General features: G+C 66.4%; 53 protein-coding genes (1 of these 53 cut by a window edge). 17 read left to right on the forward strand and 36 right to left on the reverse strand.

All coding sequences use genetic code 11. The features are described from left to right. Positions 1-173: 173 nt before the first annotated feature. Genes D6M19_RS27635 through D6M19_RS27650 form a run of 4 tightly spaced genes read right to left on the reverse strand, consistent with a single transcriptional unit; the run spans position 174 to position 4,146 of the window. Entirely contained in the window at positions 174-1,214 is a 1,041-nt protein-coding gene (locus D6M19_RS27635) for an NAD(P)-dependent alcohol dehydrogenase (RefSeq protein ID WP_123028481.1), read from the reverse strand. A 1-nt stretch (position 1,215) separates the two neighbouring features. Then, positions 1,216-2,505, reverse strand: coding sequence for a cytochrome P450 (locus D6M19_RS27640; RefSeq protein WP_123028482.1), 1,290 nt, complete (start codon positions 2,503-2,505; stop codon positions 1,216-1,218). Between the two features lie 25 nt (positions 2,506-2,530). Continuing rightward, a complete protein-coding gene (locus tag D6M19_RS27645; RefSeq protein WP_123028483.1) occupies positions 2,531-3,934 on the reverse strand; it encodes an NAD(P)/FAD-dependent oxidoreductase in 1,404 nt (467 codons plus the stop codon). Further along, positions 3,931-4,146, reverse strand: a complete 216-nt coding sequence (locus D6M19_RS27650) for a ferredoxin (RefSeq protein ID WP_123028540.1) — start codon at positions 4,144-4,146, stop codon at positions 3,931-3,933. The genes D6M19_RS27645 and D6M19_RS27650 overlap by 4 nt, the downstream gene beginning before the upstream one ends. A 205-nt stretch (positions 4,147-4,351) precedes the next feature. On the opposite strand from D6M19_RS27650, the gene D6M19_RS27655 reads away from it, so the two are divergent. Next, positions 4,352-6,259, forward strand: a complete 1,908-nt coding sequence (locus D6M19_RS27655; RefSeq protein WP_123028484.1) for an FUSC family protein — start codon at positions 4,352-4,354, stop codon at positions 6,257-6,259. Here the strand turns inward: D6M19_RS27655 and D6M19_RS27660 are convergent. The 7 genes from D6M19_RS27660 to D6M19_RS27690 all read right to left on the reverse strand — a co-directional run bounded on the left by D6M19_RS27660 (position 6,195) and on the right by D6M19_RS27690 (position 16,447). Continuing rightward, a complete protein-coding gene (locus tag D6M19_RS27660; protein ID WP_123028485.1) occupies positions 6,195-8,189 on the reverse strand; it encodes a glycoside hydrolase family 15 protein in 1,995 nt (664 codons plus the stop codon). The two genes, D6M19_RS27655 and D6M19_RS27660, sit on opposite strands and share 65 nt — an antisense overlap. Positions 8,190-8,287: 98 nt before the next feature. After that, positions 8,288-8,779: a beta-class carbonic anhydrase gene (locus D6M19_RS27665; RefSeq protein ID WP_123028541.1), complete on the reverse strand. Its 492-nt coding sequence runs from the start codon at positions 8,777-8,779 to the stop codon at positions 8,288-8,290. 141 nt (positions 8,780-8,920) lie between these two features. Continuing rightward, positions 8,921-10,825 (reverse strand): ArnT family glycosyltransferase, encoded by a 1,905-nt coding sequence (locus D6M19_RS27670; protein ID WP_123028486.1) that lies wholly within the window; start codon positions 10,823-10,825, stop codon positions 8,921-8,923. Positions 10,826-10,895: 70 nt separating this feature from the next. Further along, positions 10,896-12,170, reverse strand: a complete 1,275-nt coding sequence (locus tag D6M19_RS27675; RefSeq protein ID WP_164478723.1) for a bifunctional glycosyltransferase family 2/GtrA family protein — start codon at positions 12,168-12,170, stop codon at positions 10,896-10,898. A gap of 47 nt (positions 12,171-12,217) precedes the next feature. Next, on the reverse strand, positions 12,218-14,131 hold the full coding sequence (locus D6M19_RS27680) for an ArnT family glycosyltransferase (RefSeq protein WP_123028487.1): 1,914 nt from the start codon (positions 14,129-14,131) through the stop codon (positions 12,218-12,220). Positions 14,132-14,145: 14 nt separating this feature from the next. Next, positions 14,146-15,765, reverse strand: a complete 1,620-nt coding sequence (locus D6M19_RS27685) for a sensor histidine kinase (RefSeq protein ID WP_123028544.1) — start codon at positions 15,763-15,765, stop codon at positions 14,146-14,148. Further along, positions 15,743-16,447 (reverse strand): response regulator transcription factor, encoded by a 705-nt coding sequence (locus D6M19_RS27690; RefSeq protein ID WP_123028543.1) that lies wholly within the window; start codon positions 16,445-16,447, stop codon positions 15,743-15,745. The genes D6M19_RS27685 and D6M19_RS27690 overlap by 23 nt, the downstream gene beginning before the upstream one ends. Positions 16,448-16,630: 183 nt before the next feature. Between D6M19_RS27690 and D6M19_RS27695 the strand changes: the two genes are divergently transcribed. Next, positions 16,631-17,122: a hypothetical protein gene (locus tag D6M19_RS27695; RefSeq protein ID WP_206428656.1), complete on the forward strand. Its 492-nt coding sequence runs from the start codon at positions 16,631-16,633 to the stop codon at positions 17,120-17,122. A gap of 15 nt (positions 17,123-17,137) precedes the next feature. Here D6M19_RS27695 and D6M19_RS27700 read toward each other — a convergent pair whose 3' ends face one another. From D6M19_RS27700 to D6M19_RS27710, 3 genes are all read right to left on the reverse strand, one after another. Beyond that, the gene (locus D6M19_RS27700; protein WP_123028488.1) at positions 17,138-17,371 is read right to left on the reverse strand and encodes a hypothetical protein; all 234 of its coding nucleotides are present in this window, start codon (positions 17,369-17,371) and stop codon (positions 17,138-17,140) included. A gap of 26 nt (positions 17,372-17,397) precedes the next feature. Next, positions 17,398-17,661, reverse strand: a complete 264-nt coding sequence (locus D6M19_RS27705; protein ID WP_123028489.1) for a hypothetical protein — start codon at positions 17,659-17,661, stop codon at positions 17,398-17,400. A gap of 150 nt (positions 17,662-17,811) precedes the next feature. Then, positions 17,812-18,069 carry a hypothetical protein gene (locus D6M19_RS27710; RefSeq protein ID WP_123028490.1) on the reverse strand — a complete coding sequence of 86 codons (258 nt, stop codon included), beginning with the start codon at positions 18,067-18,069 and terminating at the stop codon, positions 17,812-17,814. A 206-nt stretch (positions 18,070-18,275) separates the two neighbouring features. On the opposite strand from D6M19_RS27710, the gene D6M19_RS27715 reads away from it, so the two are divergent. The 4 genes from D6M19_RS27715 to D6M19_RS27730 are packed head-to-tail and all read left to right on the forward strand — an operon-like array spanning position 18,276 to position 23,747. After that, positions 18,276-19,253, forward strand: coding sequence for an oligopeptide ABC transporter permease OppB (locus D6M19_RS27715; RefSeq protein WP_123028491.1), 978 nt, complete (start codon positions 18,276-18,278; stop codon positions 19,251-19,253). Then, positions 19,250-20,179 (forward strand): oligopeptide ABC transporter permease OppC, encoded by a 930-nt coding sequence (locus tag D6M19_RS27720; RefSeq protein WP_123028492.1) that lies wholly within the window; start codon positions 19,250-19,252, stop codon positions 20,177-20,179. The genes D6M19_RS27715 and D6M19_RS27720 overlap by 4 nt, the downstream gene beginning before the upstream one ends. Continuing rightward, entirely contained in the window at positions 20,176-22,014 is a 1,839-nt protein-coding gene (locus D6M19_RS27725; protein ID WP_123028493.1) for an oligopeptide ABC transporter ATP-binding protein OppD, read from the forward strand. The genes D6M19_RS27720 and D6M19_RS27725 overlap by 4 nt, the downstream gene beginning before the upstream one ends. A gap of 11 nt (positions 22,015-22,025) precedes the next feature. Beyond that, positions 22,026-23,747, forward strand: a complete 1,722-nt coding sequence (locus D6M19_RS27730) for an oligopeptide ABC transporter substrate-binding protein OppA (protein WP_123028494.1) — start codon at positions 22,026-22,028, stop codon at positions 23,745-23,747. Positions 23,748-23,766: 19 nt separating this feature from the next. On the opposite strand, the gene D6M19_RS27735 is transcribed toward D6M19_RS27730, so the two are convergent. Genes D6M19_RS27735 through D6M19_RS27745 form a run of 3 tightly spaced genes read right to left on the reverse strand, consistent with a single transcriptional unit; the run spans position 23,767 to position 27,102 of the window. Further along, positions 23,767-25,140: a coiled-coil domain-containing protein gene (locus tag D6M19_RS27735; RefSeq protein WP_123028495.1), complete on the reverse strand. Its 1,374-nt coding sequence runs from the start codon at positions 25,138-25,140 to the stop codon at positions 23,767-23,769. Then, complete coding sequence (locus D6M19_RS27740; RefSeq protein ID WP_123028496.1) at positions 25,137-25,793, reverse strand: hypothetical protein; 657 nt, start codon at positions 25,791-25,793, stop codon at positions 25,137-25,139. Before D6M19_RS27740 ends, D6M19_RS27735 begins: the two co-directional genes overlap by 4 nt. Positions 25,794-25,848: 55 nt before the next feature. After that, positions 25,849-27,102, reverse strand: coding sequence for an alpha/beta fold hydrolase (locus D6M19_RS27745; protein ID WP_123028497.1), 1,254 nt, complete (start codon positions 27,100-27,102; stop codon positions 25,849-25,851). A 61-nt stretch (positions 27,103-27,163) separates the two neighbouring features. Between D6M19_RS27745 and D6M19_RS27750 the strand changes: the two genes are divergently transcribed. Continuing rightward, positions 27,164-27,583: a DUF1622 domain-containing protein gene (locus D6M19_RS27750; protein ID WP_123028498.1), complete on the forward strand. Its 420-nt coding sequence runs from the start codon at positions 27,164-27,166 to the stop codon at positions 27,581-27,583. Here D6M19_RS27750 and D6M19_RS27755 read toward each other — a convergent pair. From D6M19_RS27755 to D6M19_RS27765, 3 genes are all read right to left on the reverse strand, one after another. Beyond that, positions 27,567-29,105, reverse strand: a complete 1,539-nt coding sequence (locus D6M19_RS27755) for a GMC family oxidoreductase (protein ID WP_123028499.1) — start codon at positions 29,103-29,105, stop codon at positions 27,567-27,569. The genes D6M19_RS27750 and D6M19_RS27755 overlap by 17 nt on opposite strands. A gap of 28 nt (positions 29,106-29,133) precedes the next feature. Then, positions 29,134-31,761 carry an AAA family ATPase gene (locus D6M19_RS27760; protein WP_123028500.1) on the reverse strand — a complete coding sequence of 876 codons (2,628 nt, stop codon included), beginning with the start codon at positions 31,759-31,761 and terminating at the stop codon, positions 29,134-29,136. Positions 31,762-31,827: 66 nt separating this feature from the next. Beyond that, entirely contained in the window at positions 31,828-32,976 is a 1,149-nt protein-coding gene (locus tag D6M19_RS27765) for a metallophosphoesterase family protein (RefSeq protein ID WP_123028501.1), read from the reverse strand. Between the two features lie 102 nt (positions 32,977-33,078). Between D6M19_RS27765 and D6M19_RS27770 the strand changes: the two genes are divergently transcribed. Then, complete coding sequence (locus tag D6M19_RS27770) at positions 33,079-33,585, forward strand: SixA phosphatase family protein (protein WP_206428657.1); 507 nt, start codon at positions 33,079-33,081, stop codon at positions 33,583-33,585. 71 nt (positions 33,586-33,656) lie between these two features. Here the strand turns inward: D6M19_RS27770 and D6M19_RS27775 are convergent, their stop codons facing one another. Together D6M19_RS27775 and D6M19_RS27780 are read right to left on the reverse strand one after the other, a co-directional pair. Next, positions 33,657-34,211, reverse strand: coding sequence for a DUF3558 domain-containing protein (locus D6M19_RS27775; protein WP_123028503.1), 555 nt, complete (start codon positions 34,209-34,211; stop codon positions 33,657-33,659). Beyond that, complete coding sequence (locus D6M19_RS27780; RefSeq protein ID WP_234835084.1) at positions 34,208-34,756, reverse strand: DUF3558 domain-containing protein; 549 nt, start codon at positions 34,754-34,756, stop codon at positions 34,208-34,210. Before D6M19_RS27780 ends, D6M19_RS27775 begins: the two co-directional genes overlap by 4 nt. 127 nt (positions 34,757-34,883) lie before the next feature. On the opposite strand from D6M19_RS27780, the gene D6M19_RS27785 reads away from it, so the two are divergent. Next, complete coding sequence (locus D6M19_RS27785; protein WP_123028504.1) at positions 34,884-36,626, forward strand: ABC transporter ATP-binding protein; 1,743 nt, start codon at positions 34,884-34,886, stop codon at positions 36,624-36,626. A 29-nt stretch (positions 36,627-36,655) separates the two neighbouring features. Then, positions 36,656-38,527: an ABC transporter ATP-binding protein gene (locus D6M19_RS27790; RefSeq protein WP_206428659.1), complete on the forward strand. Its 1,872-nt coding sequence runs from the start codon at positions 36,656-36,658 to the stop codon at positions 38,525-38,527. Between the two features lie 26 nt (positions 38,528-38,553). On the opposite strand, the gene D6M19_RS27795 is transcribed toward D6M19_RS27790, so the two are convergent. From D6M19_RS27795 to D6M19_RS27815, 4 genes are all read right to left on the reverse strand, one after another. Further along, positions 38,554-40,005, reverse strand: coding sequence for an amidase (locus D6M19_RS27795; RefSeq protein WP_123028506.1), 1,452 nt, complete (start codon positions 40,003-40,005; stop codon positions 38,554-38,556). Continuing rightward, entirely contained in the window at positions 40,002-40,436 is a 435-nt protein-coding gene (locus D6M19_RS27800) for a hypothetical protein (protein WP_123028507.1), read from the reverse strand. The genes D6M19_RS27795 and D6M19_RS27800 overlap by 4 nt, the downstream gene beginning before the upstream one ends. A gap of 10 nt (positions 40,437-40,446) precedes the next feature. Then, the gene (locus D6M19_RS27805; protein WP_164478724.1) at positions 40,447-40,983 is read right to left on the reverse strand and encodes a DUF302 domain-containing protein; all 537 of its coding nucleotides are present in this window, start codon (positions 40,981-40,983) and stop codon (positions 40,447-40,449) included. Between the two features lie 230 nt (positions 40,984-41,213). Next, positions 41,214-41,741 carry a winged helix-turn-helix transcriptional regulator gene (locus D6M19_RS27815; RefSeq protein ID WP_123028510.1) on the reverse strand — a complete coding sequence of 176 codons (528 nt, stop codon included), beginning with the start codon at positions 41,739-41,741 and terminating at the stop codon, positions 41,214-41,216. A 145-nt stretch (positions 41,742-41,886) separates the two neighbouring features. On the opposite strand from D6M19_RS27815, the gene D6M19_RS27820 reads away from it, so the two are divergent. Further along, the gene (locus D6M19_RS27820) at positions 41,887-44,082 is read left to right on the forward strand and encodes a molybdopterin-containing oxidoreductase family protein (RefSeq protein ID WP_123028511.1); all 2,196 of its coding nucleotides are present in this window, start codon (positions 41,887-41,889) and stop codon (positions 44,080-44,082) included. Here D6M19_RS27820 and D6M19_RS27825 read toward each other — a convergent pair. Together D6M19_RS27825 and D6M19_RS27830 are read right to left on the reverse strand one after the other, a co-directional pair. Next, entirely contained in the window at positions 44,057-44,623 is a 567-nt protein-coding gene (locus D6M19_RS27825) for an ATP-binding transcription factor AbmR (protein ID WP_123028512.1), read from the reverse strand. The two genes, D6M19_RS27820 and D6M19_RS27825, sit on opposite strands and share 26 nt — an antisense overlap. 77 nt (positions 44,624-44,700) lie before the next feature. Beyond that, on the reverse strand, positions 44,701-44,904 hold the full coding sequence (locus D6M19_RS27830; RefSeq protein ID WP_123028513.1) for a hypothetical protein: 204 nt from the start codon (positions 44,902-44,904) through the stop codon (positions 44,701-44,703). A 72-nt stretch (positions 44,905-44,976) separates the two neighbouring features. Here D6M19_RS27830 and D6M19_RS27835 point away from each other — a divergent pair, with 72 nt between their 5' ends. Continuing rightward, complete coding sequence (locus D6M19_RS27835) at positions 44,977-45,933, forward strand: AIM24 family protein (protein WP_123028514.1); 957 nt, start codon at positions 44,977-44,979, stop codon at positions 45,931-45,933. 6 nt (positions 45,934-45,939) lie between these two features. On the opposite strand, the gene dtd is transcribed toward D6M19_RS27835, so the two are convergent. Beyond that, complete coding sequence (dtd, locus tag D6M19_RS27840; RefSeq protein WP_123028515.1) at positions 45,940-46,371, reverse strand: D-aminoacyl-tRNA deacylase; 432 nt, start codon at positions 46,369-46,371, stop codon at positions 45,940-45,942. 10 nt (positions 46,372-46,381) lie between these two features. After that, positions 46,382-47,032, reverse strand: coding sequence for a DUF305 domain-containing protein (locus tag D6M19_RS27845; RefSeq protein ID WP_123028547.1), 651 nt, complete (start codon positions 47,030-47,032; stop codon positions 46,382-46,384). A 71-nt stretch (positions 47,033-47,103) separates the two neighbouring features. Between D6M19_RS27845 and D6M19_RS27850 the strand changes: the two genes are divergently transcribed. After that, entirely contained in the window at positions 47,104-49,347 is a 2,244-nt protein-coding gene (locus D6M19_RS27850) for a heavy metal translocating P-type ATPase (RefSeq protein WP_123028516.1), read from the forward strand. Between the two features lie 304 nt (positions 49,348-49,651). Here D6M19_RS27850 and D6M19_RS27855 read toward each other — a convergent pair whose 3' ends face one another. Then, on the reverse strand, positions 49,652-50,776 hold the full coding sequence (locus D6M19_RS27855) for an adenylate/guanylate cyclase domain-containing protein (RefSeq protein WP_123028517.1): 1,125 nt from the start codon (positions 50,774-50,776) through the stop codon (positions 49,652-49,654). A 12-nt stretch (positions 50,777-50,788) separates the two neighbouring features. Next, positions 50,789-51,913 carry an adenylate/guanylate cyclase domain-containing protein gene (locus D6M19_RS27860; protein ID WP_123028518.1) on the reverse strand — a complete coding sequence of 375 codons (1,125 nt, stop codon included), beginning with the start codon at positions 51,911-51,913 and terminating at the stop codon, positions 50,789-50,791. 23 nt (positions 51,914-51,936) lie between these two features. Here D6M19_RS27860 and D6M19_RS27865 point away from each other — a divergent pair, with 23 nt between their 5' ends. Further along, the gene (locus D6M19_RS27865) at positions 51,937-52,431 is read left to right on the forward strand and encodes a DNA-deoxyinosine glycosylase (RefSeq protein ID WP_123028519.1); all 495 of its coding nucleotides are present in this window, start codon (positions 51,937-51,939) and stop codon (positions 52,429-52,431) included. Here D6M19_RS27865 and D6M19_RS27870 read toward each other — a convergent pair. Beyond that, complete coding sequence (locus D6M19_RS27870; protein WP_123028520.1) at positions 52,428-53,819, reverse strand: amidase; 1,392 nt, start codon at positions 53,817-53,819, stop codon at positions 52,428-52,430. The two genes, D6M19_RS27865 and D6M19_RS27870, sit on opposite strands and share 4 nt — an antisense overlap. 18 nt (positions 53,820-53,837) lie before the next feature. Continuing rightward, positions 53,838-54,626, reverse strand: a complete 789-nt coding sequence (locus D6M19_RS27875; protein ID WP_234835085.1) for a helix-turn-helix domain-containing protein — start codon at positions 54,624-54,626, stop codon at positions 53,838-53,840. Between the two features lie 124 nt (positions 54,627-54,750). On the opposite strand from D6M19_RS27875, the gene D6M19_RS34985 reads away from it, so the two are divergent. Further along, the gene (locus D6M19_RS34985; RefSeq protein WP_234835082.1) at positions 54,751-55,188 is read left to right on the forward strand and encodes a hypothetical protein; all 438 of its coding nucleotides are present in this window, start codon (positions 54,751-54,753) and stop codon (positions 55,186-55,188) included. A 58-nt stretch (positions 55,189-55,246) separates the two neighbouring features. Here the strand turns inward: D6M19_RS34985 and D6M19_RS27885 are convergent, their stop codons facing one another. After that, entirely contained in the window at positions 55,247-55,423 is a 177-nt protein-coding gene (locus tag D6M19_RS27885) for a hypothetical protein (protein ID WP_123028523.1), read from the reverse strand. Positions 55,424-55,673: 250 nt separating this feature from the next. Then, on the reverse strand, positions 55,674-55,841 hold the full coding sequence (locus tag D6M19_RS34390; RefSeq protein ID WP_164478727.1) for a hypothetical protein: 168 nt from the start codon (positions 55,839-55,841) through the stop codon (positions 55,674-55,676). Between the two features lie 136 nt (positions 55,842-55,977). Here D6M19_RS34390 and D6M19_RS27890 point away from each other — a divergent pair, with 136 nt between their 5' ends. Beyond that, positions 55,978-56,409 (forward strand): type II toxin-antitoxin system Rv0910 family toxin, encoded by a 432-nt coding sequence (locus D6M19_RS27890; RefSeq protein WP_123028524.1) that lies wholly within the window; start codon positions 55,978-55,980, stop codon positions 56,407-56,409. A gap of 64 nt (positions 56,410-56,473) precedes the next feature. Next, a protein-coding gene (locus D6M19_RS27895) for a VOC family protein (protein WP_123028525.1) crosses the window boundary here: on the forward strand, positions 56,474-56,797 show its 5' portion. The gene runs 144 nt beyond the window's last position; 324 of the gene's 468 nt are visible here — the first part of the coding sequence; it begins with the start codon at positions 56,474-56,476; its stop codon lies beyond the right edge, outside the window.

Genomic DNA, 56,797 nt, shown 5'->3' on the forward strand with positions numbered 1-56,797 from the left:
TACACACGACTGGTGGTAAAGTTTGATTTTTTGTTCTGAGCAGATGACGGCTTACGAGAACAGCCTGGGTCTCATGGGCTCGGAGATTTGTGTAAGGGGAGGGTGTCTGCGCGCCCATACCCTTCGTGTCGCTGTGCACCGGCATCTAGCCGGGCCGTAATCGACACAGGCCGTTAGTCGTTCGGCGTGATGACGGCGCGTCCCGCGATCTTGCCCTCGTGCAATTGGTGGTAGGCGTGCGCGGCATCGTCGATTGCGAAGTGTTCGACGAGCATTTTGATCTTGCCGGTCTGGGCCAAGCTGATCACCTCGATCAACTCGGGTATGGTGCCCCAGAACGGCGACGCGACAGCGCATTCGTGCGGCGGGCTGGAGAAGTTGACCGGCAAGGTCGCGTTGCCGACCCCCACGATGGTCAGGTGCCCGAGGACCCGGGCCACCTGCGCGGCCATGCTCAGCGTGGGATTGACGCCGACCAAGTCGAGGACGAGTTCGGCGCCGCCGCCCTTGGTGATGTCCTTGACGCGTCTCACCGCGTCCTCGCCAGAGATCAGCGCCTCGTCGGCGCCCATCGACTTGGCGATCTTCAGCTTGTCTTGCGAAGTATCAACCGCGACAACGGTTGTGGCCGAGGCCAAGGCCCGCAGAACTTGGATGGCCATTTGGCCAAGGCCGCCTGCGCCGATGACGACGGCGGTAGAGCCGGGCCCCAACAGATGCACCGAACGCTTCACCGCGTGGTAGCTGGTCAGCCCCGCGTCCGTGAGCGGCGCCGCCTCACGAGGGTCCAAATCGCCCAACGGGATCAAGTAGCGCGTAGACGGGACGAGCAGATACTCGGCCATGCCGCCGTCGGTCCCGCCGAGGCCCCCCGGGCTGGGCTTACCCGGCGTCTCGCAGTAGTTCTCCATGCCTCTGCGGCAGTTCATGCACAGGCCGCAGCCCCACGGTCCGTAGACGATGACGGGATCACCCGGCGCGAACCCGGTGGCTCCGGGACCCATCGTCTCGACCCAGCCGGCATTCTCGTGGCCTAGGGTGAATGGCAACGTGAATGACCTTGCCCCGGGGGCTAATTCGAGTAAATGTAAGTCCGAATGGCAGGCACCGGCACCGCCGACCTTGATCAGCACCTCCCCCGGCCCCGGCTCCGGAACCGGCACGTCCCGGAGTTCACCCGGCTGTTGCCATTCGACGAACCGGAACGCCTTCACCTCAGCCCGTGATCCGGTCGAACTCGACCTCGAGATGCAGTGGACCGCGGAACACCTGGTTCACCCGGTAGGGCGGCGGGTCGACGACCAGCCGCGGGTTCTCGACGCGCCGCAGGAACGTCTCCAAAGCGATGTTGACCTCCAGGCGCGCCAGCGGTCCGCCGACGCAGCTGTGCACGCCGCGACCCCAGCCCACGTGCTGGTTGTCAGGCCGCTGGATGTCGAACTTCTCGGGGTCGGGGAATCGCTCGGGATCGCGGTTCGCCGCTCCGTACAGCAGGTGCACGGCCGAACCCGCGGGGATGACGGTCCCGCCGACCTCTATGTCGGCGGTGACGCTGCGGCTGGGGAAGAACTGGACGGCCGACTGCAGCCGCAGCACCTCTTCGATCGCCTTGGGGATCAGGTCCGGTTTCTCATGGAGCAGTTCGATCGATTCGGGATTGCGCAGCAACGTCAACACACAGTGCGCGATCGTGTTGACGGTCGAATCGTGCCCGGCGATCAGCAGCAGCATCGCGTTGGCGGCGGCTTCGCTTGGTGTCATCGGCCCGTCGGGCCCGTCTTTGTCGTTGACCAGCTTGGACAGCACGTTGTCCTGCGGTTCGGTCAGGAAGCCCTGGATCAGGTCGGCCATGTAGGCGGTGAGCGCGGCTGTACTTTCCTTGCCCTTCTGCTGGCGCGCCTGTCCTTCTTCAGTGGCGGCGTCGGGCCCCATGTCCGCACCCGCCATGAAGTCGAAGATCCAGCCGTGGAAGGTGGGTTCGTCCTTCAACGGGACACCGAGAATCTGGCAGATGACCGCGACCGGAACCGGGTAGGCGTAGTCGTCGACGACGTCGAAAGTGTTGCCGCCCGGCCCATTGACCCCCGCTTTGATCTTGTCCAGCGAGTCGTTGCACAGCGTCTGGATATCGGCCGCCATGTTGGGGATGACATTCGGAGAATGTGGCGGCGCGAAATGCCGCATCACCTGCCGACGCTGCTTGTCGTGTCTGGCCGGGTCGGACACGATCAGGCTGGGCTCCCGGCCGTATGCCGCCATGTGCTCGGCGCCGACGTCGGGCTGAGCGTCGGCCGCAGGCTGCGCCGAGATCGGGCTCTTCGAGATGTCCGAGCTGACGTGCGGGTCGTGCGCGAGCTGCAGTAGCTCGCGGTAGCCGGTGACCACATAGACCTTATCGGCCACCTGCACAACGGGTGTCTTGCGCAGCTCGTCGAAGAATCGATAGGGATCGTGGCGGTTCTCGTACTTCATCGCCTCGGTCCATGCGGTTTCTGCGGTCGTCATTGCGGCCTCCCCTCCTGGGCGCGGACTAGCGAGCTTTGGGGCGGAACTCGGCGCCCCGCGATGTCGGGTCGTGACCGGTGAGCACGACGTCGGGAAGGCCCGTCGGCTCGCGCGGGTCGGGGAAACGGGCCGACATCGGTTCAGAGTTTTCGGGTACGTCGTAGCCCGCCGGCGGCGGCGGGAACGGGGCTGAGCGTTCGATCATCGCGCCGTAGTACTCGAGCCATTTGCCGTGGTTGAAGGTGATGGCCCCCACGATGCGGCCGTTCTTACCGAACGCGGCGGCGAAGCGGAGATCCTCGACGGAGCCCTGGGTGAACACAATCTCGTCGCCGAAGGAGCACACGCCACAGCCCTTGATGTTGACACCGAACTGGCCGGACCAGAACTGCGGCAGCGGCAGATGTGGTCGGCGTGCTCTCTCGAGGTTGACCATGTTGTGCGCGGCGGCCTTGGCACCAAGGACGGCGGCATCCACGTGCTCGATGGACATGAACTGATACTCGTAGAGCACATGCGGGGCCCGCGCGATGTCACCTGCGACGAAGATGTTGTCGGTCACCACACCGTTGATGTCGAAGGCGCGGCAGCCGGCGTCGCAGGCCACTCCCCAGAATCCGGTTGCGAGTTCTGCGCCCTCGAGCCATTCGATGTTTCGGATCGATCCCAGCGATGCCACCACCACGTCGACATCGAGCGTGGTGCCATCGGAGAGCTTGGCGCGCCGCACGTGTCCCTCCGCGTCTCCTTCGAGGGCCTCGACTGCGACACCGGTACGTAGGTCGACGCCGGCGTCACGCTGCATTTTGGCGGCGATGTCGCCGATCACCCCGCCGAGCGCGCCCACCAACGGTGCGCTGGATCGCTCCGCGACGGTCACGTCCAGTCCGAGGTCGCGGCAGACGGAGGCCATCTCCGATCCGATGAACCCCGCCCCGACGATCAGCACCCGCCTCGGACGGGCCTTCAAAGCCGCCTGCAACTCGGCGGCGTCATCGCTGGTCCGCAGCGTGAAAAGGCCTTTCAGCTTGGCCTCTTCTGGATTGAACCACTGCCGGGACCGCACGCCGGTGGCGATGAGCAACCTGTCATAGGGCACCTTGTCACCGTTGGCGAGCAGGACTTCGTGGTTATCACGGTCCAATCCGGTGGCCGCCACACCGAGGCGCCATTCGGCGTCGATCGCGCGCATCCGGGGCAGCTTGGTGTTCCCCGCAGGCACCCATCCTTTGAGTACCTGTTTGGACAGCGGCGGCCGATCGTAGGGCTCGTGTACTTCGTCGCCGATCAACGTCAGCGATCCGGCAAAACCCTCGTCGCGCAACGCTTCGGCGGCACGCAGCCCGGCAAGGGAGGCGCCGACGATGACGATCCGGCCCTGCGACTTGAACGTCGAAACCAGATCGTCGACAAGCGACTGCGTACTCATTTGGTCGTCCTGTCCGCGGGTGGATCCATCTCCGCGATGATCGCCTGCACCGGGCACGACGCAACCGCTCGGGCGACGTGCTGGCGTAGCGAGTCGTCGGGATTCGGGTCGTAGGCGAGCGCCTCCTCGCCCTGCAACTGAAGGACCTCCGGCGCGAGCGGGACGCACTGCGCGTACCCCAGGCAGCGATTCAGATCGACCACGATGCGCATGCTTGTTCGCTCCTTGTCATCCGGCACTGAGGGCTGGTCAGCGCCGCTCCCGATGTCCCGCGAGAGGGGGCTGACAGTACCTGTAACGCATCCGTAATAGACGCTTTTGGGCTTTGTCGTCCCGCCACCGAAATAACGGGCTGTCGGATACGGTGACCCCGGCCGCGATGGTGAGGATTGCGATGAGAGTGCCCTCATTACTGTGATGAGTGGTGCTGCCGCGCGCCTCGAGGTTTTCGACCCCGGCCTCGTCCGCAGTCGTCGCGGTGTGCGGGCGGTGTGTGCGACCGTGCTGGCGTGGGCGACGATGGTGGCGGTCACGTTCGCGTTCGACGTCGCCGACCCGGTACGGATCACGCTGTTCGCCGCGGGCGCCGCCTTCGAGGGCGCGCTGTTGGCCCCGGATCCGCAACCCGCAGACCGCATTCGCACGCTCGGATGGGCGGCCGTTGTCGCGGCGGTCGCCATTGTCGCGACGGTCGCACTCGCCCGGCACGCGGTGTGGGCCGCCGCGGCATTTCTTGTCCTGCTGATGTTCTCGTCGTATGCGCTGCGATCGTGGAGTCCGCGTGTCGCAAGCCTGGCGCTGATGGGCGCCATCACCGTCTACGTCACCGGCGCCGGCTACATCACGATCGGCCGGATCGGATGGTTCGTCGTCGCACTGGTCGTTGGCTTCGCCTGGCTGGCGCTCTGGGAAGCCGTCATCCTGCCCGATGATCCGCTGCAGTCCCTCAACTCATCGGTTCAGGCGTTCTCCCGACGTGCCGCGGACGCCGTCGCCGGCATTGTCGACGCCCTTGCCGCAGCCAGGGACGGCGCGCCGTCGGATGATGGAAAGGCACTTCGCAGGCACCTCGACCGGGCGGGTAAGTGTCGCACCGCCATCGAAGGTCAGTTCCCCGGTGTTGTCGTACGAGGCTTGCGCCACAACGATGTCGACAGGCTGCGGGTTGCGCTGCACTCGGCCCAGAAGGGGCTGGAGGACATGGCCGACCGGGCCGAGGTGCCGGGCTGGGTGCAGTCGCTTCCCGACCAGATCGCCGGGTCGCTGCGCAGCACTCTGCTCGCGCTTGCCGTTGCCCTCGGTGATGAAGTCGACGAGGGGTCGAGGGGCACCGTCGTACGTGCGGCCCAGGAATTGCGCGGCCACGTCCACGAAGCCCTGACGCAAACGGCGAAGACCGGAGAGGCACCGTTCGCGCCGGAAGCTCTCCTTGCGGCGCTGACGCTGCTCGCAGGTGGCGAGGTCGTGGCCCAATCCGTAACGCAGGCAAGGAAGTTGGCCGCTGCTGCGCCCACGGTAACCGGCGCCGAGAAATCAACGGGCGACAGCGCAGCCGCTCGGGCCGACACAAGCTCGCCTCCTGGTCGTCGGACCGTTTCGCCGACGATGGCGCTCGCGATACAGGCGGTCGTCGCGGCGGTAACGGCCGGCCTGATCGCCAACGCGGTGGGAAACGAGCAGAGCCTCGTCGTTGCCTGGACCGCGTTCGTGGTCATCGCCGGATCTGCAGGGCAGTCGACGCGCCGGGCCTTGGTCAGGTTGCCCGCCACGCTCGTCGGAGCCGTCGGCGGGGTGGCGATCGCGGCATGTGTCCCGGACAACCTCTTCTGGACCGTCGCCGTCGTCGCGGTGGGCGTGTTCTTCACCATCGTCTCCGCTCCGGTCTCGTATCCGGCGATGGTGTTCTGGATGAGCATCGCGTTCGTCCCACTGTTCGCGACCGAGGGCCGCTACCTCGATCTGATCAGAGACAAGACAGTCGCGGCACTGATCGGCGGGTGCGTGGCCGCGCTCGTCGCGCTGATAATCGTGCCCATTCGCACCTCGCGCGAAATTCGCCCTGCCGTGTTGACCTACCTGGATGCTCTCGATGACGCGCTCGAATCACACCTGCCCGGCCGGGAGGACGGAATCGCCACCACGCAGGCCGAACTCGACCGCGCCCACGGCGCCCTTGCTGCCACAGCTGCATCGGCCGCGAGCGAGATCAACGTCTTCGCGCAGCCCGAACGCGTGATGAATATCGAAGCTGGAGGCGCCGTCAGGTCGGAGCATGCGCGGGCTGGAACGTTCCTGACCCGTCTGCGTCCTCTTCGGCGCGAATGACATGCACCACGGCGTTGATGAGCGCGAGATGGGTGAACGCCTGCGGGAAGTTGCCCAGGTGGCGTCCGGTGCGCGGCTCGATCTCCTCGGCGTAGAGGTGTAGTGGGCTTGCGAAGGACAGCAGCCGTTCGCACAGGTGCTTGGCGCGGTGGATCTCACCGATCTCGACCAGCGCCGACACCAGCCAGAACGAGCAGATCGTGAACGTGCCCTCCTCGCCGGACAGCCCGTCGTCGGTTTCCTCCACGCGGTAGCGCAGCACCAACCCTTCCTCGGTCAGCTCGTCGGCGATCGCCAGGACGGTGTCGCGAATTCGTGGGTCGTCGGGCGGCAGGAACCGGGTCAGCACCGCCAGCAGCAGCGAGGCGTCGAGTGCGTCGTCGCCGTAGCGCTGGGTGAGCACCCCGCGGGAGTCCACGCCGTTGGCCAGGATGTCGGCCTTGATCTCCTCGGCGATCGCGCGCCACTCCTTCGTTTGGTTCGTCCAGCCATGCAGGTCAGCCAGCTTGGCGCCGCGGTCCAGCGCGACCCAGCACATGATCTTGCTGGACGTGAAGTGCTGGGGTTCGCCGCGCACCTCCCAGATGCCACGGTCGGGCTCGCGCCAGTGCTTGATCGCCTCTTCGACCTGTTGCTTGAGCACCTGCCACAACGCTTCCGGAATCTGCTCGCGAGACCTGGCGTGCAGATACACCGAGTCCAGCATCGAACCCCAGACGTCGTGCTGCCTCTGGTCGTATGCGCCGTTGCCGATCCGCACCGGCCGGGCGTTGTCGTAGCCGGACAGGTGCGGCAGCTCCTCCTCGACAAGGCGGCGCTCCCCACCAACGCCATACATCACTTGAAGTTCATGGCGCTCTTCGGTATTCGCGCCGGACACGTCGACGATGAAGGAGAAGAAGTCATCGGCCTCCCGATCGAGCCCCAAGGTGTAGAGGCCCCACAACGCGAACGTCGAATCGCGGATCCACGAGTACCGGTAGTCCCAGTTACGTTCGCCCTGAGGCGTTTCCGGAAGCGACGTGGAACACGCTGCCAGCAGTGCGCCTGTCGGCGAGTACGTCAACCCCTTCAGCGTCAACGCGCTGCGCTGCAAGTAGCCCCGCCACGGGTGGTCGGGGAAGTTGCCGATGTTAATCCATTGCCGCCAGCATTCGCTGGTCGTCCACATCTTGTCGACGGCTTCATCGTATGTCTGGGGCGCGGGTTGTTTGGAAAAGCTCAGTGCGACAAAGACGTTGTCGCCCTCTTTCAGCCGCGTGCGTGCCCGTGCCTGGCGGCCCTCCAACCCGATGCGCAGATTGGAGGTCAGCCGCAGCGTCGGGTGTGCGTCCGGGTCATGGTTGGCCCGAGCAACGGCTTCCCCATAGCCATTCGCCGAGTACTCCCAGTTCGCGCTGGCACGGTGATAGTCGAACGACGGCTCGCAATCCATCACCAGCTCGACGGTGCCGCTGACGCATCGCACGGTTCGCAGGATCGTGTGTTCGGCGTCCCAGTCCATCGGTACGCGGCGATGCGTCCCCGACCGCGTCTCGATATCTCGCCACGGGCCCATCACCATCGTGTCGCGGACGATCATCCAGCCCGTATGGGTCTGCCACGTGGTCTCCAGGATCAGGCTGCCCGGCAGATAGCGCCTGCCGGAAGGGACAGAGACGCCGTAGGGGCTCAGTCGGAAGTGTCCTGCGCCGCGATCCAGGATGGCCCCGAACACGCTGGGCGAATCGGGCCGTGGCACGCACAGCCATTCCACCGATCCGCTCGACGAGATCAGGCAGCTGTTCTCGCAGTCCGATAAGAAGGCGTAGTCGGCGATGGGCGGAAAGGGGTTTCTCGAACCGCTCGAGGCCGCTGGCACCGGGGCGGTCGCGTCGAGTGTTACGGCGGAACCGTTCCCGCCGGCCGGCGTCGCATGCTGCAGGACCATCTGGCCATCATTGACCGCCGACCCCTCCGGCGCACACCTTTGGTCGCTGCCCGGCACGCGTAGCGGCACGCGTAGAGCTTGCGATTTCGGCGAAACCCCTACAGAGTGACCTCGTTGAGCTTGCCGGTTGCGACGTCGAACACGAAGCCGCGCAGCGACTCGTGCTTGGTGACGAACGGGCTCGCCTCGATCCGGCGGAGGGATTGACGCACGTCCTCCTCCACATCGGCGAACGCTTCGGCCGCCCACTCCGGCTTGATGCCCGTCTCGTCCTGAATGGATCGCTTGAAGTCGTCGTCGGTGAACGTGAGCATGCCGCAGTCGGTGTGGTGGATCAGGATGATCTCCTTGGTGCCGAGCAGCCGCTGGCTGATCGCCAGCGAACGGATCTCGTCGTCGGTGACCACCCCGCCCGCGTTGCGGATGACGTGTGCCTCGCCGTCGTTCAAGCCGAGCGCCCGGTAGACGTCGAGCCGGGCGTCCATGCACGCCACCACCGCCACGTGCTTGCTCGGCGGCAGCGGCAGCGGGCCGGAGAAACTCTTCGCGTACTCCTCGTTGTTCTTCAGATAATCGTCGGTCACGGTCATTTCGACCTCCTTGTCGGCTCGCAAACGTCGGACACGATAACAACACGGCGTCGGCGTGCCACGAGTCAGAATCAGGACGATTACATAGGCGACGACCGCCCTGGCCGAGGATGCACAGGACGGTCGTCGCAGTCTTTTCGGCTATTTGTGGGCGGTCAGGTCGTAGACCGTGCTGCCGCCGACGTCACTGGACGCGAAGTTCTGCTTCACCCAGTCCGTGATCTCGCTCGCGGTGCCCGACCCGCGATGGCCGGGCGGGCCGAAGTGCTCACCTTCGATGAAGTACCTGACGTCGTGGTTGGCCACGTAGTCCTGGAACTGTGCCAACGTCGGCGAGTTGTCGCCTCCGGTGAACCCACCGATCGCCATGATCGACGCGCCGCTCTTGAGCTCCAGGGTGCTCGCCCCCATCGAGCCGATAGTCGCTGCGGCCCAACGGTTGTCGAGGCCCTGAAGCAACTCGACCAGCGCCTCGTTCTCGGCCATCCGACCGCCCGGCCCGCCGGATCCTCCAGGCCCGCCGCCGCCGGGAAAGCCGGACGCGTCACCCTTGCTCGGACCCGAGGTCGAGATGGCCCCGTTGTGCGCGGTTGCCACGGTCTCGACGGCGTAGGCCGCAGGCGCTGCCACGCCGAACAGGATCGCTCCCGCCGCCAACACCGCGACCAGGGTTCCCTTCCGGTGTGCACCCGCGGCGAGCATCGCCGCCATCAGCACCGACCCGACGAGCACGGCCCATCGCAGCGCGGGCAGCCAATCAGGAGTGCGGTCAAGCAGGACGAACGCCCACACGCCCGTGGACGCCGACATCGCCGCCAGCACCAGACGTGACCACAGGCGGTCCCTGACGCGCCACAGTTCGCGCACCGAGATTCCGACCAGCGCCGCGATTGCAGGGGCAAGGGCCACGGTGTAGTACGGGTGGATGATGCCGTCCATGAAGCTGAACACCGCGGCGGTGACCAGTAGCCAGCCGCCCCACAACAGCAGGCTGGCGCGCAGCTGATCTGTCCGAGCGGCCCTGCGGGTCAACCACAGAGCAGCGGCCAGGCCGATCAGGGCGGCAGGTAGCAGCCAGGAGACCTCGGTTCCCATCGACTGCCCGAACATCCTGCCGATGCCCGGCTCGCCGCCGAACAACACATTGCCTGCTCCGCCAGGGCCACCGCTTCCGCCAGGGCCACCGCCCGGACCACCACCAGGGGACCCACCGCCGGCGATGCGGTCAATCCCGTTGTAGCCCAATGCCAACTGCAGCAGGCTGTTCGAACTGGAGCCGCCGATGTAGGGCCGCGAGTCGGCAGGCCACAGCTCGACGAGAGCGATGTACCAACCCGCGGACACGATCATCGCGCCGGCTGCAACCATCAGCTTCCAGACTCGCTGCCACATTCCGATGGGAGCGGCGACGAGAAACGCCAGCGCCAGCCCCGGCACCACGAGGACGGCCTGCAACATCTTCGTCAGAAAGGCGAAGCCGAGCGCTGAACCGGCCAACGCCATCCACCCGGTGCTGCCCGTCTCGATCGCACGCACCACGAAGTACGCGGCGGCCACCATCAACAGAACCAGCAATGCGTCGGGATTGTTGAACCGGAACATCAACGCCGCGACCGGCGTCAGCGCCAGAGCGGCACCCGCGATCAGACCGGCGCCGGGTCCGCTGACCCGCCGCACGGCGGCATAGAGAAACGCGACCGCTCCGACGCCCATCAGCGCCTGCGGCAACAGCATCGAGAACGCGCTGAAGCCGAAAAGCCTGCCGGACAACGCCATCACCCACAACGCCGCGGGCGGCTTGTCGACGGTGATCGCGTTGCCTGCGTCATGCGACCCGAACAGCCAGGCCGTCAGGTCCTGGGTGCCAGCCTGCACGGCAGCCGCGTAGTAGTCGTTGGCCCAGCCCGACGAGCCGAGCCCCCACAGATACAGCACGGCGGTGCCGACCAGCAGAGCCAGCAGCGCAGGTCTTTCCCAGCGCGGTCGGGCCGGCGGCCCACCCGCCGTTTCGGCTGCCTGCGTATGCACTTCGGCAGTGATTGTCATTGATCGGATTCCTTTGGGTACGTGTGTCAGTTGTGCGCGGGGTGTCAGTGGTTTCGGCTGTGTACGTGCGTCAGCGGTTTCGGCGCGGGTGGAACACCCAACCGCGCAGCAGCACGAATCGAACGGCGGTGGCCAGCAGGTTGGCGAGCACCAACACGGTGGCCTCGACCCACCGGCCCGGCTCTCCGACGATGGCGTGCAGGGTGGCCAGCGCACCGCTGGTGATGCCAAGCGCGATGCCGAAGACGATGAGCCCCTCGACGTGGTTGCGCGCGACGTTGTTTCGGTGCGCGATCCCAAACGTGTAGCGGCGGTTGGCCGCGGTGTTGCCGATCGCCGTGACCAGGAGGGCGATCAGGTTCGCGATCTGTGCCCCGAGCCAGCCGTGCAGCATCATGAACAGAAGAAGGTAGGCGGCCGTCGAGGCGATTCCGATGCTCGCGAACCGCACCGTCTGGCGCAGCAGCGATCCTGGCGCAGCCGCCCGGCCCGACGAACTCAGCTGGGCCGCAACAGTTTGCACGGGTATCGAGCCCGACGCGAAGCCGCGCAGCAGCCGCGCGATGCCCTTGAGGTCGGCGGCCGCGGTGGCCACGATGTCGACCCGGCTGTCCGGGTCGTCCACCCAGTCCACCGGCACTTCGTGGATGCGCAGCCCTGCCCGTTCGGCCAGCACAAGCAGTTCGGTGTCGAAGAACCAGCCGGTGTCGGTGACATGCGGAAGCAGGCGCTGCGCGACGTCTGCGCGGATGGCCTTGAACCCGCACTGCGCGTCGGAGAAGCGTGCCGCGAGCGTCGACTTGAGGATGAAGTTGTAGCAGCGCGAGATGATCTCGCGCTTGGGTCCGCGCACCACGCGGGCGCCCCGCCCAAGCCGGGTCCCGATCGCCAGATCGGAGTGGCCGGAGATCAGCGGTGCGACAAGAGGAGCGAGCGCGGCGAGGTCGGTCGACAGATCGACGTCCATGTACGCCAGCACCGGGGCGTCCGACGTCGACCACACCGCGTGCAGCGCACGCCCACGCCCCTTCTGCTCGAGCCGCACCACCCGGACGTCGTCGAGCTCGGCGGCGAGCTCCTCTGCGATGCGGGGCGTGTCGTCGACACTGGCGTTGTCCGCGATCGTGATGCGCGCCGGGAACGGGAAGTGGTCGTGCAGATGACGGTGCAGGCGGTACACCGAGTCGGCGAGGGTCGCTTCCTCGTTGTACACCGGCACCACCACATCAAGCACGGGAACCCCCTTGTCGCGGGCCGCCAGCGCCGCGTTCGGTCGCGCTTGGAAGCGGCTCGTCCGAGCCGAGCCGGCGTCACGTTCGAGAACGATGTCTGTCATGAGTTCCATGGTCGAGGAGCAGCGTGTGTCGGTCGTTGGGTGCGGCTATGCGCAAGCTATGTGTTCTTCACCGGCTGAGTCAGGTCGTAGATGACGACCTTGTCGACCGTGGTTGGCGTGAAGCGCGTCTCGACCCAATCCGCGATGTCGGCGGCTTCTCGGCTTCCCGACGTTCCGTGGCCGCCCCACTGGCCGACCATCAGCTGACCACGGATGAAGTAATGGATCCTCTTGTCGGCAACATAGCGTTTGAACTCGTCGAGTGTCGGCGCGGGATCCGTTCCGTTGAAACCGCCGATCGCCATCACCGGCGCGCCGCTGCCCAACTGGTAGCCGGCGGCGTTGTTCGATCCCATCGCCGCCGCCGCCCATGTGTAGTCGTCGGCATCGGTGGCCAGCATTGCCGACAACGTTGGGCCGGGTGTCGGCGCGCTGAGCAGGCCGCCCGCTCCCAACGGCATCGAACCGGCGCGGGCCGGGCCAGCCGATGGTAGGGCCCCGCGGTGCGGCGTCGCCGCCGTTGCGACGGAGTAGGCCGCCGGGGCCGCCAGAGCCACCGCGATCGCCAGGCAGGCGGCAGCACCTGCCACGGTTGCGTTCAGCCGACCCGAAACCAACAACAGCACTGCGGCGCCCAATCCACCGACGGCGATGGCGGCCGAAAGCCACGGCAGCCAGCCTTCGGTCCTGGCCAACAGCACGCACGCCAGGACCGAGGTGATCACGACGGTCCCTGCAAGTGCGGTCGCGCACGGAAGCGAAGATCGGTTCTGCCACAACAAGGTTGCGCCGATGCCGACGCACGCGCCGATCGCCGGGGCCAGCGCCACCGTGTAGTAGGGGTGCACGATGCCGTTCATGAAGCTGAACACCGCCGCGGTCACCAACAGCCAGCCGCCCCAGATCACTGCCGCGGCGCGCGTGGGGTCGGTTCGGGGTGCCCGCCGGGTGAGGAGCACGATGGCGCCGAGGCAGATGACGGCCGCAGGCAACAGCCAGGCGATCTCGGTGCCCATGCTGTGCCCGAAGAGCCTCCCCCAACCGACGTCGAAGTTCATGTTGCCTAGGCCGCCGGTCTCGTTCCCGGTCAGCCGGCCCAACCCGTTGTAGCCCAACGCCAGTTCGACGATGCTGTCGTGCTGGGATCCGCCGATGTACGGCCTGGCGTCGGAGGGCCACATCTCGACGAGCACGAGATACCAGCCTGCTGCGATGATCATCGCCCCGACCAGGCAGGCCGCGTCCGCCAGTCGTCGACCCAGCGGACGGTTTCCCGCCAACAGGTACGCCGCAACGAATCCCGGTGTCACCAGGAAGGCCTGCAGCATCTTGGCCAGGAAGCCGAAGCCGACCGCGACCCCCGCCGCGACCAACCACCAACGGCTGCTGTCCTTTTCGCATGCCCGCTGCGTGCAATAGGCGCCCGCGACGAGCATCAGAACCAGGAGTGCGTCGGGGTTGTTGAACCGGAACATCAGCGCGGCAACCGGCGTCAGCGCCATGATCGAACCGGCGAGAAGCGCCGCACCCGGGCCGCTGACCCGCCGCACTGCGGCGTAGAGGAGGGCTACCGCGGCCACGCCTTCGAGGGCTTGCGGCACAAGCACGCTCCACGGGTTCAACCCGAAGATGCGCACCGAGATGTCCATGGTCCAGAGCGACGCGGGCGTCTTGTCGACGGTGATCGCGTTGGCGGCATCGCTCGAGCCGAACAGCATGGCCGTCCAGTTGCTCGCGCCTGCCTGCGCGGCGGCCGAATAGAAGCTGTTCGCCCATCCGCTCGCCGAAAGGTTCCACAGGTACAGCGCCGCGGTGCCGATGAGCAGTACAGCCAGTGCCACCCGGTCGGCAACCACCCGCGAGAAGACGCGAAAGTACCGCGCTTCACGGCGTGTCGGGGACTTTTGCGATCCCCAGCGCGCGCGAGGGCCCAGGTCGGCAGGAGGAAGTACGAGGGTCACTGACGCCATCTTCGGGTATCGGCCTAGGCGTCGGTTTTGGCGTCGCTGTGGCTTGGCTGTGAGTTGACCGGAAGCTTCACCACGAATTCGGTCTTACCGGGGACGCTGTGCACGTCGATGGTGCCGTGGTGTGCCCTGACCACGGCCGAGACTATTGCCAGGCCGAGTCCGGTGCTGCCCTCACGCCTGGAGCGCGACGAATCGCCGCGCGCGAACCGCTGGAAGACTTCGGGCTGCAACCACACCGGGATTCCCGGTCCGTCGTCGGTCACCGTGAGGACGGCATGGTCCCCGTCGACGGCCAACGCGGTCGTGACGGATGTGCCTGCCGGGGTGTGGGTGCGCGCATTGGCGAGCAGGTTGACGAGCACCTGGGTCAGGCGCGCCTCGTCGCCCCTCACCACGATCGGCTGTTCCGGCAAGTCCAGCGACCACCGGTGCTCGGGGCCCGCGATATGCGCATCGCTGGCGGCGTCGACCACCAGCCGGGTGAGGTCCACCTGAACGCGCTCCAGCGGTCGTCCGGTGTCGAGGCGCGCGAGCAGCAGCATGTCCTCGACGAGGCGGGTCATGCGTTCGGTCTCGGATTCCACCCGGCTCATCGCATGCGCGACGTCGTCGGGCAGGGCGTCTTGTTTGCGTTGTGCCAGTTCGGTATAGCCCCGAATCGCCGCGAGCGGAGTGCGCAGTTCGTGGCTGGCATCGGCGACGAACTGGCGCACCCGCATCTCACTTGCGTGTCGCGCCGACAGTGCGCCTGCGATGCGGTCGACCATGCGGTTCAGCGCCGAGCCGAGCTGACCGATTTCGGTGTGTGCGCCCGCCGGATCGACCTTGACGATGGGACTGGGAAGCCGAACCTCGCCGCGGTCGAGCTCGAGATCGGCCACCTGCCTGGCGGCGGCGGAAACCGTTGCCAACGGCCTGAATTGGCGCCGGATGAGCAGAATGCCCGCCGTCGCCGCGGCCACCAGTGCGATGACTCCGACGATGCAGAACATCACCAACACCCACAACAACGTGTCGTCGACGTCGGAGGTCGGCATACCGACGACGATCGTCTCCTCCGGGCCGGGAGAATGGTTGCCCACCACTCGGTAGCTGCCGAGACCGTCCAGGTCGATCGTCGTCGGATGGCGATTCGGGGCGATCTTCGCCAGCTGTGCGGTCGCAGTGGAACTGAGCCCGGCTCGCGCGCCGTCCGCGGTGATGACGCCGGCGTCGACAGGTACTCCCTGGGCGATCACGGCGCCGACCATCCGGGCGGCCTGGCCGGGGGCGTTGAGAAATTCCGGGCCTGGACCGTCGTCCTCACGGATGGTGATCCGGCGCGGCTGATCGGGCCGCGGCGGTCCGAACGGCGGCGGCCAAGGCATCCCTTCCGGTGGCGGGAAACCCGGCGGTGGGGGCGGCCCGAGCTCGAAGATCACGGCCGAACGGCGACCGGCCTCGATCACCTGCTGATCGAGCTGATGCATGAGAAAGCGCTGCAGCGCGAACTCGGTGGCGACACCGATGAGCGCACACACCACCGCGAGCAGTGCCACCTGGGTGACCAGGAGCCGGGCGCGCAGAGACCACGACCGAGGCGAACGTAAACGGGTCAGCAGGCCCGGGCGGTCAGCCTGCGGGCTTGAGGACATACCCCGCCCCACGCAGCGTGTGAATCATGGGTTCCCGACCGCTGTCGATCTTCTTTCGGAGATAGGACACGTACAGCTCGACGATGTTGGACCGCCCACCGAAGTCATAACTCCATACCCGGTCCAGAATCTGCGCCTTTGACAGTACTCGCTTCGAGTTACGCATCATGAACCGCAGGAGCTCGAATTCCGTCGCCGTCAACAGGATCGGCTCACCGCCGCGGGTGACTTCATGGCTGTCCTCATCGAGGGCCAGGTCGCCGACGACGATTTTGGCGCCACCCGTCTCGCTGGTGACTCCGGTACGCCGCAGCAGAGCCCGCAACCGAAGGACCACCTCTTCGAGGCTGAACGGCTTGGTCACGTAGTCGTCGCCGCCCGCGGTCAGCCCCGCGATCCTGTCCTCGACCGAGTCCTTGGCCGTCAGAAGCAGCAGCGGCAGATGCGGAGTCCGCTCACGCAGCTTGCGCAACACATCCAGGCCGCTCATATCCGGCAACATCACGTCGAGCACGACGACATCGGGCGGGGTCTCCTTGGCCAGCGCGATTGCGGTCTCGCCGTCACCCGCGGTTTGGATCTCCCAGCCCTCGTACCGCAGGGCCATCGAAACCAACTCTGCGAGGACGGGCTCATCATCGACGACCAACACGTTGATCGGCTTGCCGTCGGCCCGGCGCATCACGATGCGCTCGGGATCGTTCGCGTTCACAGATCCATTCGCAGTACCCACGCCAGCCATTATTCGCCCACGTCGTGGGCGCGAGCTGTGCCAATTCTGTGCGCGCACTGTGAAGAGTGAGTACCCATCCGATACCGACACTGTTCACAGCCAACGCACAAGAAGCCGCTGCACAGTGGTCGGGTGACCTCCGAGGTGGCAGAACAGCAGGAAGTCCGGCGCTGGGGTAAGCGTCAAACAGTGGCGGCCGTGGCCGTGGCGGCGGTGATCGGCGGAGTAGGCGGCGCTGCTGTCTACGCGGCAACCGCAGGTTCGTCGCGCATGATGGGCGGGCCGATCCACGGGCCGACCCACGGCCCCCCACCACCGGGTGCACCACCGCCGCCTTTACGGGCTGAACCGGCCGGTGTGTTGCACAGTGAGTACGTCGTGTCGGACGGACAGGGTGGCTTCAGCACCAAGATGACCCAGACGGGCACCGTCGACGAGATAACGCTGTCGTCGATCGTGGTACGAAGCGACGACGGATACACGCAGATCTATGCATTCCCGTCATCGGCTGTCGTCCCCAAACCATCGCTGGCGGCCAACGACACGGTAACGGTGCAGGCTACAAGGACAGGCCCGACGGTGACCCTCAACAGCATCGGTGAGGGCCAACCGCACGGGAGCTGACGGGCGCCTTTTGAATTACGGCCCGAAGCCGTCAGGCGGCTCGGCCGTGACCTCGGGAACCGCAAGCGACGTCTCGATCTCCGTGGCCGCCTGCTCGATGGTGCTCGTCTCCCCGAGCGTCATCTCGGGGTTGGAGACGACGCTGGCCGAGCCACTGTCCTCGCTCAGTACCGCCGTCAGCGTGCCCATGGCAACCACCGCGCTCGCGCCGATGCCCGCCGAAACCAGCTTCAACTTCTGCGAATTCATCACAACACTCCGTTTCAGCCGGACACTCAGCCCGGCGGTTCCTGGCCAATGGAGGAAGGAGGCGTAGTCGTCGCAGGAACCGCGACGGACGTCTCAGGTCCCTCTTGCTCCACGGAATCGACGACCGTCTCGGCCGTCGTCATCTCCGAGGTGGTCACCGGGCCTGGCGGCGCGGGTTCCGGCTCCTCGGCTGCGCTCACATTGCTGAACGCGACCCCGAATGCGCCCATACCGATAAGGGCGATCGCGCCGATCCCCGCCGATGCCAACTTCACCTGTTTCGATTTCACCTCTGACCACTCCAATTCGGACGTTTGGTCAGCCGTCCCCGTCCACCTGGCACGGCCGGTCGAACAGTGCTTGAAGGGTCGCCGACGACCCCTCCGGCGTATTGCATAACCGAAAGGGTCGAGGGTGAAACGTGTGCGGTGAGTCCGCGGCTATTCGGCCGCCTGCTCCTCGGTAGGCAGTGGCGCCGGGCCCTTGATGACGGGCACCGCCATCGATGTCGCCTCGACGGTGTCAGCCTTGCCCGATGCAGTCGTCGTCGCAGCCACGGTCATCTTGCCCACTGCGACGTTCTCGGTGCCGGTTGGTTGCTGATGGATGCTCATCGCGACCGCACCCATCGTCACCACCGCGCTGCCGCCGATGACCGCGGCCAGCAGTTTCGCCTTGTTCCGATTGTTTGAATCCATTGTCACACTCCATTCATGGCCGTTGCCGTTTCGCCCCTGCGGTGCGGCGAACCGTGAAAAGTGCAGGTAGAAGCCAGTGAACAAGCGGTTTCTGTAGCGAGGCTTAAGACCGGGTGGGAATTGACTTCCCGCACGCCCGTCGCGTTCGCAGCTTCACAGGCCGCCATCTCATACCCTGTGCGCATGACAGCCGTGGAGCCTCGCCGATGACGCGGTTCCTGGCGCGGCGCCTGGTCAACTACATCCTGCTGCTGATCCTGGCGTCGTTCCTGACGTTCGCTCTCACGTCGTTTTCGTTCAAACCACTCGACAGCCTCGAGTCACGGAATCCGCGCCCGCCGTCGGAGGTCATCGAGGCCAAGAGGGTCGAACTGAACCTGGACAAGCCGATTCCGATGCGTTACGCGCATTGGGCATCAGGTGCAGTGCGCGGCGACTTCGGCACGACGATCACCGGCCAACCGATCTCGGCGGAGCTCGGCCGCCGCGTCGGGGTCAGCCTGCGCCTCCTCGTGATCGGCGCGGTGCTCGGCACGGTGATCGGTGTGGTCGTCGGGGCATGGGGGGCGATCCGGCAGTACCACCTCAGTGACCGCGTCATCACGGTTGCGTCGCTGTTGTTATTGAGCACACCGGTTTTCGTCATCGCGAGCCTGCTGACACTTGGCGCTAACGGGGTCAATTCAATTCTCGGCGTGCAGCTCTTCGAATACATCGGCGAGACGTCGCCGGATGCGGTCGGCGGCGCGTGGAACCAATTCATCGACCGGATGCAGCATCTGGTTCTGCCGACGTTCACGCTCGCACTGATGGGAATCGCCGGCTACAGCCGCTATCAGCGCAACGCGATGCTCGATGTGCTGGGTCAGGATTTCATCCGCACCGCACGCGCCAAAGGCCTGACCCGACGGCAGGCCCTGTTGAAACACGGGCTGCGCACCGCATTGATCCCGATGGCGACGCTCTTCGCCTACGGCATAAGCGGTTTGGTGACCGGAGCGGTGTTCACCGAGAAGATCTTCGGCTGGCACGGCATGGGAGAGTGGGTGGTACAGGGCATCGCCACCCAGGACACCAACATCATCGCCGCCGTGACGGTGTTCACCGGCGCCGCTGTCCTACTCGCCGGGCTGTTGTCCGACGTGATCTACGCGGCGCTCGACCCAAGGGTGCGTGTTTCATGACCGAGCCTGTCACCACCGACACCGCGACGACAGCCAAGTCGGGTTTGGACGCACACGAGTTCGCGTCGCGGCGCACCCTGGTATGGCGCAGGTTCCTACGCAACAAACCGGCCGTCATCTCGCTGGCGCTGCTCGTGTTGTTCCTCGCCGGCTGTTACGCGCTTCCGCCCCTGCTGCCGTACAGCTACACCGATTTGGACTACTACGCGCTGCAACAGCCACCCAGCGTCGACCACTGGTTCGGCACCAATGCGCTCGGCCAGGATCTGCTGGCGCTGACACTTCGAGGGATGCAGAAGTCGATGCTGATCGGCGTGTGCGTGGCGCTGATCGCAACGGTGCTTGCCGCGACGGTCGGTGCGATCGCCGGGTATTTCGGCGGCTGGCGCGACCGCCGCCTGATGTGGCTGGTCGACCTGTTGTTGGTGGTGCCGAGCTTCATCGTGATCGCGATTGTCACGCCGCGACTGGGCTCGTCAGAACGCGTCTTCTGGCTGATCCTGTTGTTCTCGGCATTCGGCTGGATGATCAGCTCGCGAATCGTCCGGGGCATGACGATGAGCCTTCGGGAACGCGAGTTCGTGGTGGCGGCCCGGTACATGGGTGTGCCGAGCTGGCGAATCATCGTTCGGCACATCCTGCCGAACGTCGCATCGCTGCTCATCATCGACACCACCCTGAATGTCGGCACCGCAATCATCGGTGAGACCGGTTTGAGCTTCCTGGGTTTCGGCATCCAACCACCCGATGTCTCACTGGGCACGCTGATCGCCGACGGAACCAATTCGGCCACAACGTTTCCCTGGGTATTTCTCTTTCCTGCGGGCGTCCTGGTGCTGATCGTCCTGTGTACCAACCTCATTGGAGACGGGATTCGGGATGCGCTCGATCCGAGCGCACGGCCGCTGCGAAGGAAGCGCAAGTGAGTCTCCTCGACGTGGTCGACCTTTCGGTCACCTTTCCCACCGAAGCCGAGCGGGTCGAGGCTGTTCGCGGTCTCGACTACCACGTAGATGCGGGCGAGGTCGTCGCTCTGGTCGGTGAGTCGGGCGCTGGCAAGTCGGCAGGCGCGATGGCCGTCGTCGGCCTGCTGCCCGAGTATGCCGAAGTGACCGGATCGGTGCGGCTGCACGGCGACGAGTTGCTCGGGCTGTCCGACCAGCGGATGTCGCGGGTCAGGGGCAAGGCCATCGGGACGGTGTTCCAGGACCCGATGTCTGCGCTGACACCCGTCTACACGGTGGGCGACCAGATCGCCGAGGCCATCGAGGTGCACAACGTGAACACCACCCGCAGGGCGGCGCGCGCCAGGGCGATCGAACTGCTGGACCTCGTCGGCATCGGCCAGCCGGAACAGCGCGCGCGGTCGTTTCCGCACGAACTGTCCGGCGGCGAGCGCCAGCGTGTAGTCATCGCCATCGCCATCGCCAACGACCCCGACCTACTGATCTGCGACGAGCCCACCACCGCACTGGACGTCACCGTGCAGGCGCAGATCCTCGACGTGTTGAAGACCGCACGTGACGTCACCGGCGCCGGCGTGCTGATCATCACCCACGACCTCGGGGTGGTCGCCGAGTTCGCCGACCGCGCCATCGTGATGTACGCCGGTCGCGCCGTGGAGGTCGCCTCGGTCGGAGCGCTCTACCGCGACCGCCGGATGCCCTACACCGCAGGACTTCTCGGGTCGGTACCCCGGCTCGACGCTGCCCAGGGGGCACGGCTGGTACCCATTCCCGGTGCACCACCGTCGCTGGCCGCGTTGCCGCCCGGCTGCCCGTTCGCACCGCGCTGCCCGCTGGCGATCGACGACTGTCGCACCGCCGAACCCGAATTGATCACGGTCGGCGCCTTTCACACCGCGGCATGTATCAGGACCGAACAGGTCACCGGCCGCAGCGCAGCCGAGATCTACGGCGTCTCCACCGCGCCGATCACCGCCGACCAACAGCACGTCGACGCCCCCGTGGTATTGCGCGTCGAAAACCTCGCCAAGACATACAAACTGACAAAAGGTGTGGTGCTTCGCCGAACCGTCGGCGAGGTGCGCGCGGTCGACGGGGTGAGCTTCGAGCTTCAGCAGGGACGCACGCTGGGCATCGTCGGCGAGTCGGGATCGGGAAAATCGACAACGCTGCACCAGATCCTGGACCTCACCGCGCCGCAGTCGGGTTCCATCGAAGTGCTCGGTGCCGACGTGGCGACGCTCACCACCAAGGCCCGCCGGGCTCTGCGCGGCGATTTGCAGGTGGTGTTCCAGGATCCTGTCGCGTCACTGGACCCACGGCTGCCGGTATCCGAAGTACTCGCAGAACCGTTGGCCGCCAACGGCTTCGACAAAAAGCGGATCGACGACCGCGTCTCGGAGGTATTGGAGATCGTGGGGATGCGACAGGCCGACGCCAACCGGTATCCGGCCGAGTTCTCCGGCGGCCAGAAGCAGCGCATCGGCATCGCCCGCGCATTGGCGCTGCAGCCCAAGATCCTGGCACTCGACGAACCGGTATCGGCGCTGGACGTGTCGATCCAGGCAGGCATCATCAACCTGCTTCTCGACCTGCAGGACCGGTTCGGGCTTGCCTACCTGTTCGTCTCCCACGACCTGTCCGTCGTCAAGCACCTCGCCCACCGGGTAGCGGTGATGTTCAAGGGCAGAATCGTCGAGCAGGGCGACGGTGAGCAGGTATTCACCAACCCGCGCGATGATTACACCCGCAAGTTGCTGGCTGCAGTGCCTCAACCAGAGCCGGACCGCGGCTAGAGTCGGTCTCCATGAGTCCTGAACTTGCGCGAGCAGACGCAAAAGTCCCCTCCGCACGGCGTGTCGGGGGACTTTTGCGTCTGCTCGCCGTGGGACTGGTGGCGGCGCTCACCGTTGCCGGCTGCTCGGGCGCCGACAAGGAAGCACCGCCCGCGGGGGGTAACGCCGAGGTCGGCAAGACCAACGACATCAACCCGCAAGATCCCGCCACGCTTCGGCAGGGCGGCAATCTGCGCTTGGCGCTGACAGAGTATCCGTCGAATTTCAACACGCTCAACGTCGACGGGCCGCAGGCCGATGCCGCGGCGATGCTGAGGGCGACCATGCCGCGCGCATTCCGTGTCGCGCCTGACGGGACCACGACGGTCAACAACGACTTCTTCACCAATGTCGAGCTGACCAGCGAGAGCCCCCAGGTGGTCACCTACACCATCAATCCCAAGGCGGTGTGGAGCGACGGGACGCCGATCACGTGGGAGGACATCGCGTCGCAGATCAGCGCAACCAGCGGCAAGAACAAGGACTTCCGCTTTTCCACTCCCAACGGCGCCGACCGTGTCGAGAAGGTCACCCGGGGCGTCGACGACCGTCAGGCCGTCATCACCTTCGCCAAGCCCTTCTCCGACTGGCGGGGCATGTTCGCGGGGAACACGACGCTGTTGCCGAAAAGCATGACCGCGACCGCCGAGGTGTTCAACAAGGGACAACTCGATCGTCCCGGGCCCTCCGCAGGCCCGTTCATCGTCACAGACTTGGACCGCACGGCACAGCGAATCACGTTGAAGCGCAACCCGAAATGGTGGGGCGCGCCACCCTTGCTGGACAGCATCACCTATCTGGTGCTCGACGACGCCGCCCGCCTGCCTGCTCTACAGAACAACACGATCGACGCCACCGGATTGGTCTCGCTTCCCGAGTTGACCACCGCGCGGAACACCCCTGGCATCTCCATCCGGCGCGCACCCAGCCCTAGCTGGTACCACTTCACGTTCAACGGGGCGCCAGGATCGATACTCGCGGACAAGGCACTGCGGCTGGCGATCGCCAAGGGCATCGACCGGCAGGCGATCGCCAACGTCAGCCAACGCGGCCTCGTCGACAAGCCGGTACCGCTGAACAACCACATTTACGTCGCCGGCCAGGAGGGCTATCAGGACAACAGTGCCGCAGTGGCATTCGATCCCGAGAAGGCGAAAGAGGAACTCGATGCGCTCGGCTGGCGCCTCAACGGCCAGTTTCGCGAGAAGGACGGCAAGCCGTTGGTGATTCGCGACGTGCTCTACGACGCCGTCACGACACGACAGGTTGCCCAGATCGCGCAGAACAGCCTGGCGCAGATCGGTGTGAAGCTGGAGCTTGACGCCAAGGGCGGCGGTGGTTTCTTCACCAACTACATCATTCCGGGTGACTTCGACATCGCACAGTTCAGCTGGGTGGGTGACGCGTTCTCACTGTGCTGCCTCAACCAGATCTATACGACGAACGCGGAGAGCAACTTCGGCAAGATCAGCAGCCCGGAGATCGACGCCAAGGCGGAACAGACCTTCGACGAACTCGATCCCGCGAAGGCACGCGAGCTGGCCAATGAATTCGACAAGCTCGTCTTCGACATCGGCTTCAGCCTGCCGCTGTTCCAGTCGGCGGGCAACGTCGCGGTGCGAAGCAACTTGGCGAACTACGGTCCGGCGGGCATCGGCGACATCGATGTCACCAAGATCGGCTTCATGAAGTAACCGACCGCGCCCTAAGTGCCTACGAGTCCTGGTCGCGGACTCGTTGTACCCACGGATCGGCCAGCATCGCGGTGACGACATCGACGATCTCGGCGTCCGGGCCGAGGTTACGACCTGCCAACTGCCGAATGACCTTCTCGACGCGCTCCAACAAGGCGCGGAACGCCTCTTCGGCGACCTCCGCATACACCGCGGCCGCACTGCGCGGTGGCGGATTGAAACCGCTTGTGGCGCTTTGCGATTGGTTCGATAGGTACATCGCGTGGTCGCGCACCGCCGACACCAGGGTCTGGATCAGACCCATGTCGATCGGCAATTCAGGGCCGCGGCCACTGACCATCTCGACTTCCAGTACGTAATCGATCTGGTGCAGCGCGTTGAGCGCGCTCTCGATATGCCCCGTCTCCGAGCGGAACTCAATCGGAGGTACCGGAATCGACAACGGCTGTAAGGCCATGCTGCGCGCGACTTGGGCCTGTGCGTCCTGGATGGCATCTCCTGCAGCGGAATAGGCTCGGGCCACCTCGGCGTCTGCAGCCTCCCGCACAGCCGCCGCCTCACCGGCAGCCCAACCTCGCGATGCGGCGATCTCGGCGTCGGCATCGGCGCGCACCTTGGCCATCTCGGCGCGGAGCTGCTGCGCCGCCTGCTCGGCGGCCTCGCTTGCGGCGACCCGCTCAGCCGTCCGCTGTTGGGCTCTCTTCTCTGCTGCGGCCGCCCGCTCGCGCGCCGCCGCGACCACGGCTTCGGCATCGGCGCGAACCTGTTCGAACTCCGCCCGCAATTGCTGCACCGCCTGCTCGGAAGCTTCGCTGGCAGCCGTGCGCTCGGTAGCCCGTTGCTGGGCGCGTGCCTCAGCTCCGGTCGCCCGCTCGCGCGCCGTCGCGATCTCGGCGTCGGCGTCGGCGCGCAGCTGATCAAGCTCTGCGCGCAACCGCTGCACCGCTTGCTCGTGCGCCTCGGTTGCGGCGGCACGCTCAGCCGTTCGTTCAAGGTCGCGTTCGGTCACCTGCTGCTGCGCAGCGCGGGCCGCAGCGCGTGCCTCATCGGCGATGCGTGCCGACTCATCGGCTTCAACTCGAGCCGCCGCCGCCAACGCCTCGGCATCCAGTTTGGCCTGGTATGCCTCGCGTGCACGACCTTCGGCCATCCGCCGCTGGTGATCGGCCTCGACGAGCTGCATGAGCGGCGAAAGCCGTTGTCTGGCCTTTGCATTCCGTCCACGACGCTCGAGGAGCTGACGCTCTGTCATCGCCGCGACCGCGACCAGTTCTGGCGGTGGCGTCTTTCCGCGTTGTTTGGCGGCCGCCACCGCCTCCACCGCGGCGCGACGGGTCAGCGCCGCCCATTCGTCAACGCTGAGATCCTCGATATGCTGCAATGTCGTCGTCATCGTTGGCGACGCCGCCCGTCCGCTGTCAGCTCGGCCGTCGGCTGCGGCCTTTCGTCTGTTGCCTGCTGCTTGACAGGCTTGCCGTCAGGCGCTTTAGCCGGCTTCTCCGTCGAGGTCACCTGCGGCGCAGGGGTTCTTCCACCAGGCGCAGGCGGCGCAGGGGCTTTTCCGCTGGGCGGCGCAGGCGGCGCGACTGCGGCGAGTTCGGCCAGTGGGCCGCCCTGCTGCGCCAGCACCAGAGCGAATTGGTTCAGGTGAACCGTCACAGCGTCGGCGAGTGTTTCATCTCCGAGTCGCTCGGCGTCACGAAGCAATCCGCGCAGGGTTGTCATGGCGAGTTCCGGGCCGAGGCCAAGGGTAGCGCCCTCGCTGGCTGCCGGCTCGACGCCTGCGGTTTTCACCAGCCACTTGAGCGTCTCCCAGCACTGCTGGGTCGCGGCGGCATGCTGCTCGGCGTCGCGCGCCTCTTGATGATGGCGCTCACGCTGCTCGAGCTCATCTTTGAGCCTCTTGCCTGCACGTCGGGCCGCGTAGAGCACGGCGCACAGAACGATTAGCGCCGCGACTACCGCTGCCGCACCCGCGAAACCTGGCGAAACGACGAACTCGCGCAGCGGCACAGGAGACTCCATTGCCTGCGGAATGTTGGTCATTCGAATCATTCTCCCTGTAGCCGAAGTGCGAATCCAGCGGGCCCGCTGATGGGCTTCATGAAGTAACCCGCTGCACCACACGCGGAATCGCGGTGGGCAGCGCGGATTCGACGATGGCGGCGACTCCCAGCGCCCCGACCAACAGCCGGATTCCCAGGCTGGCAGGCACGGCGTCCAACCCCTTCGCACGCGCGGGCAGGCCGCCGATGTCGCCGTGGTACAGCGCTTCGACGATATCGAGCGCGGCGTGCTCGCGCACATCGATCGCGCTGTGGCCCGCCGTCGCAAGCTCGACGAGAACCGATTGCGGAATCAGCGACACGATCTCTTCGGCGACAGCTCTGGGTGTGATCAGATCGCGGCCACCCGAGATGACGACCGTCGGCCAACTGAACTTCGGCATCTCGGCGACCAGATCGTAGGGCTCGGCTTCGAATTCCAAAGGTTGCTCGGCCATTTCACGGAATGCGGCCGCGGGGTCAAGCGGTTTGCCGTCGGGTACCGCGCCGTAGTTCAGTTCCAGAAAGCCGATCCGGCCGACCAGGTCGGGCTCGTGGCGATACGGCGCTTTTCGCTCGAGCAGAAACCGCGACGCCTGGTCCAACACCGTCCACAGCCCCCGTCGGCCCTGCAGTAGTAGATCCAGCTGCCGGGTCAGCACCGCAGGTCCGGCGAAACCGTAAACCGCCGCGGTGAGCTGTCCCGCCGCGGGCGTCAGCACGCCGTCGTGCACGAGTTTGCGCACCTTTGGCGCCAGTTCGGCGGCTTCGGGGTCATCCCCGTCCCACAACACCCGGCGGGTTTCATCGCGCACGGCGTCGATGTCGTTGGCCGACAACAGCGGTGAGTCCAGCACCATCGCATGCACCCGATCCGGGTGTCGCACACCAATTCCCGCCGCAAGATAAGTGCCGTACGACGTCCCGTAGATCACCGCCTTGACGACCTGCGCGTCGTCGAGGACCGCGGCGATGTCGTTCACGGCCTGCTCGATGGTGAGGGCCGCGGGCGGTAGATCGGTGCCGCGATCGTCGTGCCGGGACATCCCGACACCCCGGTGGTCGATCATGATCACGTCGAGACCCCTGGCCGCCGCATGCCTGCGCAGCCCGCGATACAACGCGACCGACGCCGCACCGGGTCCGCCGGGGATGATGACCAGCGGGTTCGGCGACTTCCTGCCGGTACGGACGTAGAAAAGATCGAACTCGTCGTGGCCGTCCGGCGTGACCGGCCGCCGCACCGGACGCACGCCCGGCATCGCGGCCAGCTTGTCGTGCGCACGGCGACGCTTGGCGTTCATGGTCATCGCCCACCATTCTGCTCCCGGCAGTAATAGAGTCGCGGCACAGGTCGACGACGGGGACGCGGTGAACTTGGAACAGTTCTTCGAACGGGCGACGCAGGCGTTCGAGGTGCTTGGCGTTTCGTCGATGGTGTTGGGCACCGGTTACGCCATCGGTCTGGCCCTCGTGACGTGGAAACGAATCGGCGGGGAGCGGGCTTTCAAGACGCTGCGCAACTCGATCGGCGGCGCGATACTTCTCGGCCTCGAACTGCTCGTCGCCGCCGACATCGTCAAGACAGTCACGTCGAAACCGTCGCTGACCGACGCCGCCATCCTCGGAGTGATCGTCCTCATCCGCACGGTGCTCAGCTTCACGATCGAGGTCGAGATCGACGGTGTCGCGCCGTGGCGAAAGGCACTGACGACGGGCCCCGAAGTGCTGGCCAGGACCACCCGCGCCGCGCGATCTGCGCCAGACCCGCAACCTAACCTCGGCGAATGAAGTCGGAGGCCCTCTCTCCGATCAGCACGCTGGGGGCGTGGGTATGTCCGCGGACGATCGCGGGCATCACCGATGCGTCGGCCACCCGCAGACCGTCGACGCCGCGTACCCGCAGCTGCGGGTCCACCACACTCGCGTCGTCGCCGCCCATCCGACAGGTGCCGACGGGGTGGTAGAGCGTCTGCGAACACTCGTTGATCGCCGTTTCGAAGGTCTCGTCGTTCAGGCTCGTCGCGCCGACGGGGCGGGCGATCTTGCCGATCACGCCGCCCAGCGCTGGTGAACGGGCAATCCTGGCGCTGATTTGAAGTCCCGACATCAATGCGGCCCGATCCTCGCCTGCGTCGTCGCTGAGGTACTGCGGATCGATGATCGGTTTGTCCAGCGGGTCAGCCGATCTCAGCGTGATGCTGCCGCGGCTGCGCGGCTTCACCAGTATCGGCCCCATCACCACGGCATGCCGGTCGTACGGATCGCCGATGCCCTCGTCGAAGAACGGCGCAGGCGCAAAGATCAGCTCGAGATCCGGCACGTCGAGTTCCGGTCGGCTGCGTAGGAAACCGTAGCCCTCACCGACATTCGAGGTAAGCATCCCTCGCCTGCGAATCAGGTAGTTGAGTAGCTCCACGGGCTTCTCGGCGCCGGTCAAGGTGTCGTCGGGAACGTCGAAGCCCATCGGCACCGCGAGGTGATCCATCAGGTTGCGGCCCACCTCGGGCACGTCGGCCACCACGCCGATACCGTGCGTGCCGAGCTGCTCGCGATCACCGATACCGGACAGCATGAGCAGCTGCGGACTGTTCACCGCGCCCCCGGCCAGAACTACTTCGCGGCGGGCCCGCACGACGCGACGCTGGCCGAGCTGGCTGAATTCGACGCCCACCGCGCGCCGTCCGTCGAAAAGCACACGGGTAGCGGTGGCGGACGTCTGCAGGGTCAGGTTCGGCCTGCGCAGGGCCGGCTTGAGATACGCGTCGGCCGTGCTCCACCGCGCACCCCTCCGTTGGGTGACGAGCGCCTCGCAGAAACCCTCCGGCGCATCGCAATTGGGGCTTTCTACGTCGTACCCGCATTCCCGCACGGCGGTCAACCACGCCGCGGTCGAACTGCGCGGGCTGCGCTGCGGCGAGATGACGAGCGGGCCGGCCTCGATCTTCGCGAAATACTTCGACACATGGGCGAAGTCCCACTCCTCACCGGCGAGGGCACCCCATTCGTCGTAGTCGGCGGCGAAGCCGCGGACCCACATCATCGCGTTCATCGATGATGAGCCGCCGAGCATTTTGCCACGGGGCCAATAGATCTCGCGGCCGTCGAGCTGCTTCTGCGGCTCAGTCGAGTAGTTCCAGTCGACCTCGCTGCGGAACAGCTTCGCGAACGCGGCGGGGATGTGGATGAACTTGTTCTTGTCCCTGGTGCCTGCCTCCAGCACCACCACCGAGGTGGCCGGATCGGCGCTGAGTCGATTGGCCAGCACGGACCCGGCTGAGCCTGTTCCCACGACGATGTAGTCGGCTTCCACCCGGCGGAGTCTAGAAGGTGCCGCAGTCCTACGCGGACAGTTCGATGTGATGCGCGGCGCCCACGCTCTGATACCGCTGCGGGCTGCAGGTCAAGACGATGACCTGGCCGTCGCCGCCGACCGCATCGAACACCGCGCCCATCTTGATCAGCCGCTCGGGGTCGGTGAAGCCCAACGCATCGTCGATGACGACGGGGACGCTGTCCTCCTTGGCGACAAGCGCGGCCCCGGCCAGCCTGGCCACGATGCCCAGCTGCTCCTTCGCGCCGCCGGACAACGACTCGTATGGCACGGTGCGACCGGACAGCGTGCGGCTGCAGATGCGCAGCTGGCTGTCGATCTCCACCTCGAAGGTGTCACCGAAGACGATGCGTCCCAGCCGCTCCACCTGGTTGCGGAACGGGTCGACGTAGCGCAGCCGGGTCGCGTCACGGTGTCGGACCATCACCGAGCGCAGCAGCTGCGCGGCCCGCGCCCGCCTGTGCACCCGCAGATACTCGGCTTCGGCATGCTCGCGTTCGGTCTCGGCCGCGTCGAGCTGGCACTTGCGGCCCTCGGTCCCGTACACCTTCAGCTGCGCAGTGACCATGCGCAGGGCGTCGGCGACCTCGTCATAGCGGTCGCCGAGTGCCTCGACACGTCCGAGCGCCTCATCGAGGGCGGCGGCGACGGTATCGGGTGCGCAACGGGCGAGCTCGCCACCCAGGTCTGCGACGAGCCCCGTGGCGCGGCGCGCCTTCTCCATATCGGTCTCGGCTTTGACGAGGAGTTCGTCGTCGGTCGCGGTGGCCCGCTGCTGCGCCAGGCGGTCCCGTCCGACGGTCAGCTCGGCGTAGCACGCGGTGCACTTCTCGCGGGCAACGCTTGCCTGGGTCGCCCTCTCCCCCAATCGCTTTGCCGCAGCCTCGGCGACCTTACGGTGCATTTCGCAATCGGCGATGGCCTTCTGCTGTGCGGCGTTGGCCTCGTTGAGTTCGGCACGGGCACTTGCCGAATCACCTTGGCCAGTCGTATCGCCCATGTCTGAGGTTGCGGCGGCCTGCAGCTCGGACAATCGCGCGCGGAGCGCGTTGACATCGTCGTCACCGACGAGGCCGTGCGCTGTCGCCGTCCACCTGTCGCGGATCCCGGCCAGTTCCCGTCGCCGCTGATCGACAACACGCGCCCCCACCACGTCGTCGACCTTGGCGGCCGCCAACGCCTCCGTCAGAACCTGTTGGGCGGCATCGAGTTTGGCTTGAGTATCGGAAGCTGGCGCACCGGGCACCACCCGTGCGGTGAGCACACCCGGTACTTCGATATCGGTCGTCGTCGTGGCGTTCGCCGACCAGGTGCCGCCTGCACCAAGCGCGACGGCTTCACCGCCGACCCGCAGCTCGATGTTCGCGACCGCGACGACCTCGAGGTGGGCCGACGCCAACTCGGCCTGCGCGGCGGCGCGCTCCACCGCGGCGGCGGCCGTCTCGATGTCCCGCATCAGAGCGTCGGTGAGCGCTATCGACGCCAGTTCACGCTCGGCACGCTCGACCTCGCGGCGTGCCGCGTCGATCTTCGTCAGCCGGCTCGAGAGCCGGTTGGCCTCGTCGCGGTCGGACAGCTGCTCGACGTCGCGGCGGGCGGCAGCCACGCGCGCTTGAGCCGCCTGCAGGGCAGCGCGCGCCTCCTCGGCGGCGGCCTCAGCGGCTTCCTGGACCTCCCGCGCGGTGAGCTCGTCGTCATGCGCTTGCGCGGCAGCGCTTTCCAGCTCGGCGACCGCCGCCGTGCGCTCCCCCACGTCGGCCTGCAGCCTCCGCCGCTCGGTCAGCGCCGAAACGGACGCGCCGAGCGTGGCATCTGCCGCCGCGGCGACCACCTCGGCCTGCTTGAGCTGCTGGGACAGCACGGAGACCTCTTCGGCCGCGGTTCGGGCGGTGGTCAGTCGCTTGACCGCCTCGGCGCGCTCGGCCGCGAGCCGCTCGCTTTCGGCGGTGAGGGTGGCGTGCGACCGGACCGCGTCATCGACCTCGGCGACCGCGGCCGCGCACCGGGCCACCTCATCGTCGGCGTCCCGCATGCGTTTGGTCGCTGTGGCCCACTCGCCGGTTGGGCGTCCGGTGGGGGTGAAGTAGCGAAGGTACTCGGCGTCGATCCGGTCGATCAGCAGCGGCTCGGCACCAGACATCTGGACCGCCTCACCGGCGGCGACGTCGAGCGCCCGGGACAGCGCATCGCATCCCGACAGGTCCACCGGTGAAGTCGACGTCGACTGAAGCACGCGCTGCGCCCGCCACAGTGCCACGTCGACGGTTTCGTCGAGGATCGCCCGCACCCGGTCATGGGCCTCGTCTCCGGTGAGCTGTTCGCGACGAGGCGCCAGCACGGTGAGCGTGGTCTCCGCGCGCTTGTGGAACCGCTTGCGGTAGACGAAACGGTAAGGGCCCGTGCTGATCTCGGCAATGATTTCGGCGCCCACGTCGGCGTGAGTCGGCTTGACCTGTTTGACTTCCTTCTTCGTGGACCGGTCCTTGGCCTCCAACAACAGGTCAAGCGCCTCGATCATCGAGGACTTACCGATCTCGTTGGCTCCGCAGACCACCACCACACCGTGGTCGGGGAAAACGAGCTCGCGGTGGGTGATGCCGCGGTAATTCGTCAGCACGAGCCTGTGCAACCTCATGCCTCGGCTCCTGTTCGCTCCGGTCCTCGCTTCGATGCGATCCTCACTCGCACTCCCCTTCGGGCCTCATGCGATACCCCTGTCCACCAGACGCAGCAGCAGCGACAGCGCCGCACGTGCGTCGTCGGCGTCCTCGCCGTCGGAGCGCGCGGCGGCCACCAGTTCGTCGACCGCGGCGGCGGCGAAACCGCCGATTCCGAGGTCGTCGAACTCGCCGTCGGCCGGGATCACCGCGATTTCGGACTGACGCTCCCACAGGCGCAGCGCCGCGAACAGCCGTGCGTACTTGTCCAGGCAGGCATCAAGGGCGGCCTTGTCGGTCACCGTCAACGATCCGGTGAGCGCAAGCCGAACAACCGTGCGCTCCTTGTCGGACATCAGGTCGAGGTTGATGTCGAGGTCGGCGATGTCGCGGCTGCTGTCCACCGCATGGTGCAGGGTCAAGAACCTCCACCGGCCAACGCTGCGCGGCTCGACGGTCGCCGGCCGGCTCTGGTCGGCCTCGTCGATGTCGACCACCAACACATGTCCGGGGTCGGGTTCGATGTCATCGTAGTTGGTGACCTCGGGTGATCCGGAATACCAGATCCGGCCCGTCGCGCCGACCTGCATGCGAGAGTGCTTGTCGCCCAACGCCACATAGTGCACCGCGCCGCGGGCGATCGCTTCTTCCACAGTCGCGAGCTGGATCAGGGACGGCCGGTCCTTGTCGGGAACGAAGATGTCGACGGCGCCGTGTCCGACGACGACGCGGGTGGTCCCGTCGGCCGGTAGACCGTCGATCACTTCGGCGACCAGGTCGGTGGTGGGTGCTTTCGACGTCCACGGTGCGGCCACGATCTCCAGACCTTGGCGCACCTGGTGCACCCCCGGCCTGTCGAGAACCGTGACGTTGTCCGGGCATTCGGCGGTGAACAGCGCGCTGGTGTACACCGATGACGCGTCGAGCGGATCGTGGTTGCCGGGCAGCAGGTAGACCGGGACCCCGATGCCGCGCATCGCCTCCAGCGACTGACTGACGACCCGCGGAGTCAGCTGGTTGTGCTCGAACACGTCGCCCGCCACCACGACGAACTCGGCGCCACATTCTTGTGCCACCGTCCGCAGCCCCGCCACCACTTCGCGGCGGGCGGCCGAATACCGAGGCTGCGCCTCGCCGTTGAGGAAGTACCGGGTCATCCCGAGCTGCCAGTCGGCGGTGTGCACGAATCGCATCTCTGCCCTCCTTCCCTGCCGCGTCTTTGCTAGGTGTGGCGAGTGTAGGTCCGGTCGCCGACAAGACGGTGGACGTGCGTCGGCATGCCATACGGTGAAGTGGTGACCGACCGCTATCGCACACTGATGTTGCTTCGGCATGCGAAGTCGGACTATCCAGCCGGAGTGGCCGACCACCAGCGTCCGCTGGCCGCGCGGGGAGAACGGGAGGCGCGACTGGCGGGAGACTGGTTGCGCGCACACACCCCCGCCGTCGACGCGGTGCTGTGCTCGACGGCGACCCGCACCCGCCAGACATTTGCGCGGACCCGAATCGAGGCGCCGGTGACTTATGTCGACCGGCTGTACGACGCGACGCCCGGCGCGGTGATCCGGGAGATCAACGGAGTCGACCCCGAGGTGGAGACCCTGTTGGTGATCGGCCACGAACCGGCGATGTCATCGGTGGCGCTCGGCCTGGCGACTCCCGACGGCAGCAACAAAACTGCGGCCGAACACATCTCGACGAAGTTTCCGACCTCGGCGATCGCAGTGCTGCGTACCGCGGAGCCATGGGAGCAGCTGACGCTCAGCAGCGCCGCGCTGGTCACGTTCCACGTGCCCCGCTGATTCACACCGCGAGCGCACACCCTTGTACGGATTTCGGGGCATTCTGCGTACAGGATTGCGCGCTCGTGGTGCTAGGAGCTGGTGGCCAGCGTCAGCTCCATCAGCTTGAGCGCCATCCCGCACGCGTCGATGCCCGGCTGCTGCGGGTTGACCCACCAACCCACCACGCCGCCAGCGTCGCTGGCGACACCGCACGCACCGTTGGGGTCGTTGGGATGCATGACGATCGAGGGAACGCCCGCGATCGCGCGGCTCTCGACCTTGTACTCGAGCTGGTCGGCGGTCTTGCGCTCGTTGTCGAGGCTGCCCTGCTCGAACCAGAAGCGGGTGATGTCGATCAGACCGGCCGGATTGGCGGCCTGCCAGCGGCACACCGCGCCGACGAACGTGCTCTGGATGTCCAGCGGATCCGCCCCTACCGTCTTGGCCAGGATGTCCTCGGTGAGGACCTCGCACTCCTTGAGCAGGTTCGGATATTCCTTCGCCGAATCGTCGTTGCGGGGCACATCGCCCGCGCCTGCCTTGGCGGCCGTGCCCTCGACCGTGCGCGAGCAACCGAGAAGCATCGTCAGCACGGCGAGCACGGCGACCAGTCCCGCGCCGACACGGCGAACCCGGCCGATCATTTCGCGTTCACAATCGACTGACGGGTCAACTCCTTGGCCACCTCACATGAATCCGGGAAGGGCTTCTCGGAGAAGCTGATCGACCACTCGATGAAGTCGTCGTCGTACTGGATCCCGATCTCACACAGGTTGGCGCCCAGCGTCGGGTCCTCGCCGACCGCGATGAAGCCGTCGTGTCCCTCGATGTTGATGTCCTCGACGCTGTTGCGCGACAGCTCCTCGGTCTTGCGCTCACGCCCGATCGGGCTACCGCGGTACCAGGTGAACGAGAAATGCGGGCCGAGGATGCCGCCGCCGGCCAGCCACTGGCAGCCGACCGAGTTCTTGGCTGTATTGACCAGTCCCGTCACCCTCGTCTGCTCGGCCATCGTCTGGTCGCTGATGCCGCCGCACTGAGGAAAGAACGGTCCGTGGGTAATGCCCTGCGCCGGCGACGGCCCCTGCGGCCCTTCGGGTGACGCCGAATCCGAGCCGGAAGAGCATGCAGCCAACACCGGAATCATGACGGCCGCCGCAGCGACCACCCGCTTCACGTTGCTGGGGATCACAGCGCACACTGTAGCGGCCGCCACCCAAGGTGAACCTGAGAGACACGCTGACCTGCTATTTCGATACCGAAAACGGGCATCGGGCCGCGCGAGGACGGACAGGTCGGTATGCGAAAGTAGCGAGATGCTCCTGGCACTGCTGCGGCAGTACGTGCGGCCGTATCGCTGGCCGCTCGCTGCCGTGGCGGTGTTCCAGATCATCAGCACGCTCGCCTCGCTGTACCTGCCGACGGTCAACGCGGCGATCATCGATGACGGCGTGGCCAAGGGCGACACCGGCACCATTGTCGAACTGGGCGGCGTGATGCTCGCAGTCACCGGGTTGCAGGTGGTCTGCGCCGTCGGGGCGGTGTACTTCGGTTCGCGCGCCGCCATGGGCTTCGGCCGTGACCTGCGATCGGCCATTTTCCACCACGTGACGGGATTCTCCACGGCCGAGACGGCACGGTTCGGGGCGCCGTCCCTGCTGACGCGCACCACCAACGACGTCCAGCAAGTCCAACTGCTGGTCCAGCTGACCTGCACCATGCTGATCACCGCGCCGATCATGTCGATCGGCGGCATCTTCATGGCGGTACATCAGGACGCCGGGCTGTCGTGGCTGTTGCTGGTCAGCGTTCCCGTTCTGGCGCTGGCCAACTACTGGGTGGTGTCGCACCTGCTGCCGATTTTCCGCGGGATGCAGCGGCTCATCGACGGGATCAACCGGGTCATGCGCGAGCAGCTGTCGGGTATCCGGGTGATCCGCGCCTTCGCCCGAGAGCCCTTCGAACGCAAGCGATTCGCCGAGGCGAACCAGGCGTTGTCGGACACCGCGCTGACCGCCGGTCGTTGGCAGGCGTTGATGTTGCCCATCACCACACTGGTGATCAACGTCTCCAGCGTCGCGCTGATCTGGTTCGGCGGCATGCGGATCGACGCCGGTCAAATGCAGGTGGGCTCGCTGATCGCGTTCCTGTCCTACTTCATGCAGATCCTGATGGCGGTGCTGCTCGCGACGTTCATCCTTGTCCTCCTGCCACGGGCGGCCGCGTGTGCGGAACGGATCACCGAGGTGCTGTCGACCGAGCCGGTGATCACCAGCCCCGCCGAACCCGTCCGACCGGAAACCGTCGACGGCGCGATCAGCCTGACCAACGCCACGTTCTGTTACCCGGGTGCCGATAAGCCTGTCCTGCAAGATGTTTCGTTGACCGCACGGCCCGGTACCACGACCGCGATCGTCGGGTCGACGGGATCGGGAAAGTCGACGCTTGTATCGCTGATCTGCCGGCTGTACGACGTGACTTCCGGGGTCGTGCGCGTCGACGACATCGACGTGCGCGACTACGACACCGAGCAGCTGTGGACATCGATCGGACTGGTCCCGCAACGCGGTTACCTGTTCTCCGGAACCGTCGCCGAGAACCTGCGCTTCGGCAAGTCCGACGCGACCGACGACGAGATGTGGGAAGCGTTGCGGGTGGCGGCGGCGGACGGATTCGTGCGCGCCAACGCCGACGGCCTCGAAATGCCCGTCGCCCAGGGCGGAATCAACTTCTCCGGCGGCCAGCGGCAGCGGCTGGCCATCGCCCGCGCCGTCATCCGCAGGCCTGCGATCTATCTGTTCGACGACGCGTTCTCCGCGCTCGACGTTCACACCGATGCCCGGGTCAGGGCCGCGCTGAGCGAGGTCTCCGCAGACGCCACGGTCGTCATCGTGGCGCAACGGATTTCGACAGTGGCCACGGCCGATCAGATCGTCGTCATCGACGACGGCAAGGTGGTGGGCATCGGAACGCATGAGTCGCTGCTGGCCGACTGTCCCACGTATGCCGAGTTCGCGGACTCCCAGGCGGTCGGCGCAGGCATCGGTGGCAGTCCGTGACCCCGCCCCTTGGACGCCCGATCCGCGGCATGGTGCAGGCGCCGACGGAACGCTCCCGCGACTTCAAGGGCTCAGCGATCCGGCTGGTGAAGCGCTTGACCCCGCAGCGCGGCCCGACCGCGGCGGTGATCATGCTCGGTGTCGGCGGCATCGCGATCGGTGTCGTCGGTCCGCGCATCCTCGGGCATGCCACCGACCTGTTGTTCAACGGTGTGATCGGCCGCCAACTGCCCGCGGGCATCACCAAGGAACAGGCCGTCGCGGCTGCCCGGGCTCGCGGCGACAACACGTTCGCCGACCTCTTGTCGGGGATGAACGTGGTGCCGGGTGATGGCGTCGATTTCGCGGCCATCGGCCGAACGCTGATGCTGGCCCTCGCGTTGTATCTGGTTGCCGCGCTGCTGCTCTGGATTCAGGCCCGACTTCTCAACGTCGTGGTGCAGCGGACCATGGTCGCGTTGAGGTCGGATGTCGAAGACAAACTGCATCGACTACCGCTTTCGTATTTCGACACCCGGCAGCGAGGCGAGGTGTTGAGCCGCGTCACCAACGACGTCGACAACATCTCGACGTCGCTGTCGATGACCATCAGCCAACTGCTCACGTCGCTGCTCACCGTCCTCGCCGTCCTGGTGATGATGTTGACGATCTCGCCGCTGCTGACGCTGCTCACGGTCGTCACCGTGCCGTTGTCGTTGTTCGTCACCCGCGAGATCGCGCGCCGGTCGCAGCGGTTGTTCGTCGCGCAGTGGGCCAACACCGGGCGGCTCAACGCCCACATCGAGGAGACCTACAGCGGCTTCAACCTGGTCAAGACATTCGGCCACCGGGCGCTGGCGGAGGAGCAGTTCCGCGAGCGCAACGCCGATGTCTACCACTCCAGCCGCGGCGCGCAGTTTTTCTCCGGGCTGGTCGGGCCCGCCACCACCTTCGTCGGCAACCTGAGCTATGTCGCGGTCGCGGTGGTCGGCGGTATCCAGGTCGCCACCGGCCAGATCACCCTTGGCAGCATCCAGGCCTTCATCCAGTACGTGCGGCAGTTCAACCAGCCGCTGACCCAGGTCGCGGGCATGTACAACACGCTGCAGTCCGGCATCGCCAGCGCCGAGCGGGTGTTCGATCTACTCGACGCCGACGAGGAGCCCCCGGATGAGCCTGCGCCGCTGCCGTCGCCCGACGGACAACGCGGCCGCGTGCAGTTCGAGCACGTCAACTTCGCCTACCGGCAGGGCACGCCGGTCATAGAGGACCTGTCGCTGGTCGCCGAGCCCGGCAGCACCGTCGCGATCGTCGGCCCGACCGGGGCGGGCAAGACGACGTTGGTGAACCTGCTGATGCGGTTCTACGACGTCGACTCGGGTCGGATCCTGGTCGACGGCGTCGACATCTCGACAGTCAGCCGGGAATCGCTGCGGTCGCGGATCGGGATGGTGCTGCAGGACACTTGGCTGTTCGGCGGCACGATCTTCGAGAACATCGCCTACGGCAGGCCAGAAGCCGATGAGGACGAAGTCGTCGAGGCGGCAAGGGCCGCCTACGTGGACCGGTTCGTGCACACACTGCCCGACGGCTACGACACCAGGGTGAGCGACGACGGCGGCAACATCAGCGCAGGCGAGAAGCAGCTGGTCACCATCGCCCGCGCGTTCCTGGCCCGCCCGCAGCTTCTGATCCTCGACGAAGCGACCAGCTCGGTCGACACCAGGACCGAGCTGCTGATCCAGCACGCGATGGTCGAGCTTCGCCGAGACCGGACCAGCTTCATCATCGCCCACCGGCTGTCGACGATCCGCGACGCCGACCAGATCCTGGTGATGGAGGAAGGCCGGATCGTCGAACGCGGCAGCCACGCCGAGCTGCTGGCGCGCAGGGGCGAATACTGGGCGATGGCGCAGGCTTAGCGGGCGTGACTACTCGCGGGGCGACCCTACGCAAAGACTGGCGGGCGGCGATCGCCGAGGCCGCCTTTGCGTTCGAGCAATGCGCCGAGCCGCAGAATGGTCGACTCGTCAAACCACTTCGAGACGAGTTGAATTCCTATCGGCAGGTTCTCGGAACTGAAGCCGTATGGCACTGAAATTGCAGGCAGCCCAGTCAGGTTGAAGGGTGACGTGGCATCCATTATGTGCGTCCATGGCACGGAGACCCCGTTGACGACGAGTTCGAGCGCCCCGTGCGGCGTGGCGGTCATGGGATTCACCGGGCAGAGCAGGACGTCGAAGTCGCGGAAGTAACCGGCGAACGCGGACCTCAAGGTCTCCGATGTCGCCCTGGCGGCGTGGAGTTGGGTGAATGTGGGGTCCTCCATAGCGACAATGCCGGAACCGGTCGCGAACAGTTCGCGTTCACGCCCAGCCGCCAATGTCTTGACGTACGGCACCAGCTGTCCGTAGAAGAACGTCATCACCGCGGTCAGTGCGTCGGTCTGCTCGAGGAATGGCGCGCCAATCTGCTCGACTCGGCAGCCCAGGTCGGCGAGTCGCGATGCCGCGTCGGCGACAGCGGTGGTGATCTCAGGATCCACCGGCCCGAAAGCATCGTCGGATACCCAGCCGACCCGGATGGTCTGACCGGCGATCCGTGTGCTGGCCGAGTCGATGTCCTTGGCGTGCACAGCATATCCGTCGATACCATCAGGGCCGCTGAGCACGGAGTATCCAAGCGCTATGTCGCGCACCGTGCGGGCCATCGGGCCGACATGAAACCAGGCCGACGTCATCGGTGCGAAGTGGCCGGTGAAGGGGATGCGACCGTGGGTGGCCTTGAGGGCGGCTATCCCGGTGAACGCGGCGGGGCCTCGCAGGGAGATCGCGACGTCGCTGCCGATGCCGATCGGCGACATGCCTGCCGCGATCGCGGCGGACTCTCCGCCTGAGGAGCCACCGGGGGTGCGGTCGAGGTTCCACGGGTTGTTGGTGCGGCCGGTCACCAGGTTGTCGGTTTCAGTCCATGCCGAGAATTCGGGGAGGTTGGTCTTCGCGAGGAGGATTCCGCCTGCGGCTTTGAACCGCGCCGCCGCAGTGCTGTCGGCCTCGGGGACGAAGCCGGCGAACAACTTGGTGCCGTGTTGGGTGGGAACGCCTGCGGTGTCGAGAGAGTCCTTCACGGTCACCGGAACACCGTGCAGCGGGCCCAATTCGGCACCATTGGCGACTGCGGCGTCGGCGGCATCGGCGGCGCGCAGGGCGTCGTCGGCCAGCAGGGTGACGACGGCGTTGATCTTCGGATTGACGTCGGCGATGCGATCCAGATGCGCCTGTACAACCTCGCGGGATGACGCACGCTTGGCGGCGATCAGTGCCGCAAGGGCGGTCGCGTCCTGATAATGCAGAGGTTCTGAAGTCCGGCTGGTGACGGGGTCGGGCAATGTGGTGGTCATGACTTCGTCCTCGCCAAGGTCGCCTCATCCTCGGGCATATAGCTGAAGTACTCAGGGCCCAGCCATTCCTTCACGGATGGGTACATCGCCGTTCGGAACAATTCCACGGCAGGCAGCGGTCGGTAGGCAGCGACCCTCTTCCGGATCAGCCCTCGGTCGTCATCCTCGATGAGTTCCAGGATCTCGAGATCGCGGCCGTCGATCTGCCCCTGCCACTGCAGGAATGTGGTGCGCTCGTCGAGCTTGTCCTCCCGCACGTAGCGGCCGGAACGCAGGTTTGACGAGAGTGCCCAGATGCGGCCGATCAGTTCGCGGCCGGTGACGACCTTGGTCAGGATCGGGGTGTGGAATTCGATGTCGTCGGACAGAAGTGCAGAAACCTCGTGGGGGGTGTTGTTTCCCCGCTCTCTGAGTGCGCGCAATGGATGCATGACAGGCCTTTCACACCGAGTGGATGGGGAGTGACTCTTTGAGAACCGGCGGCACGTCGACACCCATCGCGGACAACACCGCGGCGACCTTGCCGTCCAACTCTCTTCCGACAGCGGCAACTTCCGCACTATCGCCCAGACTGTCGAACAATGTGCTCGGCTGGTCGATGACCAAGACACCCTGGCCGTCGTCGTCCGCGTGTATCAACAGGCGCAGGGGCGCATAGAGCATTGCCGCGGGCTCATGCCGATACATGCGCTCGGCGATCGTGTGGTTGCCCGCAAGATACTCGATTCCTGGGCGGTCGGTTCCCGACGTGCGCATGTACGCCAGCACGTCGATCGAGGCGAAACGCATCAGTCCCAATGGCGCGACGGCGTCGCAAAGTGCGAGGTTGTCCTCCCAACTCTGCAGGGACTGGAACCGTTCCGGCTCAATGGGCGGCACGACGCGCTCGAAATCTGCAACAGCCTCTTCGTACGGTCGACCGAGCGGCAGGTGTAGCCGCCGTATCGAATGATCTGTGGTGGTTGCACTTCTCGTCACGATTGCTTTCCTCTCGGATTACCGTCGGATTACCGGCATCAACGAGGCGACCGTGTCTGCGGCCACCGAAAATCGGCCGCATGCCGGACGGCCGTCGACGTCGATTGCCCTGGCTATGCGGGTCTTTCGAAACCGACATTACAACTTCAATGAATGAAGTTCAAGAGCAGATCCGAAGGTCGAGGTGCGGTGAGGCATGGGCATGGCGGCTCTAGATGCACACCACGGCGTCAAGCGACTTCAGTAAGGGGCTCGAGCATCCGGTGCGGGCGCGTCAACAGCCTGCTGACCCGATCGTCGCGGCCGGCGGCCTTTGGTTCCGATGCCCTGGGGTGCACCTCCAGATCGCGCGGCGAGGGAACCGTGCCGCAACGTCCACAGTTGCCCAACGGAGTGAGCTGGCCGCCGCATCCATAATGCACGATGGGTCGACGCAGTTCCTCCGTCACGTAATACTCGTTGCCCCAGTGCATCATTGCCCACACGATGGGCCAGAGCTGTTCACCCTTCGGAGTCAGCAGATACTCGTCCCTGCCACTCGTGCCGATCGACGTCGCCAATATTTCGTGGTCGACGAGCAGCTTCAAACGCTCCGTCAGAACAGCAGATGGGATGTCCAGATGCGCGCGGAAGTCCGTGAACCGTTGAACACCGTAAAACGCATCACGGACGATCAGAAGGGTCCATCGCTCACCAACCACTTCGAGTGAACGTGCAACGGGACAGATCTCCTTGTCGTACTCGCGTCGTAGGGCCATATTGCGAGTGTACGTCAGATGTGATTCATTCATCGAACTATTGCCGAGCAGGGGCTGGTGTCGATTTGGGGACCCGTCGACCGGCGATGCAAGCGATCCGCTTAAACGCAACGACCGCACACCAATTGAGGCAGGATGTCCTCCTATGAGTACCAGGACGGTGCACACGTTCTGCCGATACTGCCTCGCGTCGTGCGGCATCGAGGTCACGGTCGACGGCAACACCGTCACGAAGATCTCGGCCGACAAGCAGAACCCACACACCTGGCGGGACTTCTGCGCCAAGGGCCGAACCGCCAACCAACTCGTCGAGCACCCCCGTCGCATCCTGGAGCCGATGCGTCGGGTCGGCGACACGTACGTCGAAGCCACGTGGGATGAGGCGATCGCTGACATCGCCACTCGAATGAACGCGGCGATCGACGTCGGCGGGCCCGACGCCGTCGGCGCCTACTACGGCAACCCCGCGGGCTTCTCGTCGTCCAACATCATCTTCTTCAACGGCTGGCTGGACGCGATCGGCACACACAGCCGCTACTCCGTCGGCTCGGTCGACCAGAACGCGATGCACGTCGTCGCGTCCGCGATGTATGGCTCGATGCTGATGGCGCCGGTGTCCGATATCGACAACTGCGACTACTTCCTGCTGGTGGGCACCAATCCCGCTGTCAGCGCATGGAATTGGCTGGAGACCGTTCCCGGCGGCTGGAAACGGGCGCTGGAGCGCAGGCGGCAGGGCGCGAAAATCGTCGTCGTCGATCCATTGCGCACCGAAACCGTCGAGAAGGCCGACGTGCACCTGGCGCTGCGGCCGGGACAAGATTGGGCGCTGTTGTTGGCGATGGTCAAAGTCGTGCTCGACGAGGGCTTGGAGCACAAGGAGGACTGTGCCGACCTCGCCACCGGCATCGGGGAACTGCGCACCTTGGTCGCGCAAGCGGATCTCGACGATCTCGCGTCGCGCTGCGACCTTCCTCGTGCCGATATCGAGCAGGTAGCAAGGGATTTCGCCACCGCGTCGCGGGCGATGGTCGTCACCCGAACGGGGGTATCGATGCATCTCGCGGGGACCATCGCCGAGTGGCTCGGGCACGTGCTCAACGTGATCACCGGGCGGATGGACCGACCGGGCGGCAGGCGCTTCGAGCCCGGCTACGTCGACGCCATCGGGTTGTCCGGCCGGATCAAAGCAAGACCGCACCACAGCAGGCTGCGCGGCCGTGAGATGGTCGCCGGCGCCCATGCACTCAGCGAATTGCCCGACGAGATAACAACTCCCGGCCCTGGCCAGATCCGCGCGATGGTGATCAACTGTGGCAATCCCGTGGTATCCGGGCCCGACGGGCGAAAGCTGGACGAGGCTTTCGCGCAGCTGGACCTGTTGGTGGCCATCGACTTCGTGCAGCGCGAAAGCCACCGGCACGCGCACTGGCTGTTGCCTGCCGTGCACTGGCTCGAACGCGACGACCTGCTTGCGTTCACCAGCAATATGCACGACGAGCCGTACCTGCAGTTCGGGCCGAAAGCCGTCGAACCGCCACCGGGTGCGCGTCAGGAGTGGCGGATCTTCACCGACCTCGCCATCGCGATGCGCAAACCTCTGTTCAATGCGAGGGGCGTCAACACCTTCATCAGGGCCAGCCGGCGGATCGCCCGCACAACGCGCAAGCCGCTTCTGGAGTTCGGTCCGCACTGGATCGACCGACTGGTGTTGGCGACCGGACGAAAGTTCAACGGCCGCAGGATCAAGTGGCGCGACGTGATGGCCCATCCACACGGATGGGTGCTGGGCCCACGGGAGTTCGGGCATTTCAGGGCGGCGTTGCGGACGGCCGACAAGAAGGTGCACGCCGCGCCGCCGGAGTTCGTCGAACGTGCGCGTGAGCTGCTCGCCGAGCCCCATCCGGTGGCGCCAGAGCGCTACCCGTTCCAATTGGCGGGCCGGCGCAGCCGCCACGCGATGAACTCATGGCTCAACGAGCTGCCGGGCCTGCATCCGTCGGGCAAGAGGAACGAGGTCGTCATTCACCCTGATGACGCCGCAGCGCTGGGTGTCGGCGACGGCGACCGGGTCCGGGTCTTCTCGCCGGTCGGCGAGATCGAGCTGCCCGCGACGATCAGCAAGCAGCCGCGCCACGGCGTTGTCGTCGTCGACCACGGCTGGGGCTCAAGGATTTTCGATCCACGCGGCGGCGCTACGGCGGAGTCGTTCGGCGCCAACCGCAACCTGCTCGTCGACGGCGGCCCTGTCGACCCCTTGTCGCAGACCTCGGCGCTGAGTTCGTCCTACGTCGGCGTCGAACGCGTTGGCCGACTCAGACCTGAGGCCCCTCTGACCTGAGGTCGTCGACGTTGCGCATCGCGTCGCGCAGCTTGGTCAGCCACTCGTCGGTGTGCTCGCCGACCAGCTTGACCGACCAGGCCAAGGCATCGGAACGGGATCGCGCAACCCCTGCGTCGACAAGGGTGTCGAGTACCTGGCGCTCCGACTGCCGCAGGCGCGTCATCACCGGGACCGCGATGTGGGTGAACAGGATTCGCTCGGCCGCGTCGCCACTACCAACCTCGACGCCCCACGACACCTTGCGGCCGTATTTTTCCTGCGCCTCGTCGGCGATCCGCATCCGCTCCGACCGGGTTTCCTCGCGGAACCGGGATGCGCGGCCCGATGCGCGGGCTTCGCTCTCTTGCGCCTCGGGTTCGGCAAGCCGGCCGATGACGGTGATCTCCTCGCGGTCGACCACCACGGTGGGGTCGCCGTCGAACCAATCGGGCAGGCGTCCTGCGAACCATTCGGCCGCGTCGCCTGCGTCTGGCTGATTGGCCTGCTGCCAGCCGCCTGGGCGGCCTGACCGTCGACCATGTGTGTGATGTGCTCTCATGATTACATGATTACACCGTTACACGCCTGCTGAGACGGCTTTCTCCCACGGCGAAACAATCAGAGCTCGCCGGCGGGCTAGCTGCGCTTCATCAGGACCGCGGCTCCCCCGCCGACCACCATGCCGACCAGCAGCAGTGCGGCCCAGCCCGCGCCGAACAACCACCACACGGCGGCCAGCGCCACGATCGCGGGCGATGCCGCGAACAGCACCATGCCGGGGTGCTGCTTGATGACCGAGACGGCGCTCTGCGCTCGTACCCGGTCGATTTCTTTTGCCATGCAATAAGGATGCCAGCGTTGCGACGACCACGGCATAGTGTCGGGAAACCCTGAAGCACAAAGGAGTGAACCGTGACTGGACCTGGAGCTGGCAGTTGGCAACCGGACCCCGAAGGCCGCTACGAGTACCGCTGGTGGGACGGGCAGCGCTGGACGGATCAGGTTTCGCAGCGCGGTCAGGTGAGCCGCGTTCCGATGGGCAGCGCACCTGGGCCCGGCGGCGGTCAACCGCAGGGCGGCGGGGAACCGCACGGCGGCGGCCAACCCCAGGGCGGCGGCCAACATGGCGGGCAGCCGCAGGCCCAGGTCCAACAGGGCGGTCCGGCTGCCGGTGGCCAGGCGCCGCAGGGAGACGGCTTCGCGGGCATCACCGGCGATCTCGTCGACGGGCGGTTCAGCGAGAAAGAGGCCAAGCCGATCGCCAACCAGAACTCCAAGCTGCTGCGCGTGCGGCTTGGCGAACCGTTCATGGCACGGCAGGGCTCGATGGTCGCCTACCAGGGCAACGTGGACTTCTCCTTCGAGGGCGGTGGCGCGTCGAAGTTCATCAAGAAGGCGCTTACCGGTGAGGGCTTGCCGTTGATGCGGTGCCAGGGCCAGGGTGACGTCTTTCTCGCCGAGCGCGCCTACGACGTCCATCTGCTCAACATCAACAACTCCGGGCTTTCGATCAGCGGCAAGAACGTGCTGGCGTTCTCCTCGAGCCTCGACTGGAACATCGAGCGGGTGAAGGGCGGCAGCATGGCGACGGGCGGGTTGTTCAACACGACGCTTCGCGGCACCGGCTGGGTGGCGTTGACGACCGACGGCCCGCCGGTGGTGCTGAACGCCGCCGAGGCACCGACGTTTGCCGACACCAACGCTGTCGTCGCGTGGTCAGCGCACCTGCAGACGCAACTGAAGACGAGCTTCAAGGCGGGTGCGCTGATCGGTCGCGGGTCTGGCGAGGCGGTCCAGGTGTCGTTCTACGGGCAGGGTTTCGTGATCGTGCAACCGTCGGAAGGGGTGCAGATCACGGCGACCGGGTAGGCCGGGTCACAGCTCGAGCGCAACGGTCACCGGGCCGTCGTTGACGAGCTCGACCTCCATATGCGCGCCGAACACGCCATTCTCGACATGTGCGCCCAACCCGCGCAAGGCGTCGGCGAATGCGATCACCAGGGGTTCGGCGACGGCGCCCGGTGCGGCGGCGTTCCACGTCGGGCGCCTGCCCTTGGTGGTGTTGGCGTACAAGGTGAACTGGCTGACGACCAGGATCGGTGCGTTGACGTCGGCAGCCGACTTCTCGTCGTCGAGAATCCGCAATTGCCACAGCTTTTCGGCCAACCGCTGAGCCTTGTTCACGTCGTCGTCGTGCGTGACGCCGACAAGCGCGAGCAACCCCTGGGCGTCCGGTTCGATGGCGCCGACGACGACACCGTCGACCTTCACAGACGCCGACGTGACCCGCTGAACGAGGATGCGCACGGCGACGACGCTACAGCGTCGCGAGGATGCCCTTCATGGTGTCGATCTCCTGCTGCTGCGTCTTCACGATCGTCCGCGACAGTTCGATCGCCGGCGCGAACCGGCCGTCGTTGATTTCGTTCTGCGCCATATCGATTGCACCCTGATGGTGGGTGATCATGCCGGTCAGAAACAGCCTGCTCGCCTCGACTCCTGCGGCGTTCTTCAGCGCCGTCATGTCCTCGCCGGACATCATGCCCATCATCCCGCCGGACATTCCCGACATGTCGCCCATGTCGTGACCGTCCTGCCCCTCGCCCGGAGTCATCGCGGGCATCGGCGGATTGCCCCACTGGGACAACCAGCTCCGCATCTGCTCGATCTCGGGACCCTGGGCGGCCTTGATCTGTTTGGCCAGATCGGTGACACGAGGGTCGATGCCCTGCTTGCCGAACACGATGTCGCTCATCTCGATCGCCTGCTGGTGATGCGGAATCATGTGCTGAGCGAACATTGCGTCCGCCTGGTTGTGGTCCTGGCCGGCGGGCGCCGAGGTCGCCGAAGGTGTCCCGGGGGCCTGCTGGCCCGCCTGCTCGTTGCCGCCGTTTCCGCTGCTACAGCCCGCTGAGACCACAAGCGCCACGATGGCGCCCGCACCGATCAGCATCGATCGGCTCCACATCATTTTCGTCATGTGTTCGTCGTCCTCTCGTTTCCTTTACCTATACCCCCTATGGGTATAGGGTGGCAAGTATGACGCCCCCCGTCGACACCACCGATCGGCATCGAGTCACGCTGGCCCTTGGCGGCATGTCGTGCGCATCGTGCGCGGGCCGCATCGAGAAGCGGCTCAACCAGGTCGATGGCGTCGTCGCAACCGTCAACTTCGCCACCGAAAAGGCCACGGTCGACTACCCGGCAGGCGTCACGGCGGAAGACCTGGTGGCCGCCGTCGAAGAAACCGGTTACACCGCAACGCTACCCGCGAGCGAGGAGCAGTCCGCGTCCCCAGACGACTCCGGCGCGACCACGTCGTGGCGGCGACGGCTGCTCATCTCGGCAGCGCTGACCGTACCGGTGGTGCTGCTGTCGATGGTGCCCGTGCTGCAGTTCGACTACTGGCAGTGGCTAGTCGCAGGCCTTGCCACCCCGGTCGTGCTGTGGGGCGCATGGCCTTTCCATCGGGCCGCGCTCGCCAACCTGCGCCACCGCGCCGCGACGATGGACACGCTCATCTCGGTCGGCGTGGCCGCCGCCTACCTCTGGTCGCTATGGGCGCTGCTCTTCACCCATGCGGGCGCGCCAGGCATGAAGATGACGCTGAGCCTCTTTGCGAACAACGACGGCGCACCGCATCTCTATCTAGAAGTCGCCGCGGCCGTCACCACCTTCATCCTGGCCGGGCGCTACTTCGAGTCGCGCGCCAAACGGCAGTCCGGCGCTGCGCTGCGGGCCCTGCTCGACATGGGCGCAAAGGATGTCGCTGTCCTGCGTGGCGGATCGACCGAAACCCGCATTCCCACAGACCAACTCGCCGTCGACGACGTCTTCGTCGCACGCCCCGGCGAGAAGATCGCCACCGACGGCGTCGTGGTTTCTGGCACGTCGGCCGTCGACGCGTCGATGTTGACCGGAGAACCCGTGCCCGTCGAGGTCGGTCCCGGCGACCACGTCGTCGGCGCGACAGTCAACGTCGGAGGACGCCTCGAGGTCCGCGCGACCCGCGTCGGCTCCGACACCCAACTCGCCCAGATCGCCCGACTTGTCACCGAAGCCCAGAGCGGCAAGGCCGAGGTGGCGCGGTTGGCCGATCGAATCTCTGCGGTCTTCGTTCCCATCGTGATCGCGCTTTCCCTGCTGACTCTTGCCGCCTGGTTGCTCATCGGCGCACCGGCCTCCGCCGCATTCACCGCCGCCGTCGCCGTCCTGATCATCGCGTGCCCGTGCGCACTCGGGCTGGCCACCCCGACCGCCCTGCTGGTGGGAACCGGACGCGGCGCGCAGTTGGGCATTCTGATCAAGGGTCCGCAGGTGCTGGAATCGACGCGACGAGTCGACACCGTCGTGCTCGACAAGACCGGCACGGTGACCACCGGACAGATGACCGTCACGTCCGTGTATACGGTCGACGAGGCTGACGGCCCCGAAATGCTGTGGCTCGCAGGCGCTCTCGAGCACGCGTCGGAACACCCGATCGCACGAGCCGTCGCAACGCGCGCCGCCGATGCGGGCCCGCTGCCGCCGGTGATCGGCTTCGAAAACCACGGCGGCAGAGGTGTCACGGGTGTCGTCGAGGACCGCGAACTCGCCGCCGGACGATACAGCTGGCTGCACGGCGAGAGGGCCCTCGACGCGCCCGACGCACTTCGCTCCGCCGCTGACACGGCCGAGGCCGACGGAAAGACCGCGGTGTGGTTCGCGGTGGACGGCCAGATCCGCGCGGTCATCGTCGTCTCCGACACCGTCAAGGAGACGTCGCCCGCCGCCATCGCCGAACTGCGCGACCTCGGATTGACGCCTGTGCTACTGACCGGCGACAACCGGCGCGCCGCCAACGCAGTGGCGCGGCAACTCGGAATCGACGACGTGATCGCCGAGGTGCTACCCGCCGAAAAGGTGGACCAGATCAAGAGGTTGCAGAGCGAACACAAGGTGGTCGCGATGGTCGGTGACGGCGTCAACGACGCCGCCGCGCTGGCTCAGGCCGACCTCGGCCTGGCGATGGGCACCGGCACCGACGTCGCGATCGCGGCGTCTGATCTGACGCTGGTGCGTGGCGATCTGCGCGCAGCGGCGGACGCCATCCGGCTGTCGCGCGCCACCCTGCGCACGATCAAGGGCAATCTGTTCTGGGCGTTCGCGTACAACGTCGCCGCGCTGCCGCTTGCCGCGCTCGGCCTGCTCAACCCGCTGATCGCCGGTGCCGCAATGGCTTTCAGCTCGGTGTTCGTCGTGACGAACAGCCTGCGGCTGCGTCGATTCGCCCCGTCGCGCTAGGACGAGCGCGACGTCAAACAGCCTGCTTTGTGATCAGCCTGCAACACGCGCACAGGTCCATGCCGAGGGCGGGATAGCCACACGCAGGACAGATGGATGAGACGGTGAGCAAGTCCGATGCCGAAGTCATCGGGATATCCGGATCCCGATGCGCGCTGGCGCCTAATACATCCATTTTCCGGCCCTTTCCCCCTGACCGTGAGCGGGTTACCCCTTGATCTTGTTTATTAACACTTCTGTCAAGGTATTTCCCTAAAACACACCGGAAAATCGGGTGCGACGGGGCGCTTGATTCGGAAGTGACTCAGGTGAGCTGCGATACCGGCCGCCCGACGCGGAACAGCGTGATGTCGCCGCTGACACCCCTGAGCTGCCGTGGACCGATTGACGACCACGTGAAGTCACCAGCCGTGCCGACGGCGTCCCTTGTCGACGCCGTGGCAAGCACGACACCTGGACCCGCCACCGTGGTGACCCGGCTCGCCACGTTGACCGGGCTGCCGAACCAGTCCCCCGCCCGGCTGACGGCACAGCCCGACGCGATGCCGATCCGCAAGGGCGGCAGGTCGTTTGCGGCAGCCGCATCGGCGAGGTCGAGAACCACATCGACGAGCGGTACCGGTTCGAAGCTGATCAGCATCACCGCGTCGCCGATCGATTTCACGAACCGCACCGGCACCGACGACACGTCATGGGCGAGTTCGGCCAGCCGATTGGCGACGCGTTCGAGATCTTCTGGCGGAAGCTGCTCGCCCAGCATCGTGAAGCCCGTGAGATCGGCGAAGCACACCGTGACCGGTCGAGCGCCGGGAAGTATTCCCGCGGCGCGCTCGGCTGCGGTCACGGCTTCTATCGCGAACGACCGCCGAAGCTCGAGCCGCAGCAGAGCCTCCATCATCGGCCCGAACGACGGCGCCGCTCGCAGCGCGAGTGCCTCTATCGCCTCGGCGACCTCGATCTCGGTGGCGCCGGGCCTCAAGATCGCCTTCAGCGCCGCTTCCCGCATGACCGCGGCCGTATGCCCGAGGCTTTCGGACATCACGCGCAGGACCGCGATCACTTCGTCGGGATCGATGCCGAGGTCCAGAATGATCCTCGCCTGCACGGCGGCCTCACCATCGGCAAGCAACAGGTTCGCGGCGTCGGGATCGTCGATGCGAGGCAGGCCGATTGCGCGATGGATCCGCTGCAGGAACGCCAGATCGACGCCGGCTGACCGACATATCTCGCGCGCGGACACGCACGTGCCGTCGTCGCCGATCACCCGGCTGCTGGCCAGGTTCAGCGGTGCGCCGACCGAACCGCGAATGTGATCGAGTTCGAAGCCGCGGTCCAGCAGCCAGTTGATCAGGTCGACGCGCTCCTGGCGCGCCTGGCCCTCGAGGCCGACAAGCAGGCCCAACGCCTCGAAGTCGGCATCCGCCGCCATGTCGTCAACCTACTATTCCGCACCGGCCGTGCGGGCCCGAAACAACTTCACCTCGCCCTTGATGCCCTTGACATGCCGCGCGCCGGCAAAAGACCAGCTGAAGTCGTCGGACTCGCCGATGAGGTCGCGTGCCGACTCGGCGACCAGGACCGTCCCAGGACGGGCCACCGCGGTCACCCGGCTGGCAAGGTTCACCGGGCTGCCGAACCAGTCGCCGGCCCGGCGCACCGCGCTGCCCGCAGCCAGCCCGACGCGCAACGGCGGCATGTCTTCCTTCTCCGCGGCGTCCAACAGCTCGAGTGCGGCACGCAGCAACGCAGCCGCGTCGGTGCTGACGAACATCACCGCGTCGCCGATCGTCTTGATGAAACCGACGGGCGGCGACGCGACGTCGCGGGCAAGGCCGGTCAAGCGGTTGGCGAGGTTCTCCAACTCCTCCGGCGGCACCGCTTCGCCCAACCGGGTGAAGTCGACGAGATCGGCGAAGCACACGGTGACGTCACGCGCCCCTGGCAGCTTCCCGGCCGCCCGCTCAGCGACACTGACCGCCTCGGTCTCCAAGCCGTGCCGAAGCTGCAACCGCAGCACGCCCTCGGCCAGCGGTCCGAGCAGCGGCGAGGCTCGCTGAACCAGTTCGCCATAGGCCTTGGCGATCTCCAGTTCCGTCGCGCCCGGTTCGATCACCGTTTCCAGCACCACTTGGCGCATCACCTCGGCGGCCTGTGCCATCCCGTGCCCGAGCACGCGCGCCACCGCGATCAGCTGCTCGCGGGTGAATCCCACCTCGACGAACATCCGTGCCTGCGCCGCGGCCTCCGCGTCGGCCCGAAGGTGAACCGGCGCGTCGGGATCATCGACCCGCGGGAGGCCGAACGCCCGCTGCATCGCCTCGAGCAGTTCGAGGTCGATGCCGGTGTCCTCGCAGATCTGTCGCGATGACACGTACACGCCGTCATCACCGACGACGCGGCCCGCGGGCATCAGCATCGGCGCGAACTCAGAGCGAATGTGTTCGACGGTGAAGCCCTCGGCGAGCAGCCACTCGATCAGCTCGGCCCGTTCGGCGCGCGCCACCCCCTCGAGACCGTCGAGCAGGCCGGCCTCCTCGATGGCGTCGATATCGGTGTCGTCGGCCACCGCCTCAACGTATACCTGTACCCATGTCGGGACCGTTGCTGGAGGGTCTGCCGCCGATCGTCGATGACGATGCGCGGATCCTCATTCTCGGCAACATGCCAAGCGTGATGTCGCTGGCCGCGCAGGAGTATTACGGCAACCCGCGCAACGCCTTCTGGCGCATCGCAGCCGACATCGTCGGGTTCGATCCGTCGTCCGCTTACGCCGACCGGACCGTGGCGCTGCGCGGCAGCGGCGTCGCGGTGTGGGATGTGCTGCAGATGTGCCGCCGTGTTGGCAGCCTCGATTCGGCGATCGAACCGGACAGTATGGTGGCCAACGACTTCGGCTCGTTCTTCGACGCGCATCCCACGATCGATCGGGTGTTTTTCAACGGCGCGGCCGCGGAGAAGAACTTCATTCGCCTCGCAGGCGTCGACCGGCCCCTGCGCTACCGTCGGCTGCCGTCCACGAGCCCGGCGCAGACAATGCGCTATGAAGACAAACTGCGGGCGTGGCGAGAAGCGCTGGCCGGTTAGGACTCTGGCGGCCTGCGCTGCGCCCACGGCCGCGCCTTCTCGATCTGCGCGGCGAGCGACAACAGGGTGGCCTCGTCGAATGGCCTGCCGACTATCTGAATTGACGTCGGCAGGCCATCCTCGTCGAGTCCCCACGGCACGACCGCGGCAGGCTGACCCGTTGCGTTGAACATCGCCTGGAACGGCACCCGCTGCGCGACGAGCGCCAGCGTCGCCACCGCACCGCGACGCTGATAGGCACCGATACGCGACGGCCCGCTGGCCGTTCCCGGCGTGATGAGCACGTCGACGTCGTCGAAGATCGACAGAACCCGTTGGGCCAGTTCGGTTTCCGCTCGGCGGATGGCGACCATCCGGTGATCTGAGATCAGCCCGCCGATGCGGGCGAACGCGCGGGTGCGCTTCTCGAGACGCTCCTTGCGCGGCAGCGTCTGAACATCGTCGTACGCGCCGCGGAAGTAGCGCGGCATCAGCTGGCCGTAGACCGCGCCGACCGGATAGTCGGGATCACGTGTCACCACCTGGTGCCCGAGGTCCCGCAACAGTTTCCCTGCGTCATCTACGGCCGCCCGCTGCGCTCTGCCGACCCGCGCGGTCAGAGTTGGGGGAACCTTGGTGCTCAACGCGATTCGCAGCCGCCCGGGTGCACGGGCCGCCGCGGCGACGAAACTGCCCTCCGGCGCGGGCGTCGTCGAGGTCACGTCCAGGAACAGGGCGGCGTCCTCCACGGTCCTGGCCAACGGACCGTTGACGGAGAGGCCGTTCCACGCGCCGTCGTGCGGTGCGAGCGGAACCCGGTCGCGCTGCGGCTTGATCCCGAACAGCCCGCACCACGTCGACGGGATCCGGATCGACCCCATTCCGTCGGAGCCCAATGCCATCGGCGCCAGGCCCGCTGCGACCGCGGCGCCGCTGCCGCCGCTGCTGCCTCCCGGTGTGCGGTTGGTGTCCCACGGGTTCCGCGTCGCGCCGAACGTGAGGGTCTCGGTGAACGACCACAGCATCATCTCGGGCACGTTCGTCTTCCCGACGATTACCGCGCCCGCCGCGCGCAGCCTGCGCACCACCTCGGCGTCGTCGGCCTTGACGGGTCCGTATGCGTCGGTGCCGTAGGTCGTCACCTCGCCTGCGACGTCGACGTCGTCCTTGATCGCGATCGGCACGCCGAGCAGCGGCGACCGCTCACCGGCGTCGAGGCGGGCCTGGGCGGCGGCCGCCTCCCGGCGCGCGGAGTCGGCGAGCACGACGCGGTATGCCCGCAGTTGCGGATCCAGCCGGGCGATGCGATCCAGGTACAGGTCGAGCAGCGCGGGGGCGGTGACGGTGCCCGCGGCGAGCAGGCGCGCCTGTTCGGCGGCACCGGCGAACGCGAGGTCGGTGGGGTCCACCCGCGGCAGCGTAGCGCTCTAGCGACCGTTGGCGTCGGCGTATTCACCGGGTGTACTGCCCAGCATCGACCGGAAGTCGTTGATGAAATGCGCCTGGTCGTACCAGCCGAGGCGGACCGCCAGGTCGGCGAAGTCGACATCAGGGTCGCGCTCGATCTCCAAGGCCGCCTGCTGTAGCCGGTAGCGGCACAACACCCATTTCACCGGCACGCCGACATAGCGCCGGAACACCCGCTGGGTGGTGCGGGCGCTCCACGGCGACAGCCGCATCACCTGCTCCACCCGGTGCAGGCGATCGTCGTCGCGGATCCGCTCCACAAGCGCCGACAGCGAGGTATACGTCGGATCCGTGTCGTGCGCGCCCGACGCGATCGCGTCGTCCAGACCCGCAGCCGCCGACTCGACGTCATCGTCCAGAGTTATCGGCGCGCCGAACAAATCGGCGTCCACGGGCTCGACCCGTCCGGTCAGCGCGGCGGCGTCACGGCCGAAACGCGCGGTGAAACCGCCGGGTCGGAACCGGGCGCCAACGACGGTGCCGCGCTCGCCGATCGTGGTACGAAACACCCGGTCGACAACGCCGTGCACAAGCGTGTTCGGCAGCGCGAACCCGTGCCGCGGGGTGTCGCTGCCCCATTCGTGGGTGACGTGCAGCGACGGAAACGTGATCACCGTGTTGGTCAGCGGCTCTCGACCGCGCAGGTCCCAGTCCACCGACCAGAAGTGCTCGACGAAGCGGCCCGCCGACTCCGACGGCGCCCACCGGTCGAGGTCGAACAACGGGGCCGACGCGGCGCGGCCGACCACCCCGCGCAACGGTGCGTCCAGCGGCTTCTCATCCCCGGCGGCCACGCCGTCCAGGTTACGAAGCGCGCCGACCGGTCGGGCAAACCGATGACCCGAACGGTCGCCTGCCCTAACCTCTATCCCTATGTCATTCGCACCCTCTGTGATCGGGCCGTCCTCGCTGGCCGCGGCGACGCTGATCGCCGCCGCCCTGGTCGCCGCTCCCCTCGGCAACGCAGCCGTCGACTGCCCCTCCGGCTGGGAGTTCGGGCCGTCGTTGAAGCTGCTGCAGAGCGACGGTTGGAAGGTGACGGTGGCGACCGCAGGCCGCAGCGTTGGCGGAGCGGCGGTCGCCATCCCGCCCAACCAGGGCGCGCTGTGGCGTGGCACCGGTGAGGGCGGCAGCGACGGCATGACCGTCGCCTTCGGCGTCGGCTTCGACAATGGAAAGGTCCTGCATTACACCGGCGTGATCGACCAGGCCACCGGATCGCTGACCGGTGAGCGGCCCGACGGTGTGACCTGGCAGAGCACCGGGACCATGCGGTGCATCGCCGGAGCGGACGCGCTGCCGCCGGCTTAGCCCAGCTGAACGCACAAAAAAGAGGGCACCCGTTTCCGGATGCCCTCTTCGGGTGTTGTCAGCGACTCTGCTGAACGGTCGTGTCGACCTGCGGGACATTCACCTGCTGCTGGATCTCATGAATCCAGTCGTGGTGGACGACGTCAGCCTGGGCCGGTGCGGCGAAGCCGAGGATTGCGGCCGCCAGGCCGGTGGCGGCGAAACCGGCGATTCCTGCGAATCCGAACTTCTTCATTTCAGTGCCTTCTTTTCTATCTCCGTGGGCCCTCTTCTGTGCCCTCTGATGGTCTAAACAGTGAGGTCAGACGGTTAATTCCGGTGGCAGAAATTGATCGTCGGTTGGCAGCATTCGCTGTCCGAACCTCGCGGTTGCGGGTTATCCCGCCGCGTTTCCACGACACCGGATGACGCGTGGGAACGGCACTTCTTCGAACAACACAGAAAAGGGCACCCGTTTCCGGGTGCCCTTTTCGTAGCTGCGTGCGTCAGTGGCTCTGGTGTACAGAGGTGTCGACGTGCGGGGCCACGGCAGTCGGCTGGATGTCGTTGACCCAGTCATGGTGTCCGATGTCCGCGTTGGCCGGACCGGCGAAGCCGAGGACACCAGCAATCAGGCCGGCGGCTGCGATGGTGGCTAATCCGAGATTCTTCATTTTGGTGCCTTCTTCGTTTTCTCTTGGTTCTCTCTTGCGAACCTTGTACTGGGGTAAACGCGGAGGTCAAGCGGATAATTCCGATGGCAGCAATTGATGGGCGGATGGCAGGAATCGCCCCCTATACCATTCACAGATGGCCAAACTCGAGTTGTCCCGCAACCTGTCGATGACACCGGACGAAGCCTGGGAGCACGCGTCCAATTTTTCGACCCTCGGCGATTGGCTCTCGATGCACCAGGGCTGGCGAGGCGAGCTGCCCGACGAACTGAAAGTCGGTACGACACTGGTCGGCGTCGCCGGGGTCAAGGGGATGCGCAACCGGGTCACCTGGACGGTGAAGGAACTCGACGCGCCAACGCTGTTGGCGATCACCGGTCAAGGTGTCGGCGGCACCAAATACGGGCTGAGGATGACCGTCGAGCCGACCAGTTCGGGGTGCGGCTTCACCGTGAGAATCGATCTCGGCGGTCGGCCGCTGTTCGGACCGATCGGTGCGACCGCCGCCCGGCTGGTCAAGGGCGACATCGAGCGTTCCATCGAGAAGTTCGAGGAGCTCTACAGCTGACGCCGCCGGCGGCTGGCGCGAAATTCCAATCCTGCACCGGCGCCGGTTCGCCAAGCTGGCGGACATGAGTGTCAAACCGATTCCGGAGGGCTACACCAGCCTGACCCCGTTCCTGTGCATTGACGGCGCTTCTGCCGCGATCGACTTCTATGTTTCGGTGTTCGGCGCCACGCTCGTCGACCGGATGGACGGTCCCGGCGAGACGGTCGCCCACGCCGAGCTGGATTTCGGCACCGGCCGACTGCAGCTGGCCGACCCGAACGACGCGTATCAGATCGCCGCGGCCGACCCGACGGCGCCCGCGACCCACTCGGTGGCGCTGTACTGCGAGGACACCGACGCCGTGGTGGCGCGTGCCCAGAAGGCAGGCGCGACGATCCGTGAACCG

Source organism: Mycolicibacterium stellerae (assembly GCF_003719305.1).
GTDB lineage: Bacteria > Actinomycetota > Actinomycetes > Mycobacteriales > Mycobacteriaceae > Mycobacterium > Mycobacterium stellerae.

What these genes read in the sequence shown, in the direction of transcription:
- D6M19_RS27640 (WP_123028482.1), bottom strand. Translation starts at nt 2,505, where the DNA reads ATGACGACCGCAGAAACCGCATGGACCGAGGCGATGAAGTACGAGAAC.
- D6M19_RS27645 (WP_123028483.1), bottom strand. Translation starts at nt 3,934, where the DNA reads ATGAGTACGCAGTCGCTTGTCGACGATCTGGTTTCGACGTTCAAGTCG.
- D6M19_RS27650 (WP_123028540.1), bottom strand. Translation starts at nt 4,146, where the DNA reads ATGCGCATCGTGGTCGATCTGAATCGCTGCCTGGGGTACGCGCAGTGC.
- D6M19_RS27655 (WP_123028484.1), top strand. Translation starts at nt 4,352, where the DNA reads ATGAGTGGTGCTGCCGCGCGCCTCGAGGTTTTCGACCCCGGCCTCGTC.
- D6M19_RS27660 (WP_123028485.1), bottom strand. Translation starts at nt 8,189, where the DNA reads ATGGTCCTGCAGCATGCGACGCCGGCCGGCGGGAACGGTTCCGCCGTA.
- D6M19_RS27665 (WP_123028541.1), bottom strand. Translation starts at nt 8,779, where the DNA reads ATGACCGTGACCGACGATTATCTGAAGAACAACGAGGAGTACGCGAAG.
- D6M19_RS27670 (WP_123028486.1), bottom strand. Translation starts at nt 10,825, where the DNA reads ATGACAATCACTGCCGAAGTGCATACGCAGGCAGCCGAAACGGCGGGT.
- D6M19_RS27675 (WP_164478723.1), bottom strand. Translation starts at nt 12,170, where the DNA reads ATGGAACTCATGACAGACATCGTTCTCGAACGTGACGCCGGCTCGGCT.
- D6M19_RS27680 (WP_123028487.1), bottom strand. Translation starts at nt 14,131, where the DNA reads ATGGCGTCAGTGACCCTCGTACTTCCTCCTGCCGACCTGGGCCCTCGC.
- D6M19_RS27685 (WP_123028544.1), bottom strand. Translation starts at nt 15,765, where the DNA reads ATGTCCTCAAGCCCGCAGGCTGACCGCCCGGGCCTGCTGACCCGTTTA.
- D6M19_RS27690 (WP_123028543.1), bottom strand. Translation starts at nt 16,447, where the DNA reads ATGCGCCGGGCCGACGGCAAGCCGATCAACGTGTTGGTCGTCGATGAT.
- D6M19_RS27700 (WP_123028488.1), bottom strand. Translation starts at nt 17,371, where the DNA reads ATGAATTCGCAGAAGTTGAAGCTGGTTTCGGCGGGCATCGGCGCGAGC.
- D6M19_RS27710 (WP_123028490.1), bottom strand. Translation starts at nt 18,069, where the DNA reads ATGGATTCAAACAATCGGAACAAGGCGAAACTGCTGGCCGCGGTCATC.
- D6M19_RS27715 (WP_123028491.1), top strand. Translation starts at nt 18,276, where the DNA reads ATGACGCGGTTCCTGGCGCGGCGCCTGGTCAACTACATCCTGCTGCTG.
- D6M19_RS27720 (WP_123028492.1), top strand. Translation starts at nt 19,250, where the DNA reads ATGACCGAGCCTGTCACCACCGACACCGCGACGACAGCCAAGTCGGGT.
- D6M19_RS27730 (WP_123028494.1), top strand. Translation starts at nt 22,026, where the DNA reads ATGAGTCCTGAACTTGCGCGAGCAGACGCAAAAGTCCCCTCCGCACGG.
- D6M19_RS27735 (WP_123028495.1), bottom strand. Translation starts at nt 25,140, where the DNA reads ATGACGACGACATTGCAGCATATCGAGGATCTCAGCGTTGACGAATGG.
- D6M19_RS27740 (WP_123028496.1), bottom strand. Translation starts at nt 25,793, where the DNA reads ATGACCAACATTCCGCAGGCAATGGAGTCTCCTGTGCCGCTGCGCGAG.
- D6M19_RS27745 (WP_123028497.1), bottom strand. Translation starts at nt 27,102, where the DNA reads ATGACCATGAACGCCAAGCGTCGCCGTGCGCACGACAAGCTGGCCGCG.
- D6M19_RS27760 (WP_123028500.1), bottom strand. Translation starts at nt 31,761, where the DNA reads ATGAGGTTGCACAGGCTCGTGCTGACGAATTACCGCGGCATCACCCAC.
- D6M19_RS27765 (WP_123028501.1), bottom strand. Translation starts at nt 32,976, where the DNA reads ATGCGATTCGTGCACACCGCCGACTGGCAGCTCGGGATGACCCGGTAC.
- D6M19_RS27775 (WP_123028503.1), bottom strand. Translation starts at nt 34,211, where the DNA reads ATGATCGGCCGGGTTCGCCGTGTCGGCGCGGGACTGGTCGCCGTGCTC.
- D6M19_RS27785 (WP_123028504.1), top strand. Translation starts at nt 34,884, where the DNA reads ATGCTCCTGGCACTGCTGCGGCAGTACGTGCGGCCGTATCGCTGGCCG.
- D6M19_RS27790 (WP_206428659.1), top strand. Translation starts at nt 36,656, where the DNA reads ATGGTGCAGGCGCCGACGGAACGCTCCCGCGACTTCAAGGGCTCAGCG.
- D6M19_RS27795 (WP_123028506.1), bottom strand. Translation starts at nt 40,005, where the DNA reads ATGACCACCACATTGCCCGACCCCGTCACCAGCCGGACTTCAGAACCT.
- D6M19_RS27800 (WP_123028507.1), bottom strand. Translation starts at nt 40,436, where the DNA reads ATGCATCCATTGCGCGCACTCAGAGAGCGGGGAAACAACACCCCCCAC.
- D6M19_RS27815 (WP_123028510.1), bottom strand. Translation starts at nt 41,741, where the DNA reads ATGGCCCTACGACGCGAGTACGACAAGGAGATCTGTCCCGTTGCACGT.
- D6M19_RS27820 (WP_123028511.1), top strand. Translation starts at nt 41,887, where the DNA reads ATGAGTACCAGGACGGTGCACACGTTCTGCCGATACTGCCTCGCGTCG.
- D6M19_RS27825 (WP_123028512.1), bottom strand. Translation starts at nt 44,623, where the DNA reads ATGAGAGCACATCACACACATGGTCGACGGTCAGGCCGCCCAGGCGGC.
- D6M19_RS27830 (WP_123028513.1), bottom strand. Translation starts at nt 44,904, where the DNA reads ATGGCAAAAGAAATCGACCGGGTACGAGCGCAGAGCGCCGTCTCGGTC.
- D6M19_RS27845 (WP_123028547.1), bottom strand. Translation starts at nt 47,032, where the DNA reads ATGTGGAGCCGATCGATGCTGATCGGTGCGGGCGCCATCGTGGCGCTT.
- D6M19_RS27850 (WP_123028516.1), top strand. Translation starts at nt 47,104, where the DNA reads ATGACGCCCCCCGTCGACACCACCGATCGGCATCGAGTCACGCTGGCC.
- D6M19_RS27855 (WP_123028517.1), bottom strand. Translation starts at nt 50,776, where the DNA reads ATGGCGGCGGATGCCGACTTCGAGGCGTTGGGCCTGCTTGTCGGCCTC.
- D6M19_RS27865 (WP_123028519.1), top strand. Translation starts at nt 51,937, where the DNA reads ATGTCGGGACCGTTGCTGGAGGGTCTGCCGCCGATCGTCGATGACGAT.
- D6M19_RS34985 (WP_234835082.1), top strand. Translation starts at nt 54,751, where the DNA reads ATGTCATTCGCACCCTCTGTGATCGGGCCGTCCTCGCTGGCCGCGGCG.
- D6M19_RS27885 (WP_123028523.1), bottom strand. Translation starts at nt 55,423, where the DNA reads ATGAAGAAGTTCGGATTCGCAGGAATCGCCGGTTTCGCCGCCACCGGC.
- D6M19_RS34390 (WP_164478727.1), bottom strand. Translation starts at nt 55,841, where the DNA reads ATGAAGAATCTCGGATTAGCCACCATCGCAGCCGCCGGCCTGATTGCT.
- D6M19_RS27890 (WP_123028524.1), top strand. Translation starts at nt 55,978, where the DNA reads ATGGCCAAACTCGAGTTGTCCCGCAACCTGTCGATGACACCGGACGAA.